Annotated in this window: 58 protein-coding genes and 1 riboswitch (1 of these 59 running past the window's edge); of the genes, 48 read left to right on the top strand and 10 right to left on the bottom strand. The window is 39.6% G+C overall.

The window, feature by feature from the left end; translation table 11 throughout:
- Nucleotides 1–18: the 3' portion of a substrate-binding domain-containing protein gene (locus tag ACOEN1_RS05840; RefSeq protein WP_422485579.1), read on the top strand. Its footprint begins 1,131 nt before the window's first position; only the last 18 of its 1,149 coding nucleotides appear in the window; the start codon falls outside the window, past its left edge; its stop codon occupies nt 16–18.
- 74 nt (nt 19–92) lie between these two features.
- Here ACOEN1_RS05840 and ACOEN1_RS05835 read toward each other — a convergent pair whose 3' ends face one another.
- Complete coding sequence (locus tag ACOEN1_RS05835) at nt 93–305, bottom strand: TOBE domain-containing protein (RefSeq protein ID WP_422485578.1); 213 nt, start codon at nt 303–305, stop codon at nt 93–95.
- Nucleotides 306–590: 285 nt separating this feature from the next.
- Between ACOEN1_RS05835 and ACOEN1_RS05830 the strand changes: the two genes are divergently transcribed.
- From ACOEN1_RS05830 to ACOEN1_RS05815, 4 genes are all read left to right on the top strand, one after another.
- A complete protein-coding gene (locus tag ACOEN1_RS05830) occupies nt 591–1,358 on the top strand; it encodes an alpha/beta fold hydrolase (protein ID WP_422485577.1) in 768 nt (255 codons plus the stop codon).
- 1 nt (nt 1,359) lies between these two features.
- Nucleotides 1,360–2,076 carry a gamma-glutamyl-gamma-aminobutyrate hydrolase family protein gene (locus tag ACOEN1_RS05825; RefSeq protein WP_422485576.1) on the top strand — a complete coding sequence of 239 codons (717 nt, stop codon included), beginning with the start codon at nt 1,360–1,362 and terminating at the stop codon, nt 2,074–2,076.
- Between the two features lie 307 nt (nt 2,077–2,383).
- Nucleotides 2,384–3,208: a ZIP family metal transporter gene (locus ACOEN1_RS05820; RefSeq protein WP_422485575.1), complete on the top strand. Its 825-nt coding sequence runs from the start codon at nt 2,384–2,386 to the stop codon at nt 3,206–3,208.
- 33 nt (nt 3,209–3,241) lie between these two features.
- Nucleotides 3,242–3,640: a hypothetical protein gene (locus tag ACOEN1_RS05815; protein ID WP_422485574.1), complete on the top strand. Its 399-nt coding sequence runs from the start codon at nt 3,242–3,244 to the stop codon at nt 3,638–3,640.
- 45 nt (nt 3,641–3,685) lie between these two features.
- On the opposite strand, the gene ACOEN1_RS05810 is transcribed toward ACOEN1_RS05815, so the two are convergent.
- Nucleotides 3,686–3,973, bottom strand: coding sequence for a DUF1294 domain-containing protein (locus ACOEN1_RS05810; protein WP_422485573.1), 288 nt, complete (start codon nt 3,971–3,973; stop codon nt 3,686–3,688).
- 190 nt (nt 3,974–4,163) lie between these two features.
- On the opposite strand from ACOEN1_RS05810, the gene ACOEN1_RS05805 reads away from it, so the two are divergent.
- The 12 genes from ACOEN1_RS05805 (at nt 4,164) to ACOEN1_RS05750 (ending at nt 16,837) form a co-directional block, all read left to right on the top strand.
- Nucleotides 4,164–4,649, top strand: coding sequence for an NAD(P)H-dependent oxidoreductase subunit E (locus ACOEN1_RS05805; protein WP_422485571.1), 486 nt, complete (start codon nt 4,164–4,166; stop codon nt 4,647–4,649).
- 12 nt (nt 4,650–4,661) lie between these two features.
- Nucleotides 4,662–6,242 (top strand): NADH-ubiquinone oxidoreductase-F iron-sulfur binding region domain-containing protein, encoded by a 1,581-nt coding sequence (locus ACOEN1_RS05800; RefSeq protein ID WP_422485570.1) that lies wholly within the window; start codon nt 4,662–4,664, stop codon nt 6,240–6,242.
- A gap of 119 nt (nt 6,243–6,361) precedes the next feature.
- On the top strand, nt 6,362–9,031 hold the full coding sequence (fdhF, locus tag ACOEN1_RS05795) for a formate dehydrogenase subunit alpha (protein ID WP_422485569.1): 2,670 nt from the start codon (nt 6,362–6,364) through the stop codon (nt 9,029–9,031).
- Between the two features lie 11 nt (nt 9,032–9,042).
- Nucleotides 9,043–9,537 (top strand): ferritin-like domain-containing protein, encoded by a 495-nt coding sequence (locus tag ACOEN1_RS05790; RefSeq protein ID WP_422485568.1) that lies wholly within the window; start codon nt 9,043–9,045, stop codon nt 9,535–9,537.
- 2 nt (nt 9,538–9,539) lie between these two features.
- Nucleotides 9,540–10,037 carry a MogA/MoaB family molybdenum cofactor biosynthesis protein gene (locus ACOEN1_RS05785; protein WP_422485567.1) on the top strand — a complete coding sequence of 166 codons (498 nt, stop codon included), beginning with the start codon at nt 9,540–9,542 and terminating at the stop codon, nt 10,035–10,037.
- A gap of 2 nt (nt 10,038–10,039) precedes the next feature.
- Nucleotides 10,040–10,648: a molybdenum cofactor guanylyltransferase gene (gene mobA / locus ACOEN1_RS05780; RefSeq protein ID WP_422485566.1), complete on the top strand. Its 609-nt coding sequence runs from the start codon at nt 10,040–10,042 to the stop codon at nt 10,646–10,648.
- A complete protein-coding gene (gene fdhD / locus ACOEN1_RS05775; RefSeq protein ID WP_422485565.1) occupies nt 10,638–11,435 on the top strand; it encodes a formate dehydrogenase accessory sulfurtransferase FdhD in 798 nt (265 codons plus the stop codon). Before mobA ends, fdhD begins: the two co-directional genes overlap by 11 nt.
- A riboswitch (molybdenum cofactor riboswitch) is annotated at nt 11,404–11,518 on the top strand. (Overlaps the previous gene by 32 nt.)
- A 46-nt stretch (nt 11,519–11,564) precedes the next feature.
- Nucleotides 11,565–12,791 (top strand): gephyrin-like molybdotransferase Glp, encoded by a 1,227-nt coding sequence (gene glp, locus ACOEN1_RS05770; RefSeq protein WP_422485564.1) that lies wholly within the window; start codon nt 11,565–11,567, stop codon nt 12,789–12,791.
- A gap of 17 nt (nt 12,792–12,808) precedes the next feature.
- A complete protein-coding gene (locus tag ACOEN1_RS05765) occupies nt 12,809–14,695 on the top strand; it encodes a molybdopterin biosynthesis protein (RefSeq protein WP_422485563.1) in 1,887 nt (628 codons plus the stop codon).
- 7 nt (nt 14,696–14,702) lie between these two features.
- Complete coding sequence (moaA, locus tag ACOEN1_RS05760; RefSeq protein ID WP_422485562.1) at nt 14,703–15,665, top strand: GTP 3',8-cyclase MoaA; 963 nt, start codon at nt 14,703–14,705, stop codon at nt 15,663–15,665.
- Nucleotides 15,666–15,668: 3 nt separating this feature from the next.
- The gene (gene moaC, locus ACOEN1_RS05755; RefSeq protein ID WP_422485561.1) at nt 15,669–16,571 is read left to right on the top strand and encodes a cyclic pyranopterin monophosphate synthase MoaC; all 903 of its coding nucleotides are present in this window, start codon (nt 15,669–15,671) and stop codon (nt 16,569–16,571) included.
- Between the two features lie 101 nt (nt 16,572–16,672).
- Entirely contained in the window at nt 16,673–16,837 is a 165-nt protein-coding gene (locus ACOEN1_RS05750; protein ID WP_422485560.1) for a DUF1328 domain-containing protein, read from the top strand.
- A gap of 32 nt (nt 16,838–16,869) precedes the next feature.
- On the opposite strand, the gene ACOEN1_RS05745 is transcribed toward ACOEN1_RS05750, so the two are convergent.
- Both ACOEN1_RS05745 and ACOEN1_RS05740 read right to left on the bottom strand, forming a co-directional pair.
- Nucleotides 16,870–17,616, bottom strand: coding sequence for a hypothetical protein (locus ACOEN1_RS05745; protein ID WP_422485559.1), 747 nt, complete (start codon nt 17,614–17,616; stop codon nt 16,870–16,872).
- Nucleotides 17,617–17,677: 61 nt separating this feature from the next.
- Entirely contained in the window at nt 17,678–18,415 is a 738-nt protein-coding gene (locus ACOEN1_RS05740; protein ID WP_422485558.1) for a hypothetical protein, read from the bottom strand.
- A 290-nt stretch (nt 18,416–18,705) separates the two neighbouring features.
- Between ACOEN1_RS05740 and msrB the strand changes: the two genes are divergently transcribed.
- Complete coding sequence (msrB, locus tag ACOEN1_RS05735) at nt 18,706–19,158, top strand: peptide-methionine (R)-S-oxide reductase MsrB (protein ID WP_422485556.1); 453 nt, start codon at nt 18,706–18,708, stop codon at nt 19,156–19,158.
- Between the two features lie 27 nt (nt 19,159–19,185).
- On the opposite strand, the gene ACOEN1_RS05730 is transcribed toward msrB, so the two are convergent.
- A complete protein-coding gene (locus tag ACOEN1_RS05730; RefSeq protein ID WP_422485555.1) occupies nt 19,186–20,742 on the bottom strand; it encodes an ABC-F family ATP-binding cassette domain-containing protein in 1,557 nt (518 codons plus the stop codon).
- A gap of 238 nt (nt 20,743–20,980) precedes the next feature.
- Here ACOEN1_RS05730 and rocF point away from each other — a divergent pair, with 238 nt between their 5' ends.
- The 3 genes from rocF (at nt 20,981) to ACOEN1_RS05715 (ending at nt 24,108) form a co-directional block, all read left to right on the top strand.
- Nucleotides 20,981–21,892 (top strand): arginase, encoded by a 912-nt coding sequence (gene rocF, locus ACOEN1_RS05725; RefSeq protein WP_422485554.1) that lies wholly within the window; start codon nt 20,981–20,983, stop codon nt 21,890–21,892.
- 53 nt (nt 21,893–21,945) lie between these two features.
- Nucleotides 21,946–22,218 (top strand): DUF5661 family protein, encoded by a 273-nt coding sequence (locus ACOEN1_RS05720; RefSeq protein WP_422485553.1) that lies wholly within the window; start codon nt 21,946–21,948, stop codon nt 22,216–22,218.
- 279 nt (nt 22,219–22,497) lie between these two features.
- Nucleotides 22,498–24,108: a DEAD/DEAH box helicase gene (locus ACOEN1_RS05715; protein WP_422485552.1), complete on the top strand. Its 1,611-nt coding sequence runs from the start codon at nt 22,498–22,500 to the stop codon at nt 24,106–24,108.
- Between the two features lie 32 nt (nt 24,109–24,140).
- On the opposite strand, the gene ACOEN1_RS05710 is transcribed toward ACOEN1_RS05715, so the two are convergent.
- Nucleotides 24,141–24,764 carry a glycerol-3-phosphate acyltransferase gene (locus ACOEN1_RS05710; RefSeq protein WP_422485550.1) on the bottom strand — a complete coding sequence of 208 codons (624 nt, stop codon included), beginning with the start codon at nt 24,762–24,764 and terminating at the stop codon, nt 24,141–24,143.
- Between the two features lie 104 nt (nt 24,765–24,868).
- Here ACOEN1_RS05710 and ACOEN1_RS05705 point away from each other — a divergent pair, with 104 nt between their 5' ends.
- From ACOEN1_RS05705 to ACOEN1_RS05690, 4 genes are all read left to right on the top strand, one after another.
- Nucleotides 24,869–25,894, top strand: coding sequence for a threonine aldolase family protein (locus ACOEN1_RS05705; protein ID WP_422485549.1), 1,026 nt, complete (start codon nt 24,869–24,871; stop codon nt 25,892–25,894).
- Between the two features lie 151 nt (nt 25,895–26,045).
- A complete protein-coding gene (locus ACOEN1_RS05700; protein ID WP_422485548.1) occupies nt 26,046–26,258 on the top strand; it encodes a heavy-metal-associated domain-containing protein in 213 nt (70 codons plus the stop codon).
- 18 nt (nt 26,259–26,276) lie between these two features.
- Nucleotides 26,277–28,157, top strand: coding sequence for a heavy metal translocating P-type ATPase (locus ACOEN1_RS05695; protein ID WP_422485547.1), 1,881 nt, complete (start codon nt 26,277–26,279; stop codon nt 28,155–28,157).
- A 2-nt stretch (nt 28,158–28,159) separates the two neighbouring features.
- Complete coding sequence (locus tag ACOEN1_RS05690) at nt 28,160–28,837, top strand: Crp/Fnr family transcriptional regulator (RefSeq protein ID WP_422485545.1); 678 nt, start codon at nt 28,160–28,162, stop codon at nt 28,835–28,837.
- Between the two features lie 15 nt (nt 28,838–28,852).
- Here the strand turns inward: ACOEN1_RS05690 and ACOEN1_RS05685 are convergent, their stop codons facing one another.
- Nucleotides 28,853–29,413, bottom strand: a complete 561-nt coding sequence (locus ACOEN1_RS05685) for a hemerythrin domain-containing protein (RefSeq protein ID WP_422485544.1) — start codon at nt 29,411–29,413, stop codon at nt 28,853–28,855.
- Between the two features lie 90 nt (nt 29,414–29,503).
- On the opposite strand from ACOEN1_RS05685, the gene ACOEN1_RS05680 reads away from it, so the two are divergent.
- From ACOEN1_RS05680 to ACOEN1_RS05640, 9 genes are all read left to right on the top strand, one after another.
- Nucleotides 29,504–30,694 (top strand): anaerobic nitric oxide reductase flavorubredoxin, encoded by a 1,191-nt coding sequence (locus tag ACOEN1_RS05680; protein WP_422485543.1) that lies wholly within the window; start codon nt 29,504–29,506, stop codon nt 30,692–30,694.
- 125 nt (nt 30,695–30,819) lie between these two features.
- Nucleotides 30,820–31,950, top strand: a complete 1,131-nt coding sequence (locus tag ACOEN1_RS05675; RefSeq protein ID WP_422485542.1) for a glycerate kinase — start codon at nt 30,820–30,822, stop codon at nt 31,948–31,950.
- Nucleotides 31,950–32,867 (top strand): TIGR01212 family radical SAM protein, encoded by a 918-nt coding sequence (locus tag ACOEN1_RS05670; protein ID WP_422485541.1) that lies wholly within the window; start codon nt 31,950–31,952, stop codon nt 32,865–32,867. The genes ACOEN1_RS05675 and ACOEN1_RS05670 overlap by 1 nt, the downstream gene beginning before the upstream one ends.
- An 88-nt stretch (nt 32,868–32,955) precedes the next feature.
- The gene (locus ACOEN1_RS05665; RefSeq protein WP_422485540.1) at nt 32,956–33,924 is read left to right on the top strand and encodes a hypothetical protein; all 969 of its coding nucleotides are present in this window, start codon (nt 32,956–32,958) and stop codon (nt 33,922–33,924) included.
- A 95-nt stretch (nt 33,925–34,019) separates the two neighbouring features.
- Entirely contained in the window at nt 34,020–35,255 is a 1,236-nt protein-coding gene (locus tag ACOEN1_RS05660) for a DUF438 domain-containing protein (RefSeq protein ID WP_422485539.1), read from the top strand.
- A 47-nt stretch (nt 35,256–35,302) separates the two neighbouring features.
- Nucleotides 35,303–35,863 carry a DJ-1 family glyoxalase III gene (locus tag ACOEN1_RS05655; RefSeq protein ID WP_422485538.1) on the top strand — a complete coding sequence of 187 codons (561 nt, stop codon included), beginning with the start codon at nt 35,303–35,305 and terminating at the stop codon, nt 35,861–35,863.
- Between the two features lie 163 nt (nt 35,864–36,026).
- The gene (locus ACOEN1_RS05650; RefSeq protein ID WP_422485537.1) at nt 36,027–36,971 is read left to right on the top strand and encodes an LCP family protein; all 945 of its coding nucleotides are present in this window, start codon (nt 36,027–36,029) and stop codon (nt 36,969–36,971) included.
- A gap of 36 nt (nt 36,972–37,007) precedes the next feature.
- On the top strand, nt 37,008–38,018 hold the full coding sequence (gene fni, locus ACOEN1_RS05645; RefSeq protein ID WP_422485536.1) for a type 2 isopentenyl-diphosphate Delta-isomerase: 1,011 nt from the start codon (nt 37,008–37,010) through the stop codon (nt 38,016–38,018).
- A 54-nt stretch (nt 38,019–38,072) separates the two neighbouring features.
- Complete coding sequence (locus ACOEN1_RS05640; protein WP_422485535.1) at nt 38,073–39,050, top strand: biotin--[acetyl-CoA-carboxylase] ligase; 978 nt, start codon at nt 38,073–38,075, stop codon at nt 39,048–39,050.
- 24 nt (nt 39,051–39,074) lie between these two features.
- Here the strand turns inward: ACOEN1_RS05640 and ACOEN1_RS05635 are convergent, their stop codons facing one another.
- On the bottom strand, nt 39,075–39,617 hold the full coding sequence (locus tag ACOEN1_RS05635; protein WP_422485534.1) for a biotin transporter BioY: 543 nt from the start codon (nt 39,615–39,617) through the stop codon (nt 39,075–39,077).
- A 144-nt stretch (nt 39,618–39,761) separates the two neighbouring features.
- Between ACOEN1_RS05635 and ACOEN1_RS05630 the strand changes: the two genes are divergently transcribed.
- The 5 genes from ACOEN1_RS05630 (at nt 39,762) to ACOEN1_RS05610 (ending at nt 44,955) form a co-directional block, all read left to right on the top strand.
- Nucleotides 39,762–40,136: a GntR family transcriptional regulator gene (locus tag ACOEN1_RS05630; protein WP_422485532.1), complete on the top strand. Its 375-nt coding sequence runs from the start codon at nt 39,762–39,764 to the stop codon at nt 40,134–40,136.
- A gap of 2 nt (nt 40,137–40,138) precedes the next feature.
- On the top strand, nt 40,139–40,990 hold the full coding sequence (locus tag ACOEN1_RS05625; protein WP_422485531.1) for an ABC transporter ATP-binding protein: 852 nt from the start codon (nt 40,139–40,141) through the stop codon (nt 40,988–40,990).
- A gap of 2 nt (nt 40,991–40,992) precedes the next feature.
- Complete coding sequence (locus ACOEN1_RS05620) at nt 40,993–41,628, top strand: ABC-2 transporter permease (protein WP_422485530.1); 636 nt, start codon at nt 40,993–40,995, stop codon at nt 41,626–41,628.
- An 11-nt stretch (nt 41,629–41,639) separates the two neighbouring features.
- On the top strand, nt 41,640–42,308 hold the full coding sequence (locus ACOEN1_RS05615; protein WP_422485529.1) for an ABC-2 transporter permease: 669 nt from the start codon (nt 41,640–41,642) through the stop codon (nt 42,306–42,308).
- A 109-nt stretch (nt 42,309–42,417) separates the two neighbouring features.
- Complete coding sequence (locus ACOEN1_RS05610; protein WP_422485527.1) at nt 42,418–44,955, top strand: hypothetical protein; 2,538 nt, start codon at nt 42,418–42,420, stop codon at nt 44,953–44,955.
- Nucleotides 44,956–44,987: 32 nt separating this feature from the next.
- Here the strand turns inward: ACOEN1_RS05610 and ACOEN1_RS05605 are convergent, their stop codons facing one another.
- Nucleotides 44,988–45,662 carry a hydrolase gene (locus tag ACOEN1_RS05605; protein ID WP_422485526.1) on the bottom strand — a complete coding sequence of 225 codons (675 nt, stop codon included), beginning with the start codon at nt 45,660–45,662 and terminating at the stop codon, nt 44,988–44,990.
- A gap of 101 nt (nt 45,663–45,763) precedes the next feature.
- Between ACOEN1_RS05605 and ACOEN1_RS05600 the strand changes: the two genes are divergently transcribed.
- From ACOEN1_RS05600 to speE, 9 genes are all read left to right on the top strand, one after another.
- The gene (locus ACOEN1_RS05600; protein ID WP_422485525.1) at nt 45,764–47,734 is read left to right on the top strand and encodes a helix-turn-helix domain-containing protein; all 1,971 of its coding nucleotides are present in this window, start codon (nt 45,764–45,766) and stop codon (nt 47,732–47,734) included.
- Nucleotides 47,735–47,873: 139 nt separating this feature from the next.
- Nucleotides 47,874–49,268, top strand: a complete 1,395-nt coding sequence (locus ACOEN1_RS05595) for an MATE family efflux transporter (protein ID WP_422485524.1) — start codon at nt 47,874–47,876, stop codon at nt 49,266–49,268.
- 127 nt (nt 49,269–49,395) lie between these two features.
- Nucleotides 49,396–50,448 (top strand): magnesium/cobalt transporter CorA, encoded by a 1,053-nt coding sequence (gene corA, locus ACOEN1_RS05590; RefSeq protein ID WP_422485523.1) that lies wholly within the window; start codon nt 49,396–49,398, stop codon nt 50,446–50,448.
- Nucleotides 50,449–50,583: 135 nt separating this feature from the next.
- A complete protein-coding gene (locus tag ACOEN1_RS05585) occupies nt 50,584–51,075 on the top strand; it encodes an ECF transporter S component (protein ID WP_422485522.1) in 492 nt (163 codons plus the stop codon).
- Nucleotides 51,076–51,176: 101 nt separating this feature from the next.
- Nucleotides 51,177–51,863: a response regulator transcription factor gene (locus ACOEN1_RS05580; protein WP_422485521.1), complete on the top strand. Its 687-nt coding sequence runs from the start codon at nt 51,177–51,179 to the stop codon at nt 51,861–51,863.
- Complete coding sequence (locus tag ACOEN1_RS05575; RefSeq protein WP_422485520.1) at nt 51,860–53,245, top strand: sensor histidine kinase; 1,386 nt, start codon at nt 51,860–51,862, stop codon at nt 53,243–53,245. Before ACOEN1_RS05580 ends, ACOEN1_RS05575 begins: the two co-directional genes overlap by 4 nt.
- An 86-nt stretch (nt 53,246–53,331) precedes the next feature.
- A complete protein-coding gene (locus ACOEN1_RS05570) occupies nt 53,332–53,814 on the top strand; it encodes a DUF2680 domain-containing protein (RefSeq protein WP_422485519.1) in 483 nt (160 codons plus the stop codon).
- A gap of 146 nt (nt 53,815–53,960) precedes the next feature.
- Nucleotides 53,961–54,755 carry an adenosylmethionine decarboxylase gene (speD, locus tag ACOEN1_RS05565; protein ID WP_422485518.1) on the top strand — a complete coding sequence of 265 codons (795 nt, stop codon included), beginning with the start codon at nt 53,961–53,963 and terminating at the stop codon, nt 54,753–54,755.
- A 10-nt stretch (nt 54,756–54,765) separates the two neighbouring features.
- A complete protein-coding gene (gene speE, locus ACOEN1_RS05560) occupies nt 54,766–55,617 on the top strand; it encodes a polyamine aminopropyltransferase (RefSeq protein WP_422485517.1) in 852 nt (283 codons plus the stop codon).
- Nucleotides 55,618–56,228: 611 nt separating this feature from the next.
- On the opposite strand, the gene ACOEN1_RS05555 is transcribed toward speE, so the two are convergent.
- The gene (locus ACOEN1_RS05555; RefSeq protein WP_422485515.1) at nt 56,229–57,407 is read right to left on the bottom strand and encodes an IS110 family transposase; all 1,179 of its coding nucleotides are present in this window, start codon (nt 57,405–57,407) and stop codon (nt 56,229–56,231) included.
- Between the last annotated feature and the right edge of the window lie 264 nt (nt 57,408–57,671).

Below are 57,671 nucleotides of genomic sequence, written 5' to 3'. Positions count from 1 at the left end.
TTTCATTTGATTGATTAAGAAGGACCTTGGAATCAAAAAAGTCCAAGATCCTTCTTAAAATATTGATTGATAAAGGTTAATAAGGATGGTTCTTAGTCATCTAGACCAATCATTACATTTGATGCCTTAACCACGGCAACAACTTCCTGGCCAACCTTCAGGCCAAGGGATTTGATGGAGTCCATGGTTATGGAGGATGTTACAATATTTCCTCCACTGATATCAACAGTTACGATTCCAGTCACAACACCTTCCTTGATATCTGTAATGGTTCCTTTAAATTGGTTTTTAGCACTTAATTTCATATAATCCCTCCTACATATTTTACTGGTTATATACCCTGATGCATAACGAGTATTCAATCATATGGAATTTTGATATAACAGCCTGTAGAAGACTGCCACAAAGACAGAGGATATGAAATTTACAGCAATAACAGGAATCATTGCATTCTTCCATGAATGGCTTGGGCATTTACGACAATGCTTTTGGCATACAGTATGCAGATAAGATTCAAGGGATGAAACACTGATTGACAATGGTATATAATGATAATAGAAATAAGTTTAGTTGACTTGAGGAGGAAAGAAATGAAGTTCTTAAATGTTAAGAAGGAAAATATATATATTGATGGGATCCCAGTCATAGTACTCAAGCCAGAATTGGAAATGGATAATTATCCAACTGTGGTATTCTACCATGGGTGGAGCTCAAAAAAAGAATACCAGGAATTCCGAGGGAGCATACTTGCAGGACTTGGCTATCAGGTCATCATTCCAGATGCAATCCATCATGGAGAAAGAGGAACTCTTGATTATGATGAATCAGAGAATTCCGGTTTCTTCTGGGAAGTGGTGTTGAACAATCTTAAGGAATGGAGGCAGATAAGAAATTATGCGACGGAGGAGCTTGATGCAGATCCTGAAAGAATTGCTGTAACAGGTCACTCCATGGGAGGATTTACAGCAGCTGGAATTTTCGCTGAGAACCCGGAGATAAGAACAAGTGTAATATTGAATGGGTCATTCAACTGGTTGGGGAGCAACGAGGAATTTAAAAGAAGGCTTAATGTTCATATGACAAAGGAATTCAAGAATCTTGAGCAGGAAGTACAGAGCAAAAACCCGGCAGGGAAAATTGACTTCCTGGTGGATCGACCAATCCTGATACTTCATGGAGAAGCGGATTCCATGGTTGAAATTACTCCTCAGAGGGATTTTTATGAAAAGCTTAAACACTTATATAAAGTAGATGAAAATATTAAGATGATTTCCTACAAGAATCTGGATCACTTTGTTACAACCAATATGCTGGAGGAAATGGGGAAATGGTTCAGTGAAAAGTTGATGGAGGTATAAGATGAAAAAACCGGTTATTGGCATTACATGTATTCAGGCAAATATTAAGGGTAAAATGGTAAACACCTTAAATGATTTTTACTTCCAGGCAGTAGTTAGAGCCGGAGGAGTCCCACTGATAATACCTTCAGTAACAGATGAAGATACAATAGCTGAGTTTGCTAAAAATCTCGATGGTGTTATTTTCACAGGTGGGCATGACATTTGGCCACTTCGATTTGGTGAAGAGCCAATAAAGCAGGTTGTTGAAATCACCCATGAAAGAGATGATATGGAGATGAAACTATTCCAAAAAGCATACGAGTCAGGCCTTCCAATACTTGGAATCTGTAGAGGAATTCAGCTTGTAAATATTGCACTGGGAGGAACCTTGTACCAGGATATCTATAGCCAGGTATTAAATGTAGGAGGACACTCTTTCGATTACGATCCGACAGGAGTCTACCATTCAATTGAAATTGTTGACGGTACGATAATGAAGGAAATATACAAAGAAGAAATGATCCAAGTTAATTCATTGCACCACCAGGCAATTAAGAATCTGGGTAAAGATCTACGGATAACATCAAAAGCTCATGATGGGATAATTGAATCAATCGAATCAACTAATGATAGGTTTGTTCTTGCCGTTCAGTACCACCCAGAAGCAATTGCAGAAAAACATCCAGTACATCAGGAAATCTTCAACTACTTTATTGAAAAGTGTAAAAAACATTAGGGACGTTTTATTATTTGGAAATTTAGCTAAAAGCTAAAACTAGATCGAGGGTCAATATAAAGGACAGTTTTAGTAAAAAGCTGTCTTTTGTTTTGCGGAAATACTGTATTTGTGGTTATTATTCAACAAGTGCAAAAAACACAAAGAACTATACTTAGCGTTTCTATAAAAACAATAAACCGTCTCAAGTGCTTTGCTAGTTCTTTAAAAGAAGAGAATTATATTAGCAGTTTAGGGTAAAATAGTGTTGATTGGTTAAATATGTTTTTTGAAGAATTCCAAGCAAGTCAAAAAAGAGGTGTTATAGATGATTCAATGGATTAGTCAATATGGACCTGTACAACAAGCATTGATAGCAACATTATTCACATGGGGCGTCACTGCACTGGGTGCAGGTCTCGTATTTTTTTTCAAAACCATTAATAAGACAGTACTAAACGGAATGTTGGGTTTTGCTGCAGGAGTTATGATTGCAGCAAGCTTCTGGTCTTTGCTTGCGCCTGGAATTGAGTTGGCTGAAGAATTAGGGCAAGTACCATATATTACTGCAGCAAGCGGATTTTTATTGGGTGGCGGATTTCTTTATATGGTTGATAAATTATTACCACATCTACACTTGGGACTTGACACTCCTGATGCAGAAGGGATCAAGACAAATTGGCAAAGAAGTGTCCTGCTTGTTATGGCGATTACGCTACATAACATACCAGAAGGTCTTGCAGTCGGCGTTGCTTTTGGTGCTGTTGCCGCAGGCGTAGGTACTTCTGCAACACTAGCCGGAGCGGTTGCATTGGCAATAGGAATTGGGTTGCAAAACTTTCCAGAGGGAGCAGCTGTATCCATACCATTAAGACGAGAAGGATTCAGTAGAACAAAGGCTTTCCTGTATGGACAATCGTCTGGAATAGTAGAACCAATTGCCGGTGTCCTGGGAGCTTATGCCGTTATAAAAATACAGCCAATATTGCCATATGCACTTGCTTTTGCAGCAGGAGCAATGATCTATGTTGTAGTTGAGGAGCTTATTCCCGAAGCGCAAAGAGAAGAAGGCGGTTCAAAGACTGATATTGCATCGATAGGTGCAATGCTCGGTTTTACAGTAATGATGATACTTGATGTGGCTTTGGGATAACTTGAAAGGGAGCTGATGAGGATGTTGGATTTCTTGGAAGATTTGGGGGAATTCTTGGGTTATATCATTATTTTCTTTTATAGCCTGACTGTTTTAAACTATGTTGTTAAGTTCATCAATAAAAAATTCAAGACACAGATTAGAAAGAATAAATCATTTGCAGACAGCTACCAAAAAATGATGCGCTTTGTAGTGAAGAACCATCGTTATTTCGGATTTTTAGCTGTATTCTTCCTGCTACTCCATTTTTCGGTTCAATATCTCACTCATGGCCTGAGTTTCACAGGACTCGCTGCAGCATCACTAATGATACTACAGGTTATCCTTGGCATATATGGCCAAAAAAAGAAGAAAAGGGGAAAGCTTTGGCTGACAATCCATCGTTCGGTTGCCGTTATGCTACTCATAACAATTGCCATTCATATCGAATAGCAACAATCCGGGACGCCAGGGACGGTCCTTTTTGTCCCAAAGCAACTAAACAAGTTCCTTAAGGACATACATCACAAGAATAATATTTATAATGGCAATAATGGGCAGCCCCAATAGAAAGGCGGCTTTTTTTGTTTTGTGTTTGAATAGGTGCATTCCAATAACAGCACCCAATCCACCACCAATTATGGCTGATAGAAACAGTGTTTTTTCAGAGACTCTTCTTTTCCCGTTTTTAGCTAGAGATTTATCTCTCTTGAATATTAAAATAGCTACGATATTTATGAAGATCATATAGGATAAAATAATGTGTATATAATATTGATTTAGCAAATGAATCAACTCCTTTATCTATAATGAAACTATATCTCAAGCGCTGAAATCACTTGAATCATGGAGAAATGGCAAAATTCAGATATCATTGACAATCCTTTCCTAATATTATACGCTAAAAGGGTATATAATTTTCATAAATCTAAAGAAAAAATCCATTTAATATTACATAATCAAGAGGAGGATAATAATGGAGTTCAAGTTTGATAAAGAAGAAAACAAGGAGCAGATAGTAGCCTTTATGAGATTTCTTGATTCCAAGAAAAACACACCAGGCCCACTGATGCCTTCATTACAGCATGCCCAGGAAGTCTTTGGATATCTACCCAAGGAAGTGCTGGAGATAATTTCAAAAGAGTTGTCCATCCCAATGGCAGAAATTTACGGAGTAGCAACTTTCTATTCCCAGTTTTCCTTTGTGCCTACAGGCAAGAATAAAATAAGTGTTTGCATGGGAACAGCCTGCTATGTTAAGGGTGCCCAGAGTATTCTTGAGGAAATTGAGTCACAGCTTGGAATAGAATCAGGAGAAACCACTGTCGATGAGGTATTCTCTATAGCAGCTGCCAGATGCGTTGGTGACTGCAGCATAGCACCTGTAATTCTAGTCAATGAAGATGTGTATGCAAAGGTCAAGAAGGACGATATTACAGAGATACTTGCTAAATACAATTAAGGGGAGAGTGCCATGATAACAAAGGAGAAATTGTTTGAGATAAAGGAGAATACCAAGCCATCCCTTTTTGAAAAGCTTTTGGAGGGAGACAGGGTTGAGTTTAGGGGTGATGACCTGGTCCTTAAGGGAGAATACTACAAGAAACAGGTAAGAATTGCTCTTAAGAATTGCGATATAATCGATCCCACAGATATCGATGAATATATAGCATTTGATGGATATTTTGCACTTTTAAAGGCGTTGACAGAATTGGAACCTGGGGATGTGGTAGATGAAATAACGGAATCCCTTCTACGTGGTAGAGGAGGAGCCGGTTTCCCCACAGGAAGAAAGTGGAATGAAGCATATAAATTCGATGCTGATAAGAAGTACATAATATGTAATGCAGACGAGGGAGACCCCGGTGCATTTATGGATAGGTCAATTCTTGAAAAGGATCCCCACAGTGTACTTGAGGGTATGGCTATTGGTGGCTATGCCATCGGCTCAGACCAGGGATACATATATGTGAGGGCTGAGTACCCCATGGCAGTTAAAAGACTGGAGATAGCAATTAAGCAAGCTAAGGAGTATGGTCTTTTAGGTAAGAACATATTTGGAACCGGCTTCGATTTTGATATTGAACTAAGACTTGGATCTGGAGCATTTGTGTGTGGAGAAGGAACTGCATTGATGGAGTCAATCGAAGGAAGAAGGGGAATGCCCCGTCCAAAGCTTCATAGAACTGCCCACAAGGGACTTTGGGGAAAGCCCACAATAATAAACAATGTTGAGACTCTGGCAAACGTGCCTGTAATAATGAACAAAGGTGCAAAGTGGTTCAGAGGTATCGGAACAGAGGAATCTCCTGGAACAAAGGTATTCGCACTAGTTGGGAAAGTTGAAAATGCAGGGCTTGTTGAAGTTCCAATGGGCATGACCTTAAGAGAGATTGTTTTTGACATCGGTGGTGGAGCCCAGGACGGCAATGAATACAAGGCTGTACAGACAGGTGGTCCATCCGGTGGATGTATTCCAGCTGACCTTATTGATACCCCTGTTGATTTTGAATCTCTGGGTAAAATTTGGTCCATCATGGGATCGGGCGGAATGGTGGTTATGGATGAAAAAACATGTATGGTTGATATAGCAAAATTCTTCCTGGACTTCAGCGTGGATGAGTCCTGTGGAAAATGTGTCCCTTGTAGAGAAGGTACAAAGAGGATGTATGAGATTCTGGATAGAATCACAAAAGGTGATGGAGTAGAAGGTGACATTGAAAGACTTGAAGAACTTTCAGAAACCGTAAGCTCAACTTCACTATGCGGGCTTGGACAGACCGCTCCCAATCCAGTAATAACAACAATTAAATACTACAGACATGAGTACGAGGCACATATAAAGGACAAGAGTTGTCCAGCTAAGAGCTGTAAGGCACTTATAAAATTCGAGATCACCGATGATTGTATTGGTTGTACAAGATGTGCAAAGGTATGTCCAGTACTAGCAATAAGTGGAAAGGTCAAGGAAAAGCACCTTATCGACCAGGCTATATGCATAAAATGCGGAGCCTGCTATGATGTGTGTCCTGTTGATGCAATCTCAATAATATAGCACTGGAGGAAGAATATGAATACAATAAAAATTAAAACTGATTATAATAGATTAAAGAGATCCATTAAGGGACTAAATGGCTTCAATGTTCTAAAAACAGCTGAGAGGGGGGAGAGTATATGCAGGTAACAATTAACGGTAAACAACACGAAATTGAAAAAGGAACTACTGTACTTAAGGCCTGCAGTGATATAGGCATAGACATTCCAACCCTGTGTCATGATGAGCGTCTTGTTCCCTCTGGATCATGTAGACTTTGCCAGGTGGAGGTTGAAGGCTGGGGCAAGCTTCACACTGCCTGCACAACGCAGGTGAGAGAAGGAATGGTTATCCACACCCATAGCGAAAAGGTTGTAAAGGCAAGGCAGGATTTACTGGATATGCTTATATCAAATCATCCTTTGGATTGCCTGACATGTGAAAAAGCCGGAGACTGTAAGCTTCAGGACCTCTGCTATGAATATGGAATCACAGAAGGTACATATAGATGGGAAATGAGCAAGCCATACTATGACGATACAAACCCATTCTACACATTTGATGCCAGCAAGTGTATCCTATGTGGATTGTGTGTAAGAGTGTGCGATGAACTTCAGGGTACAAATGCAATCGGCTTTGAGAACCGTGGCTTCGATACTCTTGTAGCTACGCCATTTGGGGAAGGACTTGAGAATTCAACATGTGTATCCTGTGGAAACTGCGTATCCGTATGTCCAGTTGGCGCTCTTGAGCCAAGGAGCAAGATGAAATTCAGACAGTGGGAAACAAAGACAGTAAGAACAACCTGCTCCTATTGTGGAGTGGGATGCCAGATGGATCTTAAGATAAAGGACAACAATGTGGTAGGAGTAGAGCCAGCATTTGATGCTCACAACGAAGGACTTCTGTGCGTAAAGGGAAAATTCTCATACAATTTCCTTTCACATCCTGACAGGCTAACAATGCCACTCGTTAGAAAAAATGGCGTCCTGGTTGAAACCACGTGGGATGAAGCATACGAGGTAATAACATCGAAGATGAAACAGACCAAGGAAGTCTTTGGATCAGAAGCATTCGCAGGTCTTACTTCAGCAAGATGTACAAATGAGGATAATTACATGTTCCAGAAGATGTTCAGGTCAACTCTTGGTACCAATAATGTAGACCATTGCGCCCGCCTCTGACATGCTTCAACGGTTGCAGGTCTTGCAATCACATTGGGAAGCGGAGCAATGACAAACAGTATACAGGAAATAAAAGGAACGGATGCAATGTTTATTATCGGTTCAAACACTTCAGAGAACCATCCGGTAATCGGTTCAATTATGAAGCAGGCCAAGAAGGCCGGAGCCAAAATGATTGTTGCAGATCCAAGAAGGATAGAGATGGCGGAATACGCTGATGTATTCCTTCAGTTGAAGCCAGGAACAAACATCGCACTTTTAAACGGTTTGATGCATGTAATAATTGAAAAAGGACTTCAGGCGGACAGCTATATTGATGAAAAAACAGAAAACTACGAAGAACTAAAGAGACTTGTGAAGGACTACACTCCTGAAAGAGTCGCAGAAATCTGTGGAGTTGATGCACAGGATATTATTGATGCAGCTACCATATACGGAGAAGCAGGGAAGGCAGGAATCTACTACACGATGGGAGTAACACAGCATACAACGGGAACCCATGCAGTAATGAGCATCTCAAATCTAGCACTTCTTTGCGGAAACGTTGGTATTGAATCAGCGGGAGTAAATCCACTTAGAGGGCAGAATAACGTTCAGGGAGCCTGTGACATGGGAGGACTGCCAGCAGATCTTCCAGGCTACCAGAAGGTATTCAAGCCTGAGGTGCTGGACAAGTTCCAGGATAACTGGGGAAGCAAGCTTTCAAACAAGGTTGGCCTAACAATAACTGAAATGTTTAAGGCAATTGAGGAGGATCAGGTCAAGTTCCTCTATATCATGGGAGAGAACCCAATGGTATCAGACCCTGATACAAACCATGTGAAGAAAGTCCTGGATCATGTTGATTTTATGGTTGTGCAGGATATATTCCTTACTGAAACTTCTGAAATGGCTGATGTCGTGCTTCCTGCGGCAGCTTTTGCAGAGAAGGACGGAACATTTACAAATACTGAAAGAAGGATTCAAAGGGTAAGAAAAGCAGTTGAGGCTCCAGGAGAGGCAAAAGCAGATTGGATAATCCTTATGGACATCATGAACAGAATGGGCGATGAGACCAGGTATTCGGATCCTGCAATGATAATGGAAGAAATCGCATCTCTGACTCCTTCATACGGAGGGGTAACATATGAGAGGCTTGAAACAGAAAGTCTTCAATGGCCAGTTCCAGATCAGAATCACCCTGGAACAAAGTATCTTCACAAGACTGCAATGGCAAGAGGCAGAGGATTGTTTATGCCGGCTGAATACGTAGAAAGTGCTGAAATAACATCTGACGAGTATCCGCTTATCCTTACAACTGGAAGAATTCTCTACCACTATCATACAATGACCATGACAGGCAGGGAGGATGGGCTTAATAAGCTGGCACCGAATTCTTATGTTGAGATAAATGAGGCTTCTGCAAATAAGTTGGGTATTGAAAATGGAGACAGGGTAAAAATTTATTCAAGACGTGGAGAGTTGGAAACAACTGCTCTTGTAACAGATATAATCGAAGAGGGAGTAGTATTTATGCCATTCCACTACACAGAAGGAAAGGCAAATATTCTAACAAATTCTGCAATCGATGAAATAGCAAAGATTCCCGAGCTAAAAGTAGCCGCAGTAAGAGTTGAGAAAGCGTAGAGGTGATATAAATGAAATATGAACAAGTATTGAGATATGCAATGCAGATGGAGCTTGATGGAAGCAACTTTTTCAAGGAAAAGGCTGATAAATTTTCAAATGCCACAACAAGAAAACTGTTTCTGACTCTTTCAGAAACGGAAATCGAGCATTACGAGTACCTTAAGAAACAGCTCGAGAGCTATATGGAGAATGAAACCTTTGACACAAGTGAAGAAGTAATGGAGCGAGAAGAAGACATCTTCCAGGACCGTGAAGAATCAGAGCATATTGAGGCAACCTTGGTCGAGTCTGATATCCCAGATCTTACTATCCTTAGAATGGCTTACCTTATTGAAAAGGATTTTAAGGAGTTCTATGAGAATGCAGCACAGAATGCAGACGATGATGGAATAAGAAAGGTTTTCGAAAAGCTTCAGAAATGGGAAGAAGGTCATGAAAGACTTTTCAAGTCTGAGTACGACAGAAGAATGAAGGAATATATGACACTTCCATGGGGAGGCTAAATATGTTTAAGGTTGGGATTATAACATCCAGTGACAAAGGCGCAGCAGGAGAAAGAGAAGATGTTTCAGGTGCTGTTATAAGGGAAATGATTGAAAATAAGGGATATGTGGTCATCAGGCAGGTAATTCTGCCTGATGAAAAGGACCTTCTTTCAGAAGAAATGAAGAATATGGCGGACAATCTTGGAGCCCAGCTTATTCTTACAACGGGTGGAACAGGCTTCAGCAAGAGGGATGTAACACCTGAAGCCACAATCCAGGTTTGTGAGAGGATGGCTCCGGGAATAACTGAAGCCATAAGATACTTTAGCCTTCAGATTACACGGAGGGCAATGCTTTCCAGGGCAACGGCGGGAATAAGAAACAACACTCTAATTATAAATCTGCCGGGAAGTCCCAAAGCTGTTAGGGAATCATTGGATTTCTGTTTGGATAGCGTGCATCACGGTCTGGAAATTCTAACGGGCAGAGATTCGGAGTGTGCAAGAAAAGAGGACTAGCCATGAAAAAGTTTGGAACTGCCATAATACTTGCAGGCGGTAAAAGCACCAGAATGGGTTTTGACAAGCAGCTGATCAAGATTCAGGAAAGAAGACTTGTTGAAAGTCTGATATTAAAGCTCAGGGAGGAACTTGACGAGATAGTCATTGTCACAAACAAACCTGAGTACTATATTGGCTTGGCTGATATTATAACCGGTGATGTTATAAAAGATAAGGGACCACTGGGAGGTATCCATGCGGGTCTTTTAAAGTCTGCATCAGAGTATTCATATGTGGTGGCTTGTGATATGCCTTCCATCAATCTAGATTATATCAGACACATGAAAAACAGGATCCATAAGTCTGATCCAGTAGCTTGTGTAACCAGATTCGGGGAATGGATTGAGCCATTCAATGCTTTCTACAGGAAGGATCTTGCAATTCATATGGAGGAGTTCCTGGCAACAGGGAAAAGAGCGGTTCATACGATGCTGAAGGATTATCGGGTGGACTTTGTACCGGAAAAGGAAGCCAGAGAGTTCAGCCCTGAATGGAACATGTTTTTCAATCTCAACACAAGAGAAGACATTCAGGAATACCTGCAAAGGAATGAAGGACATGAGATATAATCTGAAGAACAAGGTGGATGTTGAAATAATAAAAATCAAAGGGAGTAGAAGGGATACTCTTATGGATCAGGTCATAAGGGAGTATCCCTTTACCATATACTTAAACGACCAGGAGATTATCACACTTCTATGCACACCTGAGGATCTGGAGGAACTTGCAACAGGCTTTTTAATATCTGAAGGCTTTCTTGATGATTTCTCTGAAGTGGAGAACTGGAGTCTTGATAGTGAAAAAGGGATCATCAATATGCATGGAAACATTAAGGAAAAGCCATTAAGAGAAAAACTCAGGGGTAAAAGAACAATAACCTCAGGATGTGGAAAAGGCACTTCCTTCTTCAATGTTCTGGACTCATCAAAAAGCAAGAGAATAAAGAAAATTATGGAAATATCCCCACAGAATGTGGTACAATTAATGATAGAATTTAACAGTCGGAGCTCACTATTTGATGATACCGGGGGGGTTCACAGCTGTGCTTTGTGCAACAGGGAAGAAATTCTTGTGCATAGAGACGATATCGGCAGGCACAACGCACTTGATAAGATCCTTGGATGGGGTCATATTAATGGGCAGGAGTTCGGTCAGACGATGGTTCTTACTACAGGAAGAATTTCATCTGAAATGATGATAAAGATTGCCCGAAGAGGGATACCGGTCGTAATCTCAAGATCCGCGCCAACGTCGCTGGCAGTGGATTTGGCCAGGGAACTTGGCATTACCCTTGTAGGATTTGCAAGAGGAGACAAAATGAATATCTATACGAATTTTCCGAGCATTGATTTCTAAAGCTGATGCCATGAAACAATGCCGCTGGGTAAAGGAGAAATCCTGACGCCTCCCGTTTGGAAAGGAAGATGTTTATTAAGCAACCTTTCTTTTTGGGTTGTTTTTTTTATACTTGAAAGGTGGTACTAAATGGAGTTCTTTAAAGTTGTTTCAGTCCAAGATGCAAGAGAATTGATAAAAAAGGAATTTGGAGAATACAACCTGGGATTTGAAGAGGTAAACCTCTTGCAATCACAGGGAAGAATTCTTTCTGAAGATATCATTTCAAATATAAATGTCCCTGAATTTGACAGGTCGACTGTAGATGGTTATGCAATCGTTGTAGAGGACAGTCATGGAGCCACTGAATCCATCCCAAGTATCTTGGAGATACTTGGAGAGGTAAGAATGGGAGAGACACCTGAGTATAATCTCAAGAGCGGCCAGGCGGTTTATGTTCCAACTGGAGGCATGATGCCAGAGGGGGCTACGGGGATGATCATGATAGAGAATACTGAAAAGATGGATGAAGATACTGTTCTTCTTTTTAAGCCCATCAGCAAGGGTGAAAACATGGTATTTAAGGGTGAGGATATTAAGGCTGGTCAAGCTGCTCTTAAGGCCGGAAGGAGAGTCGGGCCAAATGAAGTGGGAGTCCTTGCAAGCCTTGGCATAAGAAGTCCAAAAGTTGTTAAGAAACCAAGAGTTTATATTCTTTCTACAGGCGATGAGGTAATCGACCTGGATGAAGAGCTGGAGATGGGAAAGATAAGAGACATTAATTCTTATGCCCTATCAGCTATGATAGAAGAAATTGGTGGGGAAGTGGCAGGTCGTGAAATAATCAAGGATGATTACAATCTTCTTCTTGAGGGTGTACAAAAAGCCCTGAAGATGGCTGATGTGGTTCTGCTGTCAGGTGGAAGCTCTGTAGGAACCAGGGACTATACCCACAAGGTAATTACCGATCTTCACGGAAAAGGAGTACTGGCCCATGGACTTTCAATTAAACCAGGAAAACCCACCATTATTGGAGATGGAAAAGGCAAACTTATTATTGGATTGCCTGGCCATCCAGTATCATCCATAGTTGTGTTCAAGGCTATTGTAGAGCCATATATATTTTCCCTTTTGAAAACGGAACCCAGAAAGATAAAGATGGAAGCCATAACCACTCACAACTTTCCATCATCACCAGGAAAAGAGACCTACCATATGGTAAGCATAAAGGAAGAAAACGGACAAACATTTGCTACACCAAGCTTTGGAAAATCCGGGATGATTACTCTCTTGTCAAAATCAAGTGGATACATTGTAATCAAGGAGCATGAAGAAGGAATAGACAAGGGTGAAAAAAGGGAAGTGTACCTGTTTTAAGAGAAGGAGATGATGATATGAAAAGAAACACTTACATAGATAATGTAGATGTTGACAAGGCCACAGAGCTATATTTGGAAGAACTCAATATAGAGGGGGACCTGGAAGAAGTTGCTGTCGTAGATTCTCTAGGAAGAGTCACCTGGGAAGCGGTGTATGCAGCGGTATCATCTCCTGGTTACAATGCATCTGCAATGGATGGGATTGCTGTTACCTCAAAGAATACTGAGGGTGCAAATGAAAGCAATCCACTAACCCTTATTGAAAGGGAGGACTTTAAGTATGTCAACACTGGAAATCCAATCAAGGAACCCTATGATTCGGTGATAATGATTGAGGATGTCCTGAAGAGGGAAGATGATCAGGTTCAGATATTAAGACCTGCCTACCCTTATCAGCACGTAAGACAGATTGGTGAAGATATTGTTGCAACTGAAATGATAATACCATCCAGACATAAAGTAAGACCAATGGATATTGGAGCGCTTATTTCCGGCGGGATAAAAAAAGTCAACGTATATAAAAGGCCAAAGATCGGTATTATCCCTACTGGATCTGAAATTGTTGAAGATATTTCCCAGGTAATGGAAGGTACCATTATTGATTCAAACTCCCATGTCTTCAAGGGGCTTGTAACATCTCTTGGAGGAATACCAAACAGGTATCCACCGATGGAGGACGATTACGATAAGCTTAAGCAGCTTCTTAAGGAAGCGGTTAAAGAAAACGACATGGTCATAGTAAATGCAGGCTCAGCTGCTGGTACAAAGGACTTTACAGTTAATCTAATTCAGGAGCTTGGAAGGGTTGTTGTGCATGGAGTGGCAATGAAACCTGGTAAACCAACAATTCTTGGAGTTGTTGAAAAGAAGCCCGTAATTGGAATACCTGGATATCCGGTTTCTGCATTTATGGTATTTGATGTATTTGCAAAACCACTGATACTAAAATTCCTTGGCGACCAGGGTGAAATATACGAAACCACTGAAGCGGTTTTATCCAGAAGAATGGTATCATCCTTAAAGAACAAGGAAATTGTAAGGGTGACTCTTGGTAAGGTAAAGGACAGATTGATTGCAACGCCACTATCAGGTGGGGCGGGAGTGAGCATGAGCCTTGTAAAAGCCGATGGCCTTGGAATAATCCCAAGAAATATCGAGGGCTACGAGGCTGGAGATAAAATCGAAGTTGAGCTGTTGAAACCACTTTCAACCATAAGGAATAAACTGCTTTCAATCGGAAGTCACGATTTGGTAATGGATATTATTGGAGACATGATGAAACTTACTTCATCCCATGTTGGAAGCATGGGAGGGATATTGTCCCTTAGAAGGGATGAATGCCATCTGGCACCTATACACCTTTTGGACATGGATACCGGAGAGTACAATATTAGCTATGTCAAAAAATACTTTCCAGGAAGAAAGATGGCCTTGATAAAGGGACTGCAGAGAAGCCAGGGCTTTATTGTTCAAAAGGGAAACCCAGATAATATTGAAGGATGCAGCGACCTATTAAGAGAGGATGTGATTTTTGCGAACAGGCAAAGGGGAGCAGGCACAAGGGTGCTTCTGGATTATCAATTGAAGAAGGAAGAATTGGATCCAGCAAAAATCAGAGGCTACCAGAGGGAATTCACAACACATATGGCAGTAGCAGCTGCAGTAAAGAATAACACTGCAACAACAGGTCTTGGAGCATATTCTGCTGCCAAGGCGATGGAACTCCATTTTGTACCCCTGGCAAATGAGGATTATGATTTTCTGGTTGATGCTGAGTCAGTGAATATGGAACTAATAAGAGAGTTTATTGAAACGATTAAGTCAGATAGATTTCAAAGCCGGGTGACTGACCTGGGTGGGTACGGATTTGAGGGTACGGGCAATATAATTTGGATAGAATAGGGATGATATGATGAGAGACCGTTTTGGAAGAGAAATCAACTACTTAAGAGTATCCCTTACAGATCGTTGCAATTTAAGGTGTGAGTATTGCATGCCTGAGGATGGGATAAAAAACAAGATTCCTCATTGTGACATGCTCAGTCTGGAAGAGCTTTATAAAATCACGGAAATGTTTGTAAAAGTTGGGATAGATAAAATAAGATTTACCGGTGGAGAGCCTCTTGTAAGATATGGAGCGGTTGACCTGATTAAGAAAGTCAAAGCTCTCCAGGGAGTAAAAGAAGTAACATTGACTACAAATGGAATTCTCTTGGAAGATAAATTACAGGAGCTGGTTGATGCTGGAGTCAAACGACTTAACATAAGTCTGGATACCCTGGATCCTGAAAAATATAAGCAAATCACTCGCGGAGGAGATATAAACAAAGTACTAAATGGAATAGAAAAGGCAAAGAAACTTGGGATAAACCCCATTAAGATAAATACTGTTCTGATTGGTGGATTTAATGATGGTGAAATACCTGAATTTGTTGAACTTACAAGGAACGGAGGCATCGATGTAAGATTCATTGAACTTATGCCAATCGGGGAAGCATCTGGATTTGCCAAATCGAAGTTCATATCAAATGAGGAAATTCTAAAGCGAGTGCCTGAATTGGAGGCAATAGAAAGGGAGGACCCATCATCTCCCGCTACTTATTACAGACTGCCTGATGGCAAGGGGAAAGTCGGACTGATTAATCCCATATCCTGCAAGTTCTGTACTAACTGCAACAGGGTCAGGTTGACAGCTACTGGAAAGCTAAAGCTTTGTCTTCACTCCAACCGGGAAATAGACTTAAGAAAGATTTTAAGGGAAGGCGGAGATCTTGAAAAAATAATAAGAGAATCCATCCTCACAAAGGAAGAGGAGCACCACCTTGAGAATGAGGAATATATTACTAGAAATATGAATCAGATTGGAGGATAAATTATGGATCTTACTCACTTTAATGAAGAAGGCAGAGCTCATATGGTTCAGGTCGGAGATAAAGAGGACACCAATAGAACAGCAATTGCCTATGGAAGAATCAGGATGAAAGTTGAAACAGCAATGAGAATAAAGGAAGGTCTCGTAAAAAAGGGAGATGTTTTAAGTGTTGCCCAGGTAGCTGGAATTATGGGAGCTAAAAAAACCAGTGACCTGATACCAATGTGCCATAATATTTTTCTCACTGGAGCTGATATAACATTCAATGTAGGGAAGGATTTTGTTGAGATAAGGGCTCAGGTAAAGACCACAGGTAAAACCGGAGTTGAAATGGAAGCTCTTTCTGCCGTAAGCATTGCAGCACTTACAATATATGATATGTGCAAGGCAATGGACAAGGAAATGACCATAGAGGAGATCAAGCTAATGGAAAAGACTGGTGGCAAGTCAGGAACATTTAGAAGAGAAGGCACAGGAAGGATCTTATCTGTCAATATTTCTGAGAAGAAAGGCGTTGTAAAAGAACCTATAGAAAATGGGGATTTTAAAGTAGATAAAGGTCTAGAGGGAGATGCCCACAGCGGCGACTGGCATAGACAGGTAAGTCTTCTTGGAAAAGAAAGCTTTGACAAGATGAAGGCAGCAGGTGCTGAGAATCTAAATTTTGGAGACTTTGCAGAAAACTTGACCACAGAGGGAATTATTCTTTACGACCTACCAGTTGGAACCAGGATTAGAATTGGAGAGACACTTCACGAGGTAACTCAGATTGGGAAGGAATGTCATTCAGGCTGCGCAATCTCAAAGACGGTGGGAAAATGTGTAATGCCAAAGGAAGGAATATTTACCAAGGTACTCGAGAACGGAAGAATAAGACCAGGAGATATGATTGAGATTCTTTACTAACCAGGACATTGTCCTGGCTCCTCTTTTGTTTCAAAATGTCACAATATGGGAATATAAATAGTAACACTCCAGGGAATGCAAACAATTGGGAGGGATAATTAATGTTAAGATGGTCAATTATATTTATTGTTGTAGCACTAATTGCCGCGGTATTAGGATTTGGTGGTATAGCAGGAGCGGCTACTGAGATTGCAAAAATACTATTCTTTGTTTTCCTTGTACTTTTTGTACTATCATTGATATTCGGGAAAAAAATGACTCGATAAATAGCATGCCAATAGAGAAAACTCCAGGTAAATTACCTGGAGTTTTCTAGTAAGGAGGAGTATTGAACATAATCCAATGACTGATCTCTGTGTAACTCATGGCCGATAAAACCCGTTTCCAAGAGTTCCTTTTGTTTTTCAATCATGGTCATTGGGACATTGACCATTTTTTCTATAGGAGTATTTATTTTTTGATCTATTCTACCATGTAAAATATATCGCCAGATTCCATCACTGTTATCTGGAAGAGTGCCGTACTTTTTCTTCAAATCCTTTATTTTCAAACCATGTCTCATAATATTGTTTACACTGAAATAATTGTATGGCGATATAGTACATACCATGTGTTTGTAGCCTTCAGTAGCAACTATTGGCTTCATCATGGATAATGTCATGTATTGAAGATTATTACCTCTGTAAGGAGGATCCACAACAGTAGTCTCCAATTGACAGACCTTATCCAGCTCGTCTTTCGGGACTCCTACATCATAACCCAGATTTCTATCCTGAAGACCTGGAAAACTAACATAACGGTATGCTATCATCTGATTTTCTTCACCATATACTCCAATTATCTTTGCTCCCTCATCAATATCCTGCTTCATATCCTCATAGGAATCTACAAAAAGAACTTCCTTATTTGGCAGAGCATCATAAACCCTTTGAATAAGGTCTACCATATGGTGGAGAGCTTCATAGGATACAAGCTTCGCCGTATAGTTCTCCATGTCCTGTGACCCGTGTCTTTCGCGTACTAGTTGTCCTTGACTTATTATCATTTAATCACCCCGATCATCAGTATTAAAAAAAGCTCACTACGGGACTATCCGTAGTCGAGCTTTAAATTTTGGCTTCCTCAAATTTCACGTAATTAAGTTGTTGGCTGTCTCTGTGTATTTCATAGCCAATATATCCTCGCTCGATTAAATCTTTTTGCATCTCAAGATTTGCCCATTTTGATATTACCAAATCAACTGGATTCAGGATTTGTTTTTCCATGTCGCTGTGAAGAATAAATCTCCAAAGACCGTCATCTCCATCTTCAGTTGAACCGTATTTTCTCTTCAGAGCCTTTATTTTAAGTCCGTTTTTCATAATGTTGTATAAACTGAAAAAGTTATGAGGTGAGACTGTACAAATAAAATGTTGATAGCCTTTCTGTTTAACCATTTTTTTTGCTGCTACAAGCGTAAGGCTTTGAAGATCGTTGCCTCTGTACTTTGGATCTACAACCGTTGTCTCAAGGTGCACAACCTTATCCAGCGCATCCGGATCCAATCCGATGTCATAGCCCATATTTCTTTCGTCTCTTCCAGGAAAACCGATATATCTGTAAGCAATTATCCTGTCTCTACTGTTTAGAACTCCAATTACCCTGGCTCCATCATTCATATCTGTTAACATGTCCTCGTATGAGTCCATGTAAAGAACATCCTTGTTTGGAAGATTATCATATACATGTTGCTGAAGATCAATGACCTCTCTTAGTCTATCTTTTCCTAATAGTTTCATTCTGTATTCTTCAAGCTCCATGTTAGTGTGTTTATTTTTTATTATACTTCCTTTTCCTAGCATCATATATATGTCCTCCTTCCCCTAGATCTACAACCGACAACCTGCAACTTCACAACAAGTTGTAAGTCAATTATATACTATGAGTTTAGTATATGTCAACATATTTTTTTGTCTCCTAAACGTGCATTTGGAGAGCTGTTGGGGGTGTTTTAAGATATTGAACAACCGGAAAATGTGTAAAATAGGCTATGAAAACATTTGCAAAGAACACATTGAATTCATCAATAACAGAATATTCAAATATATGTTTTATTAAGAATAAGGGGTATAAATGATTAAGGAGGTGAAAACAGATGAATTCAAAAAAGTATAATAAACCTTCAAAAGAAGAACTTAAGGAAAAACTTAGTGAAATATCCTACAAAGTTACTCAAAATAATGCGACTGAAAGACCCTATACAAGTGAGTACGATAAGTTTTCTGAAGAAGGAATATATGTTGATGTAGTGTCAGGAGAACCTCTTTTCTCTTCCAAGGATAAATACGATGCTGGATGTGGATGGCCAAGTTTTACAAAACCACTTGAAAAGGATCATATTGAGGAAAAGAAGGATAGGAGTCTCTTGATGACAAGAACCGAAGTGAGAAGCAGTCATGGAGATTCACATCTTGGTCATGTTTTTAATGACGGACCTAAGGATAAGGGAGGTTTAAGGTATTGCATAAATGGAGCTTCACTTAGGTTTATTCCAAAGGATAAGCTCCAGGAGGAGGGCTATGGTGAGTACCTGGAAATATTTAAATAATAAAAATAGTCGGAGATTAATCTCCGACTACACTATTTTTGTGCTCCAGCCTTCACAGTTCCATACCTCAGTGGCAACATCCCTGTAAAATTCTGGTTCGTGGGAAATAAGCAGGATCCCACCCTTATATGCCTTTAATGCTCTCTTAAGCTCTTCCTTAGCTTCCACATCAAGATGATTAGTAGGCTCGTCAAGAAGCAAAATATTTGTTTCCCTGTTCATAATTTTGCATAACCTTACTTTTGCCTGTTCTCCACCACTTAGGACCATGACTTTTGATTCTATGTGTTTAGTCATAAGTCCGCACTGGGCAAGAGCTGCTCTGATTTCAAACTGGGTCCAACCAGGATACTCCGTCCACATTTCCTCAATACAGGAATTATTGTTATTCTCAGAAGACTCCTGTTCAAAGTATCCAATCTCAAGATTCTGTCCAAGCTCCACATTACCTGAGTAGGAGGGGATTAGTCCCAATATTGATTTGAGAAGGGTTGTTTTACCCAGCCCATTTGCTCCAGTAAGTGCAATCTTCTGTCCTCTTTCCATTACAAGGTCAAGGGATCTTGTAAGCGGCTCGTCATATCCAATTATCAGATCACTGGTCTTGAAAATCTCTTTGCCTGCCGTCCTGCCTTGCTTGAAATTAAAATGAGGCTTTGGCTTTTCTCTTGAAAGTTCAATAACATCCATTTTATCCAGCTTTTTTTGTCTGGACATTGCCATGTTTCTGGTAGCCACCCTCGCTTTGTTTCTTCGGACAAAGTCTTCAAGGTCAGCGATTTCCTGCTGCTGCCTTTTATATGCTGATTCAAGTTGTGATTTCTTGGCCTCGTATACTTTTTGGAAATCATCGTAGTCGCCTACATACCGGCTTAATTCCTGGTCCTCTATATGATAGACAAGATTTATTACACTGTTTAGGAATGGTATGTCGTGTGATATAAGAAGAAAGGCGTTTTCATATTCAATCAAGTATCTCCTAAGCCATTCGATATGCTCCTCGTCAAGATAGTTGGTTGGCTCATCCAGCATTAGAATATCTGGCTTTTCAAGAAGAAGCTTTGCAAGAAGAACCTTGGTTCTCTGCCCCCCACTAAGTTGATCGACTTCCTTTTCAAGCCCTATATCAGATAGCCCAAGTCCTCTTGAAATCTCATCAATTTTTGAATCTATAATATAGAAGTCATTGTGATCCAGTATATCCTGAATTGTTCCAACATCCTCAAGCATTTCAGCAAGCTGTTTTTCGTCAACATCACCCATACTCACATATAGGCTTTGCATTTCCTCTTCAAGATTGAAGAGATACTGAAATGCGGTTTTAAGGACATCCTTGATAGTCATGCCCTTTTGGAGCGATGCATGCTGATCGAGATAACCAACTCGAACTCTTTTGGACCACTCGATTTGACCTTCGTCAGACTCAAGTTTTCCAGTGATTATATTCATAAAGGAAGATTTGCCTTCCCCATTTGCTCCAACAAGACCAACGTGCTCCCCTTTTAGGAGACGAAAGTTTACATCTTTTAGAATCTCACGTCCACCAAAACTGTGATTGAGATTCTTTACAGTTAAAATACTCATTATATACCCCTTTCAATTAATACTCAGATGATTATAACATGAATCACCTGGGTTCCTCAAGGTTTATAGATCCATAGGCAAGGGTATATTATTGTTGACTGTTAAACCGATTTGACTTCACTTTGAAGATTAATCTTGAAATCGTTTACAAAGGTCCTGAAAATAGTTTAAGATAAATGGGGTATCATTCAGGGATTAATCAATCCATGTAGTATTAAAAATGAGGAGGAATAATGATATGAAACCAGCAAACAATGAAAACCTCTCGCTGATTGGAGTTGCAATGGATCTAGGAGCCGGAACAAGAGGAGGTAGCCTCGGACCTGCTGCACTTAGGTATGCAGGAATTGTCGAGCGACTTGAAAAGATTGGATACAATGTCAAAGATAAGGGAGACATTGTCGCGGACAGAAATGCTTTTTCCACAACACCTGGGACAAATCTAAAGAATCTTGAAGAAGTTGCAAGGGTAAACGAGGAGTTATGTAAAATAGTAGACCAGGAAATGGCTGCTGGGAGGTTTCCACTTGTGATGGGAGGAGATCACAGCATTGCAATTGGAACAATAGCTGGTGCTTTACAACACAAGAAAAAACTAGGAGTAATATGGTTTGATGCACATGGGGATATGAATACAGGAGAAACTTCTCCAAGTGGAAATATTCATGGTATGCCAATGGCAGTGAGTTTGGGAATCGGTGATAAGAAACTGACTGGAATTGGTGGAATTGAAAATAAGGTGGAGCCAAGAAATGTAGCATTTGTAGGTTGCCGTGATCTTGATGCAGGCGAAAGGAAAGTTCTTAAAGAGCTTGGCATTACCGTATTTACAATGCATGAAATAGACAAATGGGGTATGACAGAAGTAATGAATAAGGCTATTGAAATAGCAACAGATGGTACAGATGGATTCCACGTAAGCTTTGATGTCGATAGCCTGGATCCAGCATATGTTCAGGGGACGGGAACAAGAGTGCCTGGTGGACTTACCTTCAGAGAGAGTAATCTGGGACTAGAACTGGTAGCTCAAACAGGTAAGATGGTAAGTGCAGAGTTTGTTGAGGTCAATCCTCTGATAGATTATAAGAACCAGACTGCTCAGGCAGCCGTGACTCTTATTGGCTCACTGATGGGAGAATGGTTGATATAGATTGTATGTACAAATTATATGACTGGATCATTGTAGAAAGGAGTTGGAGTTTAATGCAGGCAAGAAAAGAATTCACAAGGGAAGAAGCCCTCGAATACGGTGAGAAACTAGGAATAGATTGGAAGAAATTTGATGTCCAAGAATTTTGTGATGGAATGAACGTTGAGCTTGAACATGGGAAGATAGATCCTCTTACGGATGTAACGAATGATGATCCATTGTTAACAGCTAAAATAGCCTTGGCGCACCTAAACGAATTCCCAGACTACTATAAGCGGCTCGAAAAGATGGAAACCGAGGCAGAAGCATATTGGGAACAAAAGTAAGACTGTTGGGAAAGTTGTTATACAATAATAGCGGAGTTTGTTGAGGTCAATCTTCTGATAGATTATAAAAAACCAGACTGCTCAGACAGCCATGACGCTTATTGGCTCACTGATGGGAGAATGGCTAATTTAAAAATATTATTAATGGAAAGAATAGATACGTCAATAAGATGTATCTATTCTTTTCAATTATTAAAAAAACTTAAAAAATAAAGTTGCAATTATATCCAATAACATATATACTTAATAAGGTTAACAACAAGGAGGAAATTTATTTTAATGGAAAAACTAAGATTTGAAGAAATGCAATTGTCAGAGGAAATTAAAAAGGCTGTAGCGATCATGGGTTTCGAGGAAGCGTCGCCAATACAGTCACAGGCCATTCCCATATTGATGGACGGCAAGGACATAATCGGGCAGGCACAGACCGGAACAGGTAAAACAGCTGCCTTTGGCATTCCCATATTGGAGAAAGTCAACGCAAGCGACAATTCAGTGCAGGCACTGATACTATGTCCAACAAGGGAGCTTTCAATACAGGTGTCCCAGGAAATTATCAAGCTGGCTAAGTTCAAGAGAGGTATCAGCATACTTCCGATTTACGGCGGACAGCCTATTGACAGACAGATAAAAGCCTTGAAGAAAGGCGTCCAAATAGTGGTTGGTACACCTGGAAGGGTTATAGACCATATTAACAGAAGGACACTGAAATTGGGTAACGTAAGCATGATGGTACTTGATGAAGCTGATGAGATGTTCGACATGGGATTCAGAGATGATATCGAGCTTGTAATGAACAAGCTGCATGCAGACAGACAAACTATTTTCTTTTCTGCAACTATGCCTCCTGTAATCAGGAAATTTGCAGAAAGATATCAGAATAACCCTGAGTTTATCAAAGTTGTTCACAAAGAAATGACTGTTCCAAGTGTGGAACAGGCATATTTTGAGCTTAAGCAACATATGAAGACGGAAATTCTAAGTAGGCTTATTGATATTCACAATCCAAAACTTTTATTGGTATTCTGCAATACAAAGAGGAAAGTGGATGAACTGACAGGAGAACTTCAGGCAAGAGGCTACTCGGTTGATGCGCTTCATGGTGACCTTAAACAGAATCAAAGGGATAATGTCATGGGCAAGTTCAGAAAAGGAGCCATCGACATTTTGGTTGCCACAGATGTTGCCGCCAGAGGACTGGACGTTGATGATGTGGATATGGTAATAAACTACGATATGCCACAGGATGAAGAGTACTACGTACACAGAATTGGCAGAACCGCAAGAGCAGGTAGAGACGGAGCAGCATTTAGCTTTGTTTCAGGAAGAGAGATCTACAAGCTCAAGGACATACAGAAGTATACCAAGACAAAAATCGAGAGAAGAGACCTTCCAACATTGAAGGACATCAAGGAGCAATATACTGATACAATCCTTGGTAAAATAAGAGAAGGAATCGATTCAGAGGAACCTAATACTCATTCAGCATTGATAGATACACTTCTTCAGGAAGAATACAATTCCTTTGATATTGCCAGCGCATTATTAAAGATGTATCTTGAAGAAAACAAGATGATTGAGAACCATCAGGAACTTGACATGGTCGATAAAGACAAAAAACAAAAGTCTTCAGGAACCTCAACAAGAGTTCATGTAAATGTAGGAAAAGAGCAGGGCATAAGCCCAAGACATCTGCTTTCTGCAATATTCCAGGAAACCGGTCTTAGCAAGAAGCTGATTGGAAATATAGATGTTTACGATAAGTTCACCTTTATGGAAATAGAAGGTAACTATGCTGATGTTGTAATGAATGGTCTTAATGGAAAGACAATAAAAGGTCAAAAGATCAGAATCGAAAGGGCCAGCGAAAAGAAAAAGAAAAGAAAGTAATATAGATAAAAGCAACCATGGGATCACAAATCCTATGGTTGCTTTTTAATTGTCGCTCTTAAGCCTTTTTCTTCTTTACGGAGGATTCTTTTGAAATTGGGAAGATGCTTGTATATTGACTGTAATGACAAAAGAATAGCTATTACCAGAGAGGGCAAGCCAAAATCGTAGAAGATTGTAGTGCCAATAAGTAGCAACAGAAGTCCCAATGTACCAAAAACAATATAGTCTGTTACAATTGTCAGAACAAGAATGACCAGCATGCTTAGGGCACCCAGCATCATGTTGATGGAAAAGAGCATTCCAACAGTGGAGGCAGTGCCTTTTCCACCCTTGAAATTCATAAAGAAGGGGTAGTTGTGTCCAAGGACTACAGAAGCTCCACTTACATAGATTGGCAGCATTCCATCAGTTTCCATTAGCTGTGGGAAAAGATATTTTACAAGGGCTGCAGCCGCAACCGCTTTTAATATATCCAGAATGACAACAATAACTCCTATAGAAATTCCAAGTGACTGTGCAGCGTTTGTAGCACCTGCATTCTTTTGGCCCAAAGTTCGTATATCAACTTTCTTTACTGCTCTTCCATAGATATATGCAGATTGAATACAACCAAACAAATACCCAATGATTATTATAACCAAATAAGAAAGCATACCAATCACCTCTTCTATCTTGGATTATACTATATTATAATAAGGTAAAATAGAGAAAAAGGAACATTTATTGTATAATGGAAGAAATGATGGGAGGAATAATGATGAAAATGTTTAAGAGTGACAATACTTCGGGAGTTCATCCAATAATACTGGATGCAATAATAAAGGCCAATGAAGGGTATGCCCATGCATACGGAGAGGATGAAATCACCGAAAAAGCTGAAAAAATGATAGGTGAACTTCTCGGTTGTGATGCAGATGTTTTCTTTGTAACCACGGGGACGGCTGCAAATGTAATCGGACTTTCAGGTTTGCTGAGATCATATGAAGGAATTGTAGCAGCAGACACTGCACATATAAATGTAGATGAGTGCGGTGCCATGGAAAAATACGCAGGAAACAAAATAATTCAGGTTCGAAACAGTGAAGGCAAGATTTCTCTTGATGATATTATACCCCTGCTTGAGGTAGTGGGAGATGAGCACTCGGTTCAACCAAAAGTGATCTCAATTTCACAGACAACTGAAATGGGAACACTTTACACAGTTGAAGAAATAAAAGCTCTGGCAGATTTCGCCCACAAGAACGACATGCTTTTACATGTTGATGGAGCCAGAATCGCCAACTCAGTTGAAGCCCTTGGTACCACTTTGAAGGAAATGATAACAGATACTGGTGTAGACCTGTTGAGCTTTGGAGGAACCAAGAATGGAATGATGATGGGAGAAGCCATCGTATCACTTAACAAGGAATTTAGTAAGTGCTATCTGTTCCACAGAAAACAGGGAATGCAGCTTGTTTCCAAAATGCGATACATAAGTGCACAGTTTATTGCATATCTTCAGAATGATCTCTGGATTGAAAACGCTAGAAATTCAAACCAGATGGGAAAATATCTTGCACAGAGGATTTCTGAGCAGGAAGGGGTAAGCTTGTACGCACCTGTAGATACAAATATGGTTTTTGCATATATGGACAAAGGACTGATTGAGTACCTTTTAAAGGATTTTAAATTTTATGTAACCGATCCATCGGCAGGGCAGGTAAGGTTTGTCACTTCCTTTGATATCACAAGGGAAGATGTTGACGAGTTTGTTGAGCATATTATCAAATACAACAATAAATAGAAGTAGTAAATATTGAAATTTATGGCCACGGGTTATCTATTAGGATAAACCGTGGCCATATGTTTTTAATAAATTTTGACCTAGGTCAAAGCTTTGATGTATAAACTATCCTATAATGAAAACAAGAAAGAAAGCAAAGGGAGGAATTATTATGAAAAAAACATATCAGTTGGACACATTGACATGTCCATCATGCACCATGAAGCTTGAGGGAATGCTTAAAAAGACAGATGGAGTAAAAGAGTATGAGGTACTCTTCAACTCATCAAAGATTAAGCTTGAATACGATGAAGAGGTGGTTGATTCCGAGACAATAAAGAACAATATCGCAAAGCTGGGTTTTGAGGTATTGAAGGAGAAGTAATGACAGGAGGAGAAGATTATGCCGAAGATCAATAAAAAACACAGAGTGATACTGGCTACTATCCTTGTGGTTATATCATTTATCCTCAAGGAAATATCCGGATACGCACCAGTAACAATAGTATTGATGCTTGCGACAACTCTAGTGGCAGGTCTTCCCATATTCAAGAATGCATTTGTGGCCTTGAAATACAAAATCGTCGGAATAGATGCCCTTGTTACAATTGCAGTTACAGGAGCCTTGTTTATTGGAGAGTATTGGGAGGCCGCTGCAGTAACTTTTCTCTTTATGCTTGGAGACTACCTTGAGTCGAGAACCATAGAAAAAACAAGGTCTTCAATCAAGGCTCTTCTTGATCTTGCACCCGATACTGCAAGGGTCCTAAGAAAAGGAAAGGAAGTCATTGTTTCTCCAGATGAAGTTCTAGAGGGTGAAACGGTTATTGTAAAGCCTGGGGAAAAGGTATCAGTGGATGGAACAGTTCTTGAAGGAAATGCATATATTAACCAGGCAGCAATAACAGGAGAATCACTTCCAATTTCAAAAATGAAAGAGGACGATGTATTCTCAGGTACAATTCTTGAGTCAGGCTACATGAGAATAAGAGCGGACAAGGTGGGAGATGACACCACATTCGCAAGAATACTTGAAATGGTTGAGGAAGCACAGGACAAGAAGGCCAAGACACAGAAGTTTTTGGAAAAATTCTCGAGATATTACACACCAGGAATAATTGCTTTGTCAGCACTTTTATACCTTTTCACAAGAGATCTGGTCCTTTCACTGACACTTCTTGTAATAGCATGTCCTGGAGCACTGGTTATTTCAACTCCAGTCTCAATAGTTGCCGGGATTGGCAATGGTGCCAAGCACGGAGTACTGGTCAAGGGTGGAGAAATCATGGAAAAGCTAGGAAAGATAAAGGTTCTGGCATTTGACAAGACAGGGACCCTGACAATCGGAAAACCAGTGGTAACTGAGGTAATTGCAATGGGTATTGATAAGAAAGAGCTTCTTAGAATTGCAGCCATTGGTGAAAGCTATTCTGAACATCCACTGGGAAGAGCAATAATAAACCATGCTGACGAAATTCTAGGAGATTACAAAGGAGATGTCGAAGAGGCTGAGATCCTTACCGGGCAAGGAATAAAGGCGAAGATTGAAGGCAAGGAGTATCTACTCGGAAACAGGAAGCTATTTATGGAAAACGGATATAATCTGGACCATGTTGAGAAAACCCTGCAAGATGAGGAAAGCAAGGGTCAGACGGCGATTATGGTAGGATTAGATAGTAATGTACTGGGTATTATAGCAATAGCTGATGTTGTTAGAGAAGATGCAAAATTGCTGATTCAGAACATTAAATCCCTTGGAATAAAAAAAGTTGTAATGCTCACAGGGGATAATGAGAGAGCGGCAAAGGCAATAGCTAAAGAGCTTGGACTTGACGACTACTATGCTGAGCTGTTGCCAGAAGACAAGGTGAGAGTTCTGATGGAGCTTCAGGAAGAATATGGAGCTACGGGTATGGTCGGAGATGGAGTCAATGACGCTCCTGCACTAGCATCAGCTGATCTTGGAATAGCAATCGGTGGAGCAGGCAAAGACGTAGCCATGGAGACTGCTGATGTTGTATTGATGTCTGAAGAAATAAGAAAACTGTCTCATGCAATCGGACTAAGCAGAGCGACTGTAGCAAACATGAAACAGAATATCTACTTTGCATTAGGGGTCGCAGCATTGCTTCTAGCTGGTGTGCTTGTGAAAACGGTGAATCTATCATTCGGTATGCTGGTCCACGAAATTAGTGTCTTGCTGGTTATCATTAATGCAGTCAGACTGTTGGGATATGGTGACAAGGGAAGAACCAGGAAAAAGGTTTTACAGACTGGAGAATAATAATGAAATGTAATTGCCATGAAAGAGAAGACCAGAATTGCATAGAACTTGTACCAATTTTCAGCAATCTAACAAAGGAAGAGATGTTTGAGATTGCAATGATTACTATGGAAAAGCACATGGATAAAGGTGAAGCCATTTACCTTGCAGGAGACAGACAAGACAGTCTCTATGTAATTCACCAGGGCAGAGTTAAAATCACCAGAACCAGTGAATCCGGAAAGGAACAGATTTTAAGGATTCTGGGACCGGGGGAGTTTATGGGAGAATTGACTCTTTTTTCCAAAGAATTGACTAAGGATTCTGCAGTGGCCATGGAAAAAACAATCATGTGCAAGATAGATGGTCAGGATATCAAGGGGTTGATGGCAAGATTTCCTTCAATTGCCTTTAAAATACTGGAGGAGCTAAGTCAAAGACTTGAAAAAGTAGAAACACTAGTTGAGGATATTAGCCTTTCATCTGTGGAAAGAAGAGTTGCAAAGAGTATCCTAAGTATGGAGAGGGATGGACTTGTGAAACTGGAAATGACAAAGGGAGACTGGGCATCCCACCTGGGAATGAGCCAGGAATCCCTAAGCAGAAAGCTGGGGCAGCTTCAGGAAATGGGAATTATCAAGCTTGAAGGACACAGAAAGATCTACGTGCTGGACGGGAAAAAGCTTTTAGAAATAGAATAAAGCCCAAAGAGGGCTTTAAACTGTACTATAGTTGCTTTCCATTATATCCAAAAGGTTTAGATATCTTGACTGGGTACCTGAATTTGTGGCTTCATTTTCAACATCGTCACAGTCGGAGTCAACCTTTGACTTGACCTCGTCAGGGAGCATATTCTCAGCAAATTTGTAAAGTGCTGTATTCTCCTTTTCAATATGTCTGTCAAGAAGGTCTGTATATGCAATTGCATTGCCGATAATATCCAGCCTTGCTCTGTCGTCGCCTTCCTTGAAGGCCTTGTAACCGGCTTCGAGGTTTGCAATAAACAAGCGACCTTGATCATGTTCAATATACATTCCTGTTATGGCACCTGATTTTGAAAGTTTCTCAATCTGGTTGTTCATTGCTTCAAAGAGGATATCTTCCTCCTTGCCGTGATGAAGTTTGTCGGCGTAGTTTCTTACAAACTCAATGATTTCAGGAAGATCTTCCAGGTTGTATTTGCCTTCGGTCATTATTCTGTAAGACAATTCCCTTAGAACCTTAAGCATTCTTCGGATATTTTGATGTTCTTCAACCATTATTTCAATAGATTTCAAAGTATCACCTCAAATAGTTTTTTGTTCCTGTAATGTTTACCCCAAATAAGTGGGGTCTAACATATATACAATGTAAAAGGAGGGTTTTCAATGAGCTTTAAAATTACTGACAAGGTACAATGGGTAGGAAAAATAGACTGGGAACTAAGGAGATTTCATGGTGATGAATACTCCACCAACAAGGGTTCATCCTACAATTCATATCTTATTAGAGATGAAAAGACTGTTTTGATTGACACAATATGGGCTCCATATGACAAAGAGTTTGTAGACAATCTAAAAAAGGAAATTGACCTTGATGAGATTGACTACATAATTGCCCAGCACGCGGAAGTTGACCACAGTGGGGCTCTGCCTCTGTTGTTAAAGGAGATACCAGATACTCCAGTGTATTGTACAAAGAACGGAAAAAGAATTCTACAGGGTCATTATCACGAGGATTGGAACTTCGTAGAGGTAAAAACAGGAGATACCCTTGATATAGGCGAATCAACACTGACCTTTGTTGAGGCAAGGATGCTGCACTGGCCTGACAGCATGATGACATATATGAGCGGCGAAAACATTCTTTTCAGTAACGACGCCTTCGGCCAGCATTATGCATCAGAATTTTTCTATAATGACAAGGTGGACCAATGCGAGCTGTGGGAAGAAGCAATCAAGTACTATGCAAATATTCTTACTCCATTCAGTAAGCTGGTTACAATGAAAATAAATGAGATTCTTGGATTTGAACTTCCACTAAGCATGATTGCTACATCACATGGTATTATATGGAGAGACAATCCTGCACAGATAGTTGAGAAATATTTGGAGTGGGCGGATGATTATCAGGAAAATCAGATTTCAATAATTTACGATTCAATGTGGCACGGAACAAGAAGAATGGCTGAAGGAATAATGGAAGGGATAAGAAAAACAGATCCTGACGTTACCGTAAAGCTTTTCAATGCGGCAATAACCGACAAGAATGATATTATTACGGAAATATTCAGGTCCAAAGGCATATTGCTTGGATCATCTACGGTCAACAAGAGCATACAACATGCTGTGGGCGGACTGATGGAGATGGTCAAGGGACTTGGGTTCCAGAAAAAGAAAGCTGCTGCATTCGGCTCATATGGCTGGAGCGGCGAATCAATTGGAATACTTGAAGGAAAATTAAAAGAGGCTAACTTTGAGGTTGTTCAGGAGGGAATCAAGTCCTTGTGGAATCCAGATGATGAGGCAATGGAAGAATGCAAAGACTTTGGAAAGAGATTTGCAGAGAGTTTTAAATAATAAGTTAGCGGGGGAAACCCCGCTTATTTTTTTGCCCGCATAAAAGGGAAAATTCAGGGTAACATTAGTCATATAGAGGATAACCTATTATCTCAAATTTTGTAAATCAGAAAGCAGGGAAAAATATGAAGATTGTTATTGCACATTGTGGCCTTGGAGAGGTGATGACTCCCGAGAATACGGTCGCACATATCGAAGCGGGAATAAAAGCATCAATGCCTATGGCAAAAATCAGCGGATATCCTTTACTTAATGGAGATAGCCCCCTAGCTCAAGTTACTGCTTTTGGGGGAGAAATTGTAATAGCGGGGACAGTGGATCCTTATTATAGAAAAATAGATGCAAGGTACGGAATAGTTGGAGGAGACCAGGTTGTAATAGATTTAACAGAAGCATCAGGTCTCGAAAGGCTGCAGGAGGATGAACGAAATCCTTTGCTGACTACAACATATGGGACGGGGCTTTTGATTAAGGATGCCCTTGACAGAGGTTTAAGAGATTTCTATATCTTCACACGTGGATCTTCAACAAATGATGGTGGCGTTGGTCTTTTGTCTGCTCTTGGATATAGATTCCTGGACAGGGAGGGAGATTCAATTACACTTAATGGAAGTGGGCTTTATTCAATAAGAGAGATTGATACAACAGGAATAGATGAAAGAATCAAGGAGGCCAGATTCACCCTGGTCACTGATTATACCAACCTCTACTCAGGAGTTAGGGGAATTGCTTATGAATATGGGCCACTAAAGGGTGCAAGCCCTTTAATGATTCAGTCTCTTGACAGGGGTTTGAGAAACTATGCCATGGAGGTTGAAAAAGCAACCGGAGTTGATGTTGATAGAATCAAAGGCACTGGAGCAGGTGGAGGAACAGGTGCAGGTGTAGTGGCTTTTCTAAAGGCAGAAGTAGTATCTTTTATTGAATCTTTTGTAAGGATGACTGGAGTATATGAAGAAATAAGGGACGCAGATCTTGTGATTGCAGGATCGAAGGAAGTCAGAAATCCTAGGAAAATGCACAGGGGAATGATGGCAACTGTTGAGATGGCTCAGAAAAATCATGTGCCTGTAGTCGGCGTATTCGGAAGTTTGTCCAAAGGATATGATGAACTGTATTCCAAGGGATTCAGGGGGATTTATGCTTTGTTCAATCATCCTTATGGTGAAGGTGCAGCATGGGATAAACCGGAAGAGGTCACAGAACGTATGATTGCAGCCTTGGCGCACCTTTTTGCATCAGAGGAAGAACTATGATGAACGACGGTAAGAGATACAAGAACCTCAGTGGTTATTTGAGAGAGACTTTTGGAGGAAAGGTTGCAAAACTATCAATAGACGGAGGTTTCAGTTGCCCTAATCGTGACGGTCACAAAGGTGACAGGGGATGTATTTTTTGTGGAGAAAGCGGAGCTGGTGAATTCGCTTCAAGATCGGGTACCTTGGAGAAACAGCTAAATGAACAGATTGACTTATTAAGCCAAAAATGGAAAACAGATAAATATATAGCATATTTTCAGTCCTTTACAAATACTTACGCTCCTGTCCATAAGCTCAGGAAGATTTTTGAACCAGTACTGAGGCATCCCGGAGTAGTAGGGTTAGCAATTGCAACTAGGCCGGACTGTCTACCTGATGATGTATTGGAGTATCTTGCTGATTTAAACACTAGAACATATCTTTGGGTTGAATTGGGCCTTCAGACAATACATGAAGATACGGCAAGTCTTATCAGACGTGGATATCCACTGAAAACTTACGAAGAGGCAATAGAAGCCTTAAGGAGTAGAAATATCAAAACTGTAACTCACTTGATAATAGGTCTTCCACATGAAACCAGGGAGCAAATCCTACAATCGGCAATGTACTTAGCCAAGACCGAAACGTGGGGAGTTAAATTACATTCCATGTACATACAAAAGGATACTGATTTGTATGAGATGTACTTAAGAGAACCCTTTCCGCTGATGACCAGAGATGAGTATGTAGAGCTTGTAACTGAAATCATAGCAATATTACCTGAGGAGATGGTAGTTCATAGAATAACAGGTGATGGTGACAGAACCCTTTTGCATGAGCCACAGTGGAGCAAGGATAAGTTAAAAGTCATTGCTTCAATAGATAGACGACTGAAGGATCTCCATATCAGACAGGGCTCAGGAATTGGATTGTAATTGAATTGTAAAGACTTCTCAAAGGAGAGGTCTGTTTTTTTGGGTATAAATGGTATAGGAGCATGTAAAATGAAAGTGAGGTGCAGATATGACAAACAAGAAATGGGTATTGATCTTGATGTCTCTGATATTGGTAATTGCTTTGGCAGCCTGCGGCAACAACGAGGAAGAAGCACAGGAGCCTGAAGCGGAGCCACCAGTTCAGGAAGAACCTGTTCAGGAGGCGGAAGAAGATGAGAAGGAAGTAATAATGGAAGAGTTCAGAGACATTGTCGAGGAAGGCGAGGCTTCAGTTTCCAACATCAAGCAATTCATGCACGAGAATCTGCCAGTTCTTGGAGAATTGGAAGGAAACTATATACTTGATAATCTTGAAAACGCACTCAAGAAAGAGATTGAAGTTGTGAACCTGAACATTGAGCAGTTTGATGCTGAAGAAGAGCTTATGGACCTGTTTGGTGACCGGATCAGCCTACCGGAAAATATGATTGGAGAGATAGACAACTTGGATCTTAGATCAACTGTTCAAGATGCATATGACAATCATTACAAGTTGATAAGCAGGGAAGGACAGATTGAAGCTGTAATTGATTATTCAAGCCTTAAGGAGTATCAATCGAAAGTAACCGATGAGTGGAAGGAATACATCGACATAATGGCAATTGAGTCCGACGACCCCGCTTATAATGATGGAGCTTTAACGATTACATTTGACCAGCTGGCTGAAAGGATACTAAGGATTGAGAATTACCTTAACAGATATATTTCCGGTCCAAGGCAGGAAGAGCTTCTGGAAATGTATGAAAATCAGCTGACAGCATATTACAAAGGACTTCCAAATACTCCAATAGCGGCATATGACAGTGGAGTGGTTATGGAGAATGTATACAAATCCTATGAAAGCACGGCTGCAAATGAAGGCTATGTAACATCCAGCATGATAAATGAATACAGGACTGCAATTAGGGACAATGATATGATAGTGGATGATTCAATACTATCACTTGCTGATCAATATATAGACGAGTCAGTAAGAGTGTTGAGAGAATTCAAGTAAATCATAGCTTAAGAAGGGGCCGCAAGGCCCCTTCTATATGCGTTAATGAAAATAATTCAGGGTATATATATTAGTGTTATGAGAGGAGTGGTAGAATGAGTGAATTAATCGACAATAGAAGTAAAAAGCCATATGACAAAGAGAAGCTTGAGAAGTTGAAGGAAGTTATAAAAGAGCTCCACGAGGGTAAGACCGTAGATGAAGTGAAGGCCAAGTTTGCAGATGTATTGGAGGGTACCTCACCACTTGATATATCAAGGATGGAGGTTGAGCTGGTAAAGGATGGTTTGCCAATTGAGGAAATACAGAACCTGTGCGATGTACATGCGGAGGTTTTCAAGGGTTCAATTGAAGAGATTCATCATGCCGATGAGGTTCCTGGACATCCTGTCTACACACTTCGTCAGGAGAACATGGCATTGACGAACATAATGGAAGAGTTAATTCCAGAGGATCTTGAGAAATTTATGGAGAACGACTCTGATGACAACAGGTTTAAACTTATTGAGGATATAAATTTGATTTGGGACATAGACAAGCACTACAGCAGAAAGGAAAATCTAATATTTCCATATCTTGAGAAAGCTGGAATAACTGCTCCACCACAGGTTATGTGGGGAGTGGACGATGAAATCAGGGAAAAGATAAAGGCTGCAAAGAAGCAGCTTGTGGAATATTCCGGAAACAAGGAGCTGGTAAAGGAGAAGATACTGGCAGCAACCGAACAGGCAGTTGATATGATATTCAAGGAAGACAGCATCCTGTTTCCAATGGCCTTGGATACCCTCACAGAGGATGAGTGGATCAAGGTTTACGAGGGCTCTGAGGAGATTGGTTATGCGGTAATACCTCCTCAAAAGGAATGGGAGCTTAAAAGGGTCAACGTGTTGAAGAAGGAAGAAGAGGACAAGGGTATAACAGATAGCGGATTTGTAAAATTTGAGACTGGTATACTATCATCCAAGGAGCTTGAACTTATGCTTAACCACATACCTGGAGACTTCACCTTTGTTGACAAGGACAACATCGTAAAATACTTCTCCCAGGGCAAGGAAAGAATATTTGCCAGAACAAAAGCCATAATAGGACGTACGGTTGAAAACTGCCATCCACCAAAAAGCGCTCATATTGTAGAAGCAATTGTAAATGACTTCAAGGCAGGCAAGAAGGAATCTGAAAGCTTCTGGATTCAAATGGGAGAGAAGTTCGTTCTTATCCAGTATTTTGCAGTAAGAGACAAAGATGGTCAGTTTATGGGTACTCTTGAACATACAATGGATATTGCTCCACTAAGAGCTCTTGATGGCGAAAAGAGGCTGATGTCCGAGTAATCCATTTAATGTTTAAGTGAAATTAGATTTTAATGGAGGTAGGTACCATGAATAAAGTAATGGTGATGTTGGCAAATGGATTTGAAGAGGTAGAAGCCCTCACGATTGTAGACTACCTTAGAAGAACCGGAATTGAAGTAAACATGGTCTCAACAGAGGACGAACTACAGGTAGAAGGTTCTCATGGTATAAATGTAATATGCGATATCATGATTTCCGATATTAAGAACCCTTTGAATTACAGAGGGATTTTTATTCCGGGAGGATTACCTGGTGCAACTAATTTAAGAGATGACGACAGGGTAATTGACCTTGTCAAGAAACTTGCAGAGGCGGGTAAGATGGTTGCTTCAATATGTGCCGGACCAATTGTTCTTTCCAAGGCAGGAGTAATAGACGGCAAGAAAGTAACCAGCTACCCTGGTTATGTAAGAGATCTTGTGGGATCAGTATACAAAGAAGACTTGTTTGTCAGGGATGGCAATATCATAACATCCAGAGGACCGGCTACGGCAGTTTATCTTGCAATGGAGATGATTAGATATCTTCAGGGAGATGAAAAACTGAGAGAACTCAGGAAAGCCATCCTATTGGATATGGTTTATTAAGAGAGACGAGGCTAAAGGCCTCTTTTCTTTTTGGGAACCAACTATAAATCAGTGTAAATCGCATTTGTATCCAAATTGTAATACTATGAAAAGCATAAATAATTGTAAATACACCTCAACTATAGTATTATATAATGTAGCATAAAAACAAATGAGGTGTATTATGAAAAAACAATTTATAGCGGTATTTATGGCCTCTTTACTAATATTCGGTGCTTTTTACGGCATTCTGGCCAATACTGTATTCAAAGATGATACAGCAGTAGCTTCAGATCCTGAACAGATCGAGGATCCATCTCAGGATAAGGAACCGGTTGAGGAAGAAAAAAATGATATACTTTTCCTGCTAATGGGCGTTGATGCGCAGGATATAGACGAGTCAGAAGGTACCAGAACGGATACAATGATGCTGACAAGCATCGATTTGGATACAGGTAAAATAAGCATCCTGTCAATACCAAGAGATACGAGGACGACGGTTCAGGGTAGACTGGACAAGATAAATGCAGCCCATGCATACGCAGGACCTGAATACTCAGTTGAGGTAGTGCAAAATCTTTTGGATATAGATTTGGAGTATTATGTAAAAGTAGACTATCAGATTGTCCAGGATGTAGTAAATTCAATAGGAGGAGTAACTGTTGAAGTTCCGTTTAATATGAAATATAGGGATCCGACTGCGAAACCACCCTTGAATATCAACATACAAAAAGGTATACAAACTCTTGATGGGAAAAACGCTCATGATTTTCTGAGATTCAGACATAACAATGATTTTACTGTGGGTTATCCTGATGGTGATGTAGGTAGAACAAAAACACAGCAGTATTTCATGAAGGAACTTGTAAAGCAGACAATGAAACCAAAAAATCTACTCAAGCTTCCAATGCTTATAGAGACATACTTTGACAATGTTGAGACGAATATTCCAATAAGTGTAATGCTCAAGGGAGCTCTAGCAGCAAACAAGATAGATGTGGAGTCAATGGAGACTGCCACTCTGCCAGGAGAAGGCAGTTATATTGGTGGGATAAGCTATTATATCCACAACGGAACAGAAACGGAGGAAGTTATAAGGACCATGTTCGGAAATTACTTAGTGGATTAAGTTTCTGCCACAAGAATAATTAAAAGAGGTGTAATTATGCGAAGGGTAAGAAAAAAAGAACATATTGAAAATTATCTGAAGACTTCCTACAGAGGAGATACTTTACTGGGTGATGTTTTTATATCTCACAATTCATTGCCTGATTTAAATTTTGATGAAATTGATACAAGTACAGAGTTTCTAGGTAAAAAAATCAATAATCCAATTATGATAAATGCAATGACAGGTGGATCTGATTTCTCGCAGGAAATAAACAAGGATCTTGCAACACTTGCTAAAGAACTTGGAATACCAATGGCAGTGGGATCAGAGACTATTGCTCTGGAGGATTCGGAAAGCGAGAAGTCGTTTAGAGTAGTAAGAGAAATAGTCGGGCCCGAAGGTATTGTTATCGCAAACCTTAGTGGTCTAGCCTCACTTGAAGAAGCAAAAAAGGCTATTGAAATCGTTGATGGAGATGCTATTCAACTTCACCTTAACATGGCTCAGGAGCTTGTTATGGAGGAAGGGGACAGGGAATTCAAAGGCGTCTTGAATAACATAGAAAGTATTGCAAAAGGCATAGACAAGCCTTTGATCATCAAGGAAGTAGGATTTGGAGTATCATACGAAGTTGGCAAGAAGCTGTATGATTCTGGTGTAAGATATCTGGATATATCAGGCTATGGTGGTACAAACTTTATTGAGATAGAGAACCTTAGAAGCCATGAAGTTGATTTTTCCGAACTATATTCCTGGGGAATTCCAACCGCTGCATCACTGGTACAGTGCAGAAAGCTTCCTGATGATATGAAGCTTGTAGCTTCAGGCGGAATCAGAAACTCCATGGATATTGTAAAGTCCCTTGTACTTGGCGCAGATATTGCTGCGATAAGCGGTGAGCTGCTTGCTTACCTTGTACATGGTGGTTATGCCAATGCCAAGGATTACCTGGAAAGTAATCTTTACAAGATGAGGGTCTTGATGATGCTTCTTGGAAAAGGGAATATAGAGGAGCTTAAGAAAACGGATTACAAACTAACTGGGAAACTCAAGGAAATAATCTAGATGAAATAGGGTTCAGTTGTGGACCCTATTTTCGTAAAAAAAGGTGGGAGCCATATGAAACATAAAATTTTGGATAGGCTACATGAAGAGGAGGATTTTTTATCTGGTGAGAAACTTTCAGAAGAATTCGGCCTTAGCAGAACTGCAATATGGAAGCATATGAAATCTTTGAAAGAGGATGGATATCAGATTGAAGCCGTAACAAGAAAAGGGTATAGGCTTGTCTCATCCCCTGACATTGTGAATTATGATGAGATCAAAGAGATTCTTCATACGCAGGTGATCGGTAAAAAGGTAGTATACTTTAGGTCTCTGGAATCTACCAATAAGACAGCCAAGGAAATTGCAGCTATAAGCAGAGAGGGTACGATTGTTGTCGCAGAACAACAAACCAAGGGGAGAGGTCGCCTAGGCAGAGAATGGATATCTCCCAATAGAAAAGGTCTATATTTCTCAGTTATACTTAAGCCAGATACAGATCCCACCAAGGTAGCAAAATTGACTCTTTTAGGTGCAGCGGCAGTGAACAAGGGATTTTTGGATATGGGCATTGAATCCGAAATAAAATGGCCAAATGACATAATAATAAATGGCAAGAAAGTAGCAGGAATACTTACGGAGATGAATTGTGAGCTTGGGACTATCAATCACATAATTCTTGGAATTGGAATCAATGTAAACCAGTCAAAGGAAGAAATACCTTATGAATTGTGGGATAGAGCTACATCACTTCTTATTGAAAAAGGGACGGTCGTTGACAGAAAAGAGTTATTTGCAGCAGTTCTGAACAGATTGGACCAGTTCTACATTGACTTTGAGAATGAGAAGAATGTCGATAATATTCTTGAAATATGCCGCGATAGATCTGCAGTAATTGGAAAAGACATAATCGTCATTCAGGGAAGTGTATCAAGAAAAGGTCATGCTGTTGGGATTAATCACGAAGGTCAACTTCAGGTAAGGTTTGATACAGGTCTGGAAACTGTATATTCAGGAGAAGTATCAATACGAAGAGAAGATGAATATATTTAGCATACTGGGAAAACCCAGTATGCTTTATTTTTTTTGAAGAATTTTACTCAGCCGGTTGCCCATATAAACAGCTGTGGCAAGCTTTAATAAGTCTCCGGGAAGAAAGAGGATCAGCCCCATGTTAAGTATTGCCATAAAGGAAAAACCGCTGTCCATTACATAGTTGAGAATAAAAGCCATATAAGGTATACCGATAATATACATTGAAAGAGTTGCAACTGCACCTGCTACAAAAAGACCTGCTATGGTACGATTCTTTTTGGAAAGTGATGATGCTACAATACTTGCAACAACAAATCCTATTAGAAAACCAAAGCTTGGTTTAAGTACAGCTTGAAGACCACCAGTAAATCCTGAGAATATCGGTAATCCAACAAGACCGATGCCTATATATACTATCTGGGAAAGAGCAGCAGACTTAGGCTTTAAAAGAAAACCAGACAGTAATACAAACAAGGTCTGCAAAGTGATTGGCACAGGGCCTAAGGGAATGGATACAAAGGCTCCAATTGCAGTAAGTGCTGAAAAAAGTGATATCAAAACGAGCTCGCGTGATGTGATTTTCATATTGCCTCCTATTGTTAACCTAATATTACAAATATAAGTTTACAATTAAATCAAAAAAAAAGCAAGAAAAATCTTGACAGAAAATACAGTCGCGTCTATACTGTATATATACAATATAAACAGTATAGACGGTGGAGGTTAATTATGAGAATATTGATATCAAACAGCTCTGACGAACCAATATATACTCAGATATTCAATCAGATAAAAGCACAAATTATTAAAGGAGAACTGGATGCAGGAGAACTGCTACCATCAATACGGGGGCTTGCCAAGGATTTACAAATCTCGGTTATTACAAGCAAAAGGGCATATGAAGAGCTTGAACGGGAGGGATTTGTTGAAACCATTCCTGGCAAAGGGAGCTATGTTGCGCCTCAGAACAAGGAATTGATCCGGGAACAAAGACTGAGGATAATTGAAGGTTCATTGATGGATGTGGTCAGAGAAGGTAAGCTTATGGGACTAAACTACGAAGAGATTGAAGAAATGCTTAGAATCATGTATGAGGAGGAATAGAAATGCTTGAGGTACGAAACCTGTCAAAAAAGTTTAAAGAGGGATTTCAGCTGGAGGATGTGTCCTTTACACTGGAGCCTGGATATATCATGGGATTTATCGGTCCCAATGGAGCTGGAAAAACCACAACAATCAATCTGATCATGAATCTAATGAAGCGGGATGATGGTTCGGTGAAAATATTTGGGAAGGACAATATTCAACATGAAAAGGAAATCAAGGACAGAATAGGATTTGTATATGATGAAGCACACTTTTACGATGACTTGACGCTGGAGCAAATGAAAAGAATCATCGCACCCTTTTACACAAGATGGGATGAGAAGCTTTACAGAAGCTACATCAGGAATTTTGAGCTGGATGAAAAAATGCGAATAAAGAAGCTGTCAAAGGGAATGAAGATGAAGTACTCACTGGCACTGGCCCTTAGTCATGATGCAGACCTGATCATAATGGATGAACCCACATCAGGCTTGGATCCAATATTCAGAAAGGAAATACTGGATATTCTATACGATATAATTCAGGATGAGAACAAGTCAATTTTCTTTTCAACCCATATAACAACAGATTTGGAACAGATAGCAGATTACATTACATTTATAAACAAAGGCAAGCTGGTATTCTCAAAAGCCAAAGATGAGATTATGGATGAATTCAAAATAGTGAAAGGGGATACAAGGATTTTGACCCCTGAAATCAGGAGCGACTTTATAGAAATACGTGAAACTGGCTATGGTTTTGAAGGACTCACAAGAAAAGCAACTGGAGTAAAAGGAATGCTTGGAGAAAATTCACTGGTTGAGAATGCATCCCTGCAGGACATTATGTACTACATGAGAATGGAGGGCTAGAGATGGGACCACTCATTATGAAAGACATTAGACTTATTACATCAAACAGGGCTACTCAGATATTTTTGCTTCTCTATATCCCATTTTTGCTTATTGTCGCAGGATTCGATTTCAGAGCAGAGTATATGTATATGGTTGTGCTTGTTTCTGGGGCTTATATGATAACAATACTTAGCTTTTCATATGAAATAGGTAGAAAGACAAATCAGCTTCTTCTTTCTCTTCCCGTTAGAAGGGTGGATATTGTAAATGCGAAATACCTGTTTGTATTTGCTGCCTTTGGGATGTCAGGAATCTATACCGGTATCTACCTTGGAATGATGAAGTATTTTCTATACAGTGAACTGGTTGCATTTGATCTTGGCATGCTGAAGAATGCATCCATACTTACACTGCTTTTTGTGAGTGTTGTACTTCCTCTATTCTTTGGCTTGCCTCATAAGGTTGCAAACCTTTTGAATGTATTTGTATTCGTTACCCTTTTTCAGATGTTTGGGATGGGAGTTGAAACCCTGGGAAATATCTTCAGTTCTCCTGTGTTTGCTGGCGGAGACGGTGTTTTAGGGATATTGATTGGAATGGTACTTTTGGTTATATCGAGACAACTGTCACTGGTGTTGTTTCAGCGAAGGGATTAGGAGATGATAGAATGATTTCACTACTTAAAAAGGATATGATGCTATCGAGAAAACCCATGATGCTTATCGGTGTTCTGGTCATAGTATGGACCATACCTGCATTTCTTGTGCAGAGTGAGTTGATGGGACAGGTTGTATTTGGATATATGCTTTTCTTTCAGAGCTACTACCTTGCAATCATGCTGACTCAACAGGATGAAGCAGTGAAGGCAGACCTGATAATAAACAGTCTGCCGGTCAATCGAAGCCTTGTTGTTGCAGAAAGGTACTTGTACTTTATGGTTCAACCGGCTGCAATGTCAGTTTTCATCCTGCTTTTTTCAAGGACGGTATGGGCGATACCTGCACCGGGATTTCCACAGGGACAGGTATTTTCAACTGCGGGTGCCATGATAGTTCTGCCTGTCATATGGATTGCCCTATCTTTCTACTTGCCAGTCAATTATCTTAGCATCGGGAAAATAAAAGTCTTCAATCAATTATCATTTATGGCGCTTATCCTCTTGCCAGGGATTGCGTCGCGGTTCATAAAAAATACCGAAATGCCAGTCTGGTTCCCAAGGCTTCTGGAGCTTTCAATTGAGACCATAATAGGGACCTTGTTATTGGCCTCTTTGATTATATATTTCATATCATATAAAATATCAAATAAAATCTACAAGATTAAGGACTTCTACTAGACATGGAGGTCCTTTTTCCTGGACGAAATCATCTATAATATAGTCTTTGAGGGAATAAAGTGGTAGAATAAGAATAATAAAATTATATGTCCATAAAGGGGGCTTGTCCATGAAGAGAAGAGTTGCATTAGTGTTGGTATGGATTATGATAATAAACATGTTATTATTCACGTCCTGCGGGAAGGAGGGATCCAATTCATCGCAAAATCCTAGTGGAGCGGTTGCAAACCCAGGAGTCAGAGTAAATGGTTATCCTGATGAAAGTCTTGTTGAATATATTTCGGCCAGTCCATTCTATACACCGGAGCATCTGGAGGGTATCTACGGAAACAGTGAATATTTAGGGAAAAGAGATGTTCTAATAAACAACATCATGTCACTGTCAGATATCATGGTACAAAATCTTGAGTATTTTTTGGCACTGTCTGATGAACTCCAGTGGGAAGTCCTATCTAACTACAAGTATTTCAGTGAACTTGATGCTGAAGTTCATCTGGTCCATGAAATGATCAGGGATAAGTATACCATGCAGATGGTTCAGACTGCAGAAATATTATCAAGAATAAGAACTCTTGAGAAAACTGATTCTCAGGACTCCTACATAAATGCTTGGAATGATTATTACCTGGTACAGAAAAGGCTGGAGCTGACAACCCTAACCTTTGAGAGGATCATGGAGATTACTGAGGATAACCAGCTTCTTAGAGATTATGTTGAAGAGAGAGGCAACCTTTCTACGGATATTGGAGTATTCATGACAACTGATAGTATTTTTGACCAATTTCCACAGGATGATCCCTATGTTGAACGACAGTATCTGAATATGGCAGAGCTTCTTAAGAATCTAAAAGCCCTTCAAGAGGCAGATACATATGCTACCATTTGGGCAATTGAAGATACCATTGCCAGTGTGGAAGAAGACTTGAATAAAATTGTACAGGTAGAGAAGACAGACAGGCTTAACGAGACTGAATTAGACCTGCTGAAATCAGCATTGACACTCCAAAAGGAAATGCTGATTGGTCACAGGGAAGTCCTTATGGAATCAAAAGGCCTGCAGGGAGAGCTTTCCTCAGCCTTGAATTCAGAAGAACCTACTATGGGTGGGGTACAGGATTTATTAATCGAGATTCAACAATACCTAGACAAGCCAGTATATGCAGACGGGGAAGACAATCTGGAAAAGGCTGTTCAAATACTACAGGAAACAAAACGAGGAGAAGAGGAAAATCGTGAAATCTCAAAGGGATTTTTCGCATCCATGAAGGAAAAACTTTCCAGTGCTAGAAAATCCACTGCAAGCTTTGTTGGAAGATACCTTGAAAAAGCATCTACAGTTACCTACAAGGCGTCCATAACGGTTGTAGGCAGCTATTATGGAATAAGTAAGGAAGACATAGAAGATGAGAAAAGGGATGCTGAGGAACTGGAAAAACAGAGACTCCTGGACGGAACTGCAGGAAGTCAGGTTATTCGGGATGGAATAGCATGGCTTGAAGACAAGGAGCAATGGATTGGTGAGATTGCAAAGGATGCACTTGGTGAAGATTCAAGAACTGCAAGACTTATCGGGTACGGCTCGAAATTTGCAATCCAGAAGTACACAAGCGCCAGTAAAAGCATGATGGTACTCATAGATTCAAATTCAACTGATGAGGAAATTGCAAACGCCTTTTCAGATGTGGTTGTAACCACTTTGGGGGAATTGAAGGTACTTGAGAATACAATCGGCAGACTGGATAAGGATAGGTTGGAAAAAGCCCTTGGGATATATGATGATGCAATGGATGTGTTCAACATATCAAAAGATCTTGTTACTGATGAAAACAACAGATATACAGATAGGATAATAAGCGACCTGGAAGAAAGAATTGTGCAGATGGAAGAAAACGAGCTGGTAGAGATGACAGTTGAGAATCTGGACCAGGTTGAGGAAATTGCCGTAGAAAATACGGTTGAGCAGCTTGAATTCCTATATGGAGAGACTGGAAGCGAAGCTTTTGGTGGATACAAAACATCTGCATTTGATTTGTCGTTACTGGAGGTTGCAAAGGATTTAGTGGAATCAGGAGTATCTGCCGACATTGATCTTGCCGGGATGGAGCTTGAGGATAACAGTTCCCCAGATGTGGAGAATGAAGAGGATCTTGAGGATAATACAGAAGTAAAGGAATCAGAAGACAATAAGTATACTGAAGAGGAAACAGATCTTGAAGATAATGATGTAGCTACAGATAATGGTGGTGTTATTGAGGAAAAATCTCTTGATGACAAGACAGAGGGTAAACTGACCGGAACCTACACGGGGGTTATATATGCCATAGACACAATATGGGGAAGTGTAGACCTGGATGATCCAGTACAGCTTGTAATTACAGACAATCAGATGGTTCTATCAAACACAGGGCCATCCGAACTCTTTGAAACATCTTTTAGCTTTAGCCACACAATAGTACAGACAGATATAAATTATGTTGCAGGAGTTGGAAAGATACCTGATCACTATTTTGAGCTATTGGATGGAGGGCAAATGTATGACTCCCAGATCGGCTGCAGGATAACAAGCTACACAAAGGGGAAAGGACAGATTGATATAAGCTATGGGAATCAATTTGCAGGAACAATTTATTTTGAGGTTGAAAAATAGAAGAAAAAGAAGACACTGCTTAAGTGTCTTCTTTAATAGGCATTTCTGTAATTTGTCATAACATCATTGAATATTCTTCCAGATGAAGGAGGAGTGTATGTTATTGCATTTGCACCAGCTTCGATGGTTCTCAGAATGCTATCGTCATTTGGACCACCGGTTGCTATGATTGGGAATTCCTTGCCGACTTTTGAACGGATTGCCCTTACCATTTCAGTTGTATTTATCCCTCCCGATACATTCAGTATACTGACACCTGCTTCTATTTTGCCCATAAAGTCATCCTGGAGTGAAGCAACGGTTGCGACTATAGGAATATCAATTACTGATTTCATCTCTTGAATAACCTCATTTTTCGTAGGTGCATTGACAACAACTCCATAGGCACCAAGGAGCTCAGCCTGTAATGCGATTTGGATGGATCTGGGTCCGGATGTCAGCCCGCCTCCAACCCCGACGAAAACTGGAACACTTGCAACCTCAAGAATTGCATGGGTTATTGATAACTGTGGTGTAAAAGGGTATACTGCAATTATTGAGTTTGCATTATTATTCTTTATTATTGCAACATCTGTTGAAAAAAGCAGTGATTTTATTCTGGTGCCCAGAATCTTAATTCCACTTGCTCTGTAAATGACTTCAGGAACCACAACGGATCGATTTCGCAGCTGAGAAGTTATTTCCGGCACATATTTTTCTCTTTCCATGGGACACCTCCTTGTGAAATGGGTAATCTAATACTGATTAACAATATATTATAGCATACGAAATGAATAGGGAAAATAATAAAGTTGAAAGGATTTTTTTAATGAGAAAAGAATACGTGGAATATATGAAGGACCTGCCCATAAACATCTACCTGGCTTCAATTGACCAATACCCTCTCCATTGGCAGGACGCCATCGAGGTGATCTTCGTACTGGAAGGCTCAGTGAGAATTGGTATTGAAAGTGAAACCTATGTCCTTGATAAGAGGGAGCTTGAAATAATCAATCCAAATGAAGTGTATAGAATGGAAGGTATTGGTGATAACCTTGTTCTTATTCTTCAGATTGACCCTGTATTTTTTGAAAAGTACTACGAGGATGCAAGGGATACATTTTACTATACAAATTCATCAGATGACAATGCACAGGAAGAGCAAGAGTATTATCAGTTGAGAACCTTTATCTCAGTTCTTGTATACGAGGCAGTCTCAAAGCTTGATGATTATGAAGATCAGATAGAAGACAATCTGCTGTCATTGATGTATCATCTTTTGAATAATTTCCACTACCTCTTCTACGATGAGGAAAGTCTGAAGGAAGATGAGATTCAACTGGAAAGATATCACAGGATAATGAAGTACCTGAGCAACAACTACATGGACAAGGTGAGTCTTCAGGATATTGCAAAGAAGGAGTTTCTAAGCTCCCAGTATCTTTCATACAAGATCAAGGAAGTATTTGGTCATGGATTCAATGAGTATCTCAATCAGATAAGGGTTGAGGAATCAACAAAGCTGCTTATTGATACTGACAAGTCCATAAGCGAAATATCCGAGGAAGTTGGTTTTTCTCATACAAGGTATTACAATAAGCACTTTAAGATTCACTACAAGTGTACACCCATTCAATATAGAAAAAAGAACAAGGTTTCGGAAAAACAGCTGGAGCAGATGAGAAAGATAGATTATTTAAGCCTTAAAGAGGCTCTGCCTTACCTTGAGGGATATCTGACTGATTATGAGAGGTTTAACTTTGACAACAGGATATTCAAGCTGGATGTAGATCTTAAAAAGGACTCAATTGAAGAGGTCTTAAAGCCAGTTGTCATAGATCTTGGAGATATATCCCTGCTTCTTGAGGAAGAGAACAGAAAAGTGCTTAGGGAGATACAAGGTGAAATTGGATTCAAGTATTGTCTTGTAAACAATCTTTTCTCAGACAATATGGATATATACAGAGGGAAAAACAGAAAGTTCATAAATTGGACTAGAGTGGAGAACATACTGGAATTTCTCGAAGACTTGAGATTCTTTCCAATAATATCAACAAAAAATGTGGAGGGTTACATTGTGGAGAACTTCAAAAAGACCTTTTCACACATATATGACAATTTGGACAAGTGGCTGGATATGAATCAGGAGGATCTTGAGCCTGTTTTTCCATTGGAAGAAATAAACCACAACCACGACACTCTTTTTATGGCACCCTATATACTCTACAGCTACACCTCAGACAACAGAAGGATGGTTTTTCAGATGATGGATGAGATTACCAAGGATACTGTCCTTGATAATGAAACCTTCTTTGGAGGGAGTGGGATATTTACTGCAAATTACCTAAACAAGCCATCATTCTATGCCTACAAGTTTTTGTCCCTGCTTGGAGAAGAGGTGCTGGACAAGGGAGATGGATACCTTATCTGCAGGTCAGAGGAAGGATATCAGATACTTCTGTACAATCCGCCCAAGGTAAGTCAGGAGGACATATACAGTCACAGCCTGCCAACAAAACTAAAGGAAAAGAAAATTTCCATTAACCTGTACAACATGGACGAGGATTTTCAAATTACTAAATATGACTTGAACAGAAGTCATGGCTCGGTATATGACAAATGGATTTTCCTTGGTAGACCTGGAAGGCTTACAGCTGAACAATGGACACTTCTGGATAATTACGTGCACCCCAATGTCAGCTTTTACTATGGAAAGAAAGCTATGGTGTTTAACATATTGGCAACAGTTAAACCTAACGGCTGTATTCTATATACATTGAACTATGGACAAAAACAATAAAATAAGTGTACTATTTTAAGGTTTGGCAAAAAAGCATTTTTATCTGTTTGCCCAAAACAATCCAAAATAGTCCCAAAGCCAGTGGATAGCTTAATTCCTCCAGGATGATAGAATATGTATATCAACTGGAGGTTTTATTATGAGTAACAAAGATTTTGGAGTGGAAAAAATCAGCAAACTGCTGTTTAGATTTTCGATTCCAGTAATATTATCCATGCTGGTCAGTGAATTGTACAGTATGGTGGATACATTCTTCGTAGGAAGAGAAGTCGGTGGAGATGGAATAGGAGCACTTATTGTGGTTTTCCCTCTACAGAGAATATTAATGGCAATTAGTATAATGATAGCAGTAGGAACAGCTACAGCTTTTTCGAGACATAACGGAAACAACAATATAGGTAAGGCAAGACAGGTTCTTCAAACAGGCTTCTCTCTTGTATTTACTATTATGGTTCCTGTAGCAATCGGAATCTTTATTTTCAGGCATCAAATTGTCGGAATAATGGGAGCAGGAGCAAGTATAAGTTCAATGGCTGCTACATATCTTGGAATAATAATTATTGGGATTACTTTTTTAAGCATGACTATTTTTATTTCACACAATATGATAGCTCTTGGAAATCCAAGGATATCAATTATCAGTACCAGTATCGGAGCGATAATAAATATAATACTTGATTTTATTCTTGTACAGGGTATGGGAATGGGCGTGCAGGGAGCCGCAATCGCGACAACCTTCTCTCAAATCGCAGGATTTGGCTACGCTTTCTATCATTACACAGCTATGAGAAAAAAGTACAATATACCTTTGAAATATAGAATGGATCTTAAACTAGTAGCACCAATTTTGTTGGTTGGATTATCTGCATTTATTATTGAGGCAGAAGATGGTATTCTTATGGGAGTATTGAGCAGTCTTCTTACCAGTACAGCAGGAGACCAGGGTATTATAGTACTTGGAGTTGTATCCAAATTATATATGTTCCTGTTTGTAACAATCTTTGGAATGGCATCAGCAATGCAGCCAATAGCTGCTTACAATGTAGGTGCAAGAGATTATGTAAGGCTAAGAGCCCTGATGAGAAAAACAATAGTTTATGCAGTGTTTACCACCTCGGTTATATGGGCGGTTGGAATGACATTTGCACCAAAGCTTATAGGAATTTTTATTGATGATACAGCGATAATTATCGAGGCTACAAAGGCCTTCAGGATCATGATTGCAATATTTCCAGTAATAAGCGTATACTATGTTTCAATCTTTTACTTCCAGGCAAGTGGTAGAGCTAAGATTTCGATTTCAGTATCGGTATTGAGACAATTGGTGATAATGTTGCCAGTTTCAATTATTTTAGTAAAGGGATTTAATATGGGAGCGATGGGAGTATGGCTATCCTACCCAATATCAGACTTTCTTGCAAGCATTGCTTCGTTTATGCTGATTAGGAACGAAGGGATAGAATTAAACACAGCAATTGCAGCGCAGAAGAGTGTCAATAGCGCCAACAATGTAAAAGAAGTTGCAGCACTTTGATTAAACTTAATAATTGGGTATAAATAGGTAGACTTGGTCCGCCTATTTTTTTCATGCCCAATTATTGGTATTAAAATCATAGGCTTTGTGGAAAAGCTAATGTAAATATAATCTTGGAGGTGTTGAGATGGGTAAAGAAATAAAGAATATTGGAAAGACCGTTAATCTTCCTCCGGGGACGCTTATGTATACTGGAGAAGGAACAGGAGAACAGATTATTATACTGACCCATTATACTGAAGAGAGAATTGTAAGTAAACCATTGGGGTCGGTAGAGGAATTCTCAATAGATGATAAGGGTGGAACAATATGGCTGGATGTAATCGGACTTAAAAACCCGGATACTGTAAAGGGAATAAGTAAGATTCTCAATATCCATCCCCTGGTGCAAGAGGATATTCTGAACATAGCTCAGAGTCCCAAAGTAGAAGAATATGACAAATACTTATTTACAGTTACGAAGAATTTATTCTTCAGAGAGGATGGAACTCTTGATACAGAACAAATCTCAATAATTTTATTGGACAATATTGTAGTCACTTTTCAGGAATATGACACTGACAGCTTTAAGTACATACACGAAAGACTTAAGGAATCAATATCTTTAAGAAAACACGGGTCTCTTGAGTTGTATTACAGTTTGATTGATTCTGTTGTTGACAATTATTTTCTTGTTCTAGAAGAAATAGGAAATGAAATAGATTCTGTGGAGGATAGATTACTAGAAAATCCACATAAAGATATTCTAGGGAGTATATATTATCTGAAGAGAGAATTAGTTTACATAAGAAATGTACTTTGGCCAACGAGGAATCTGACAAGCTCTCTTGCAAGAGGGGAGTTTTCGATGCTGGATGAAAGGATCAACTTGTATTTCAGAGATATATATGACCATATAATCCAGATGATAGACATTGTTGAGACCTACAGGGATATATGTTCAGGGATGCTGGATACATACCTTTCGAGCGTGGGCTCCAAAACAAATGAGGTTATGAAGATTTTAACAGTATTTTCAACAATATTCATACCCCTAACATTTCTTTCCAGTGTATATGGAATGAACTTTGAGTATTTTCCTGAACTGGATTGGAAGTATGGATACCTTTTATTTTGGGTAATATCAGGACTTATAACGGTTTTTATGTTAAGATTTCTAAGGAAAAAGGGCTGGTTGTAAAGCTCTTTTTTTATGCAGAAAAGATTATATCTGGAGTGTTGCATTCAACCGCTAAAAGTGTTACTATAATAGTAGATACAATAATAGTTTACTTAGTTAGTGTAACGATACAATTATAGCGAATGGGGTGTAGAGATGTCGAAAACAAACAGTATTGTAACCTATGGTGTTTTTATGGCACTAACGGTTGTGATGACCATGATCATTCAAATTCCAGCACCAGCAAGTGTTGGTTATCTAAACCTTGGAGATATGGTAATATTTATGGCAGCCTTTATGTTTGGTAAGAAAGGTGGATTCCTGGTAGGAGGAATAGGATCAGCCTTGGCAGATGTTCTATTGGGATGGGGAGTATATGCTCCAATAACATTTGTTGCAAAAGGCATGGAAGGATTCATTGCAGGAATGCTATTTGATACTTCATGGGGAAGAAAGATGCCAGTTGTTGCAGCAGGAATCGGAGGAATAGTAATGGCCATAGGCTATTATCTTGCAGAGATATTCATGTATGGAGCAAAGGCAGCTCTGGTGAATTTTCCGGCAAACATAATGCAGGGACTTTTCGGTGCAGTTGCAGCAAGCATATTGTACATGGTCCTTAAGGACAAGATACGAGTGAAGAGATAACAGGTGAGAGCCTGTTATTTTTTTAAACCATCACATTTTCATCACACATTAACAATAAAATCAATATAGTGGGTATAAGTGCAAGTAAGGGAGAGAATAACATGGGAAATATACTTGTTGCTGATGATGAAATGAAAATGAGAAGACTTATTCGTGAATATCTGATTTCCGAAGGATTTACATGCTTTGAGGCTGAAAATGGAAGTGATGCTTTGGAGAAATTTTCGGAAAGAGAGTATCAGGCAGTTCTTCTGGATGTTATGATGCCGGAGGTGGATGGTTGGACTGTCTTAAGGGAGATTCGGAAAGAATCCTCAGTCCCTGTAATAATGCTTACAGCCAGAGGGGAAGAATATGACAGGCTTTTCGGTTTTGAGCTTGGTGTAGATGATTACATGGTCAAGCCCTTTAGTCCAAAGGAACTAATGGCAAGACTTAAGGCTGTAATCAGAAGAAACAGTAAGGATGTTGAGGACGAACCAAAGATATTTCAACTTGAAGGTATAGAGGTTGACTTTGAGGGCAGAACTGTACATATGGACGGTGATGCTGTAAAAATGACGCCAAAGGAATACGATCTTTTGGTATACCTTATAGAAAACAGAAATCGGGCCCTTACAAGGCAGCAGATACTGGACGGAGTATGGGGGATTGATTATTTCGGAGAAGATCGTACAGTTGACACCCATATCAAGATGCTAAGGGACAGATTGAAACCATACAAGCATTTTTTTGAAACTGTGTGGGGTGTTGGTTATAAATTAGAAACTGGGGAGAAGAAAAAATGAAAAAAATTTCCCACAAACTGATATTGGGAATGCTTATGGTTACCATACTTTCCGTTGGAATCCTTTGGTTATACCAGACAGTATTTCTTGAAAGAAACTATATGAACAGCAGGGTTGAGATTCTAAAGAGATCAACTGAAGAATTGACTGAGTTATATAATACAGAACCGGATTCATTTGTTGAGAATGCCGAAAAACTGTTTATGGAACGTAATATTGCTACAGAGGTAAGTTCAGTGGATGGTCAAATACTTTATTCATCTGGAAATACTATGGGAAGAGGACAGGCATCTGGATTTCGAGTGCTTAGAGGTGATTATCTTGAGGAACTTCTCAGATCGGGAGAAGCCACCACAACAACAATTCACCAGAGACAAAATACAGAGCTTTTTACATACTCAATGCTGCTGGAAGATAGGGAAACTGTAATAACAACCAGTCTTCCCATCGAACCAATAAATGAGACAATCAATATACTTAAGAGACAGTTGTTGAATATATCACTTATCCTTATTGTGGTTTCCATACTTATAGGTACATTTTTCTCCAGATTCTTTTTGCGCCCAATAAGGAAGCTGAATCAGTCTGTCAATGCCCTGGCTGCCGGAGACATGGAGACCAGAGTTGATGTGGAGACCAGCGATGAAATAGGTGAACTCTCTGGAAATTTTAATAAGATGGCAGAACAGCTGTCCAAGGTTGATAGACTCAGAAAAGATCTTGTTGCCAATGTATCCCACGAATTGAGGACACCCTTGGGTCTGATCAGAGGCTATGCTGAAATGAGCAAGGATATCCACAGAGATGATCCACAAAGCAGAGAGGAGAATCTGGACATTATTATAGAAGAGTCCGAAAGGCTTGGTAGAATGGTGGATGAAATGCTTGATATGTCTCGTATACAGTCAGGCAATATGGATCTTTGGCAGGAAGAAATCGATATAATGGAGCTTGCACAATCGTCAGTCAACAAATATTCCATAATGGCAGAAGATAAGAATATTAAATTGTCTGTTATGGGTGAAAAGGAAAGTTTCAATGTCTGGGTAGATCGGAGGAGAATGGAGCAGGTTTTTCATAATCTGCTGTCAAATGCCATTACTCATACTGAAAATGGGAACATTGATATTGTACTGACTGAAAAGAAAAATGTTCTAAGAGTGGATATTCGCGACACCGGAAGTGGTATTCCGTTGGATCAGATCGATCATATATGGGACAGGTATTACAAGATAAACAACAGCAATAGAGCTATTGGAGGGTCTGGAATAGGTCTTTCCATAACAAAGGCAATATTTGAAGCACATGATATTAAATTTGGGGTGGAAAGTACCCCTGGAAGAGGATCTGATTTTTATTTTGAAATTCCCATAAATAAATAAATATTACACCTATTCATCATAATTTCATCACAACTTTTCTTTATACTTAAAACATAGAAGGAAAATAAGAAAAGGAGTGGTGAGAAATGAAAAAGACAGTATTGGTTTTAGTAGTGGCAGTTATGGTTATAGGAACAATGAGTGTAGCTTTTGCGGATGCAAGCTGGGGGCCTTTGGGAATCCTTGAAAGCCTTAGTGGGAAAACTGAAGCAGAAATCTTCGAAATGAGAGATGAGGACCAGACATTGGGTGAGCTGGCTGATGAACTTGGAGTTTATGAGGATTTCAGAGATGAAGCATTGGTTCATAAGAAGGATATGATAGCTCAATTGGTAGAAGAAGGAAAACTTACCCAAGAAAGAGCTGAGGAAATTATTGCAGCATTTGAAAATTGTGACGGAACAATGGATAATCCACAGAGATTACTCCAAGGTGAAGGTATTTTCGGACAAAAAGCTGGCAATGGTCAGGGAAACGGACTTAGAGCCATGGATGGCGAAGGACTTGGAGCTAAAGAAGGCGCATTTGGCCAAGGGCAAGGACAGATGAGAAGAGGCGGAAGAAACTAAATAGATTAAGGGTCGGAGGAGAAATCCTCCGATTTTTTTCGTCCAAATCATTGTAAACAGTCAATATATATTATACAATATCTATGAATTTTCATAACATTGATGGTTTCAAATTTGTTGTTAATATAGAATGAAAGGGATGGAAAATGGAAAAACTAAAACTGTATGGATTTAATAATCTTACAAAGACGCTAAGCTTCAATATCTATGATGTATGCTATGCCGTTTCACCTGAGGACAAGGAAAAGTACATTGAATACATTGACGAACAATACAATTCCACTAGACTTACAGAAATTCTTGTGGAGGTAACCAACATAATAGGCGCTAATCTACTAAATATTGCCAAACAGGACTATGAGCCCCAGGGAGCAAGTGTCAATCTTCTTATTACGGAAGAACCTTTACCGGACATTAATGTGGATGCATCATGCAACAAAGGAGACTTGATTGCAAATCCAAGAAATGTAATAGGGCATCTGGACAAGAGTCATATCAGTGTTCACACATACCCGGAATATCATCCGGATAGGGGTATCATGACCTTTAGGGTGGATATTGATGTTTCGACCTGCGGAGAAATATCTCCACTGAAAGCACTGGATTTTCTGTTTGCAAGCTTTGACTCGGATATTGTTACCTGTGACTATAGGATAAGAGGATTTACAAGGGATGTAGATGGTACAAAACACTTCAAGGACCACTCAATAAATTCCATACAGGAGTATATATCAAAGGAAACAATGGAAATGTACAACAGTATTGATGTAAATGTTTACCAGGAGAACATATTCCACACAAAGATGATTCTACGTGATCTGATTCTTGACGATTATCTTTTTGAGCTAAAGGAAGAGGACCTTACAGGGAGGCAAAGAAAAGAAATCATAGACAAGCTTACCCAGGAAATGCATGAAATATACTATGGAAGAAACTACTAGGAGGGATTTTGTGGAGCTTTGGTATTCAGAGAAAAGCACGGAGACATGTAAGTTTTCAATTAAAGTTAAGGAACAGATATATTCAGAACAGACACCATTCCAGAAGATAGCTTTTTTTGAGTCATACGATTTTGGCAGATTTTTTACTCTTGATGGGCTGATGATGGTAAACGAGAAGGATGAGTTTATATATCACGACATGATTGTCCATGTTCCGATGGCTGTAAATCCACAGATTAAAAAAGTACTTGTTATCGGTGGAGGCGACGGAGGAACAGTAAGGGAACTTACCAGATATGAGCAGATCGAGTCAATAGACTTTGTTGAAATTGATCAAAGGGTAGTGGAGCTTTGCAGGGAATACCTTCCGCAGACTTCATCAAAACTCGATGATTCGAGAGTGAATCACAACTATGTTGATGGAATCAAGTTTGTTAAGGATAAGAAGGGTGTATATGATTTGGTTTTGGTTGATTCAACTGACCCAATTGGACCTGGGGAGGGACTTTTCACAAGAGAGTTCTACACAGATTGCTATAATGCCCTGAATGATGATGGAATTCTAATCAATCAGCATGAGAGCCCATATTTCCCCAACTATGCAAGGGAGATGAAAAAGGCTCATGCAAAGATTAAATCAATATTTGACATTTGCAAGGTTTATCAATTCCATATGCCTACCTATGCGAGTGGTCACTGGTTGTTTGGATTTGCCAGTAAAAGCCTGCATCCAATGAAGGATCATAAAAGAGAAGAGTGGGAAGCATTTGGACTAAAAACAAAATACTATAATTCTGATCTTCATCAAGGAGCTTTTGCACTGCCAACATATGTACTGGAGCAGCTGGAAGAAGCGGAATAAAATCATGGGATGTATGAATTTTTTCATACATCCCTTTTTAGTGCGCCCGGCATGGGTGCAATCTAACGGGTGAAAGTCCCCAGTGCGGGTTGATAGTGCCAAGCACATAGCCAAGAGCAAGGGTGTCCTCGGCGACGAGGAATCTGAAGGAAGCTGGAGGCAAACTTTCGGTCTGACGAACAGAAATCACATTAGGCATATGTAGATTGGGTAAGGTTGCTGAACAAACCAAAGCCCTAAACTATTTGGAAATCTACAATGTAAATGTGGCAGATATATGGAAGGAAAGATTGCATTCTTACCCGGGGAGGTCTCATGGACGTGTGGAAACAGAGTATGAAGCACGGTTGAAACAAGATTTGTCATGAGAAGTCAGCAGAAGCCATAGTACCATACGTAGTCGACGACGTAAGGGAAGGGCTGAACTTTAGACCAGCTATTAAAAGTCAATAATAATTTAAAATTTATTTTGCCTTTGAGATTATAAAATTTATGCTAGAACCTGTCAAGGGGATAGAGTCCTTGACAGAACCTATCACAAATTTTCAAGTAAAATAGGCAAAACAAATAAGCCTAAGGAGTTTTTTAGGCTAAGTATTAGATAAAATGGATTATTTGATATTAGGCACGTAAGGTTTATCATCCCTAAGTACAGCAAATATTATGTTAGTCATTTTTCTGGCTACAGCACCAATAGCCGTAAGATGATGCTTGCCACGCAATCTAAGTGATTGATAATATACGGACAATGCAGGATCCTTAAATGCTGCAACTGTAGCAGCCAACCAAATCGCTCTACGAAGATAAGGAGAACCACGTTTGGAAATTTTAGTTTTGGTCCCAATAAAATCACCAGATTGCTTAACACTTGAGTCTAAACCAGCATATGCGACTAGCTGAGATGCGGATTCAAAGCGTGAAATATCGCCTATTTCACTAATTATAATCGCACCTAGAATATCGCCTATACCGATAATGGATGTAATTACATCATTTGTTTGGTGAAGAAGAGTAGCAATTTCAATTTCAAGTTCGTCTAATTGATCTTCGATAAAGTCAATTTGGGCAATGATTTGCTTTATTTGAAAAGCAAATGCATTTCTAGCTAAGCTAATACCAAAAGTATTCTTAGCAGACTCTTTAATTTCAACAGCTTTTAGAGCTCCAAAACGACCCCTACTAGATTTAGACAAAAGCTCAGTTAGTGTCTGTGTATCCACAGACAACATATCTTCAGGAGTAGGGTATTTAGCCAGTAGCTCCTTGGAAGTTACACCAAAAGTGTCTGAAAATAGTTTAGAGTATTCTGGAAAAACTTGATCAAGAATAGCAATGCATTTACGTTTCCAATCTGAACATTCATCAACCAAAGCTAGACGGTACCTAGATAATTGGCGTAAAGACATAATATTGTCATTAGCTAAAGATGTCGTGGAAAACTCACCGAATCGCATAATTTGAGCGATTACAAAAGAATCTTTAGAATCATTTTTGGTTTGTCTGATATACATCTTTCTAAATGCATCAGATTGTATGGGATTAATGACATAGACAGTGTATTCTAAATCCAAAAGATGAGAATAAAGACTAAGCCAATAATGGCCAGTGGCTTCCATTCCAATAACAACATTGGAAGTAGAAATATTATATTTCTCAAGTAAAGAGATTAATTTAGAAGATCCAGCTTGAGAATTTGAAAAAGAGATGCTTTTATCAAGAAGCTTACCATTAGAATCAATAATAGAAGCCTCGTGATTTTTCTTAGCAATATCAATACCAACATAAAACATAAAATCACCTGCTTTTAGAATATTAACAGATAAAGTCTAGACCTCTCTACTTTACACAATACAACCTCGTTAGATATACAGTAACCAGGTACTATCCAGCTCATTCGCATATAGATGTAAAGAAGAGGCGTAACCCTAAAGTAGGAAGACTTAGCTTCAAGGAGGTGAACTACGACCTCTATCTGTACAACAATTATCTCACAAGATTAGTGAGATAGAAAAGAACATACAGTAATTAAACTGTAACTATATTATACGAGGAGG

Origin of the sequence: Gudongella sp. DL1XJH-153, assembly GCF_049310905.1 — a bacterium.
In the GTDB taxonomy this organism is placed as follows: domain Bacteria; phylum Bacillota; class Clostridia; order Tissierellales; family Tissierellaceae; genus Gudongella.
This window is presented reverse-complemented; position numbering and strand designations above follow the sequence as displayed.

Coding starts and splice junctions, on each gene's coding strand:
- ACOEN1_RS05835 (WP_422485578.1), bottom strand. CDS start 305: ATGAAATTAAGTGCTAAAAACCAATTTAAAGGAACCATTACAGATATC.
- ACOEN1_RS05830 (WP_422485577.1), top strand. CDS start 591: ATGAAGTTCTTAAATGTTAAGAAGGAAAATATATATATTGATGGGATC.
- ACOEN1_RS05825 (WP_422485576.1), top strand. CDS start 1,360: ATGAAAAAACCGGTTATTGGCATTACATGTATTCAGGCAAATATTAAG.
- ACOEN1_RS05820 (WP_422485575.1), top strand. CDS start 2,384: ATGATTCAATGGATTAGTCAATATGGACCTGTACAACAAGCATTGATA.
- ACOEN1_RS05805 (WP_422485571.1), top strand. CDS start 4,164: ATGGAGTTCAAGTTTGATAAAGAAGAAAACAAGGAGCAGATAGTAGCC.
- ACOEN1_RS05800 (WP_422485570.1), top strand. CDS start 4,662: ATGATAACAAAGGAGAAATTGTTTGAGATAAAGGAGAATACCAAGCCA.
- ACOEN1_RS05790 (WP_422485568.1), top strand. CDS start 9,043: ATGAAATATGAACAAGTATTGAGATATGCAATGCAGATGGAGCTTGAT.
- ACOEN1_RS05785 (WP_422485567.1), top strand. CDS start 9,540: ATGTTTAAGGTTGGGATTATAACATCCAGTGACAAAGGCGCAGCAGGA.
- mobA (WP_422485566.1), top strand. CDS start 10,040: ATGAAAAAGTTTGGAACTGCCATAATACTTGCAGGCGGTAAAAGCACC.
- fdhD (WP_422485565.1), top strand. CDS start 10,638: ATGAGATATAATCTGAAGAACAAGGTGGATGTTGAAATAATAAAAATC.
- glp (WP_422485564.1), top strand. CDS start 11,565: ATGGAGTTCTTTAAAGTTGTTTCAGTCCAAGATGCAAGAGAATTGATA.
- ACOEN1_RS05765 (WP_422485563.1), top strand. CDS start 12,809: ATGAAAAGAAACACTTACATAGATAATGTAGATGTTGACAAGGCCACA.
- moaA (WP_422485562.1), top strand. CDS start 14,703: ATGATGAGAGACCGTTTTGGAAGAGAAATCAACTACTTAAGAGTATCC.
- moaC (WP_422485561.1), top strand. CDS start 15,669: ATGGATCTTACTCACTTTAATGAAGAAGGCAGAGCTCATATGGTTCAG.
- ACOEN1_RS05750 (WP_422485560.1), top strand. CDS start 16,673: ATGTTAAGATGGTCAATTATATTTATTGTTGTAGCACTAATTGCCGCG.
- ACOEN1_RS05745 (WP_422485559.1), bottom strand. CDS start 17,616: ATGATAATAAGTCAAGGACAACTAGTACGCGAAAGACACGGGTCACAG.
- ACOEN1_RS05740 (WP_422485558.1), bottom strand. CDS start 18,415: ATGATGCTAGGAAAAGGAAGTATAATAAAAAATAAACACACTAACATG.
- msrB (WP_422485556.1), top strand. CDS start 18,706: ATGAATTCAAAAAAGTATAATAAACCTTCAAAAGAAGAACTTAAGGAA.
- ACOEN1_RS05730 (WP_422485555.1), bottom strand. CDS start 20,742: ATGAGTATTTTAACTGTAAAGAATCTCAATCACAGTTTTGGTGGACGT.
- rocF (WP_422485554.1), top strand. CDS start 20,981: ATGAAACCAGCAAACAATGAAAACCTCTCGCTGATTGGAGTTGCAATG.
- ACOEN1_RS05720 (WP_422485553.1), top strand. CDS start 21,946: ATGCAGGCAAGAAAAGAATTCACAAGGGAAGAAGCCCTCGAATACGGT.
- ACOEN1_RS05715 (WP_422485552.1), top strand. CDS start 22,498: ATGGAAAAACTAAGATTTGAAGAAATGCAATTGTCAGAGGAAATTAAA.
- ACOEN1_RS05710 (WP_422485550.1), bottom strand. CDS start 24,764: ATGCTTTCTTATTTGGTTATAATAATCATTGGGTATTTGTTTGGTTGT.
- ACOEN1_RS05705 (WP_422485549.1), top strand. CDS start 24,869: ATGAAAATGTTTAAGAGTGACAATACTTCGGGAGTTCATCCAATAATA.
- ACOEN1_RS05700 (WP_422485548.1), top strand. CDS start 26,046: ATGAAAAAAACATATCAGTTGGACACATTGACATGTCCATCATGCACC.
- ACOEN1_RS05695 (WP_422485547.1), top strand. CDS start 26,277: ATGCCGAAGATCAATAAAAAACACAGAGTGATACTGGCTACTATCCTT.
- ACOEN1_RS05690 (WP_422485545.1), top strand. CDS start 28,160: ATGAAATGTAATTGCCATGAAAGAGAAGACCAGAATTGCATAGAACTT.
- ACOEN1_RS05680 (WP_422485543.1), top strand. CDS start 29,504: ATGAGCTTTAAAATTACTGACAAGGTACAATGGGTAGGAAAAATAGAC.
- ACOEN1_RS05675 (WP_422485542.1), top strand. CDS start 30,820: ATGAAGATTGTTATTGCACATTGTGGCCTTGGAGAGGTGATGACTCCC.
- ACOEN1_RS05670 (WP_422485541.1), top strand. CDS start 31,950: ATGAACGACGGTAAGAGATACAAGAACCTCAGTGGTTATTTGAGAGAG.
- ACOEN1_RS05665 (WP_422485540.1), top strand. CDS start 32,956: ATGACAAACAAGAAATGGGTATTGATCTTGATGTCTCTGATATTGGTA.
- ACOEN1_RS05660 (WP_422485539.1), top strand. CDS start 34,020: ATGAGTGAATTAATCGACAATAGAAGTAAAAAGCCATATGACAAAGAG.
- ACOEN1_RS05655 (WP_422485538.1), top strand. CDS start 35,303: ATGAATAAAGTAATGGTGATGTTGGCAAATGGATTTGAAGAGGTAGAA.
- ACOEN1_RS05650 (WP_422485537.1), top strand. CDS start 36,027: ATGAAAAAACAATTTATAGCGGTATTTATGGCCTCTTTACTAATATTC.
- fni (WP_422485536.1), top strand. CDS start 37,008: ATGCGAAGGGTAAGAAAAAAAGAACATATTGAAAATTATCTGAAGACT.
- ACOEN1_RS05640 (WP_422485535.1), top strand. CDS start 38,073: ATGAAACATAAAATTTTGGATAGGCTACATGAAGAGGAGGATTTTTTA.
- ACOEN1_RS05635 (WP_422485534.1), bottom strand. CDS start 39,617: ATGAAAATCACATCACGCGAGCTCGTTTTGATATCACTTTTTTCAGCA.
- ACOEN1_RS05630 (WP_422485532.1), top strand. CDS start 39,762: ATGAGAATATTGATATCAAACAGCTCTGACGAACCAATATATACTCAG.
- ACOEN1_RS05625 (WP_422485531.1), top strand. CDS start 40,139: ATGCTTGAGGTACGAAACCTGTCAAAAAAGTTTAAAGAGGGATTTCAG.
- ACOEN1_RS05620 (WP_422485530.1), top strand. CDS start 40,993: ATGGGACCACTCATTATGAAAGACATTAGACTTATTACATCAAACAGG.
- ACOEN1_RS05615 (WP_422485529.1), top strand. CDS start 41,640: ATGATTTCACTACTTAAAAAGGATATGATGCTATCGAGAAAACCCATG.
- ACOEN1_RS05610 (WP_422485527.1), top strand. CDS start 42,418: ATGAAGAGAAGAGTTGCATTAGTGTTGGTATGGATTATGATAATAAAC.
- ACOEN1_RS05605 (WP_422485526.1), bottom strand. CDS start 45,662: ATGGAAAGAGAAAAATATGTGCCGGAAATAACTTCTCAGCTGCGAAAT.
- ACOEN1_RS05600 (WP_422485525.1), top strand. CDS start 45,764: ATGAGAAAAGAATACGTGGAATATATGAAGGACCTGCCCATAAACATC.
- ACOEN1_RS05595 (WP_422485524.1), top strand. CDS start 47,874: ATGAGTAACAAAGATTTTGGAGTGGAAAAAATCAGCAAACTGCTGTTT.
- corA (WP_422485523.1), top strand. CDS start 49,396: ATGGGTAAAGAAATAAAGAATATTGGAAAGACCGTTAATCTTCCTCCG.
- ACOEN1_RS05585 (WP_422485522.1), top strand. CDS start 50,584: ATGTCGAAAACAAACAGTATTGTAACCTATGGTGTTTTTATGGCACTA.
- ACOEN1_RS05580 (WP_422485521.1), top strand. CDS start 51,177: ATGGGAAATATACTTGTTGCTGATGATGAAATGAAAATGAGAAGACTT.
- ACOEN1_RS05575 (WP_422485520.1), top strand. CDS start 51,860: ATGAAAAAAATTTCCCACAAACTGATATTGGGAATGCTTATGGTTACC.
- ACOEN1_RS05570 (WP_422485519.1), top strand. CDS start 53,332: ATGAAAAAGACAGTATTGGTTTTAGTAGTGGCAGTTATGGTTATAGGA.
- speD (WP_422485518.1), top strand. CDS start 53,961: ATGGAAAAACTAAAACTGTATGGATTTAATAATCTTACAAAGACGCTA.
- ACOEN1_RS05555 (WP_422485515.1), bottom strand. CDS start 57,407: ATGTTTTATGTTGGTATTGATATTGCTAAGAAAAATCACGAGGCTTCT.